The organism is uncultured Campylobacter sp. (genome assembly GCF_947255105.1).
Classification (GTDB): domain Bacteria; phylum Campylobacterota; class Campylobacteria; order Campylobacterales; family Campylobacteraceae; genus Campylobacter_B.
The window spans coordinates 57,311-105,640 of sequence record NZ_CAMYFP010000005.1 but is presented as its reverse complement, the minus strand read 5'-3'; the positions used below and the strand labels follow the sequence as shown (position 1 = coordinate 105,640).

The window sequence follows — 48,330 nt, the reverse complement described above, 5'->3', positions numbered from 1 at the left end:
GGGTATAAATTTGATCCTATGGATTTTGAAACGGATATTTGATCGTATTTCGCAAGCTTGCCAAAAGGTATAAATTTGATCCTATGGATTTTGAAACCACTAAGAACAAATTGTGCAACTACTAGCATAAAAAGTATAAATTTGATCCTATGGATTTTGAAACTCACTACATTGCAATAGGCTACTAAGGAGCAAAGATGTATAAATTTGATCCTATGGATTTTGAAACATGTTTAGCACTATTTAGTGGCGGGCTTGATAGTATGTATAAATTTGATCCTATGGATTTTGAAACTAGTGTTATAGGGCAAGTTCAATAAAATAGACAAATGTATAAATTTGATCCTATGGATTTTGAAACAGTTTGACGACGGAGAAAACAAAGGTTATGTATCAAGTATAAATTTGATCCTATGGATTTTGAAACCCGTGGCTGTCGGTCAAAGGCTTTCGCCTATCCCCCGTATAAATTTGATCCTATGGATTTTGAAACAGATGACTAGAGCGATAAACTATAAGGGCTATTTAGTATAAATTTGATCCTATGGATTTTGAAACAAAGCATTTTGCAAACTTTTTCCACTTGCTCCCCTGGTATAAATTTGATCCTATGGATTTTGAAACTGGCAATGCTGGTGTATATAGTTTAGGAAATGGAGTATAAATTTGATCCTATGGATTTTGAAACATAACCTCTTGTATCTCTTTTGTAAGCTCCGCCTTGCTGTATAAATTTGATCCTATGGATTTTGAAACCGCTAAACTCGTTGCTTTGTCCGTCTTTTGCATAGAGTATAAATTTGATCCTATGGATTTTGAAACAAAATGCTATTTTTTGCAGGAGTATTTGACCCACGAGTATAAATTTGATCCTATGGATTTTGAAACCAAAGGCTATATATCACTAGCATATAGAAACGGCTGTATAAATTTGATCCTATGGATTTTGAAACTAAGTGCCTACAAATGTTTCATCTACACCCTCTGTGTATAAATTTGATCCTATGGATTTTGAAACGGCTGGAATGGAGAGGGTATAGAAGTCAAGTTGCCACAAGTATAAATTTGATCCTATGGATTTTGAAACTGTATCACAAAATGATACAGTCTTAGGCTGGAATGGAGGTATAAATTTGATCCTATGGATTTTGAAACTTTCAACAATGGAAAAATGACAAAGGCGAGAACAGTATAAATTTGATCCTATGGATTTTGAAACATCCTTGAGTAGGAGCTATATAAGATAGCCCTTTTTTGGTATAAATTTGATCCTATGGATTTTGAAACTCAAATTTCAAGGACTTTTCATAATAATGAAACCAATTGTATAAATTTGATCCTATGGATTTTGAAACAAAAGATAGGAGAGATTTTTTCTCTCCTAAATAAAGGTATAAATTTGATCCTATGGATTTTGAAACTATAGGTAGCAGTGCGGACATTTTGTCAAAACTTAGTATAAATTTGATCCTATGGATTTTGAAACATATAAAATAGATTGAAAATTACACCTATTAGTCTTTCGTATAAATTTGATCCTATGGATTTTGAAACACTCTACCTACAGAGTATCATCGAAAAAAACAGATGTATAAATTTGATCCTATGGATTTTGAAACAAGCTAATGTTGATAGCACCGCCACCTGGGCTAGCGTATAAATTTGATCCTATGGATTTTGAAACTTGCAAAGTGCAGCTATCATATAGATAGTCTTTGGTATAAATTTGATCCTATGGATTTTGAAACATAGTAACTTCTAGCTCTTTTCCGCTTTCAAACTCAGTATAAATTTGATCCTATGGATTTTGAAACTAGAGACTACAAAGACAAAAAAGAAAAGAAACAACGTATAAATTTGATCCTATGGATTTTGAAACAATTGGACTTTAGAGGGCGTTTATATGTTGGGCTTTTTGTATAAATTTGATCCTATGGATTTTGAAACCAGTGTTATAAGGCAAGTTCAACAAAATAGACAAGTATAAATTTGATCCTATGGATTTTGAAACTTTATCATCTCGTCTTTCCAAAGCATTGTGCCAAGGTATAAATTTGATCCTATGGATTTTGAAACACAACTCTTCGTTATATTGCTTTTTGTTTGCCTCTTGGTATAAATTTGATCCTATGGATTTTGAAACTAATTTTATAACTATTATTCTTGATAAATATCATGTATAAATTTGATCCTATGGATTTTGAAACTTAAAAAAGCAACCAAGCCAAAGCTAAGGGCTAGAGTATAAATTTGATCCTATGGATTTTGAAACCTTCATTAAATACCTTTTTTAAAGCTATTCCGCAATTGGTATAAATTTGATCCTATGGATTTTGAAACGGTAATGTGGCTAATGAAATGGACTATTTAGGTTCAATGTATAAATTTGATCCTATGGATTTTGAAACTTCGCCTACTCTACTAATCCACCTAAACAAGCGAACAGGTATAAATTTGATCCTATGGATTTTGAAACCATAGACTACTCCTTTTATAGTATTAGATTAGTCGTATAAATTTGATCCTATGGATTTTGAAACATAGCTCCCTCGCCATATCCTATTAGCTCGCCAAGTATAAATTTGATCCTATGGATTTTGAAACCTTGGGGATATCTCACTTGAGAGTGCAGGGAATGGAGTATAAATTTGATCCTATGGATTTTGAAACTTTCAACAATGGAAGAATGACAAAGGCGAGAACAGAAGTATAAATTTGATCCTATGGATTTTGAAACCCATTAAATAGCCCAAATAGATATGGCAGAACGTCGTATAAATTTGATCCTATGGATTTTGAAACCCAATATTACGCCTTTGCCTGTTTTGCCAACTCGCGTATAAATTTGATCCTATGGATTTTGAAACATTCTGCTATTGATAGAATTGTTGTAATCTTTTTGTATAAATTTGATCCTATGGATTTTGAAACATTCGCTATAATTTCAGCAACAAAGGGGAAATAACGTATAAATTTGATCCTATGGATTTTGAAACGAGCCAAACATAGCTAGACCGCAAAAAGTCAAAAGTATAAATTTGATCCTATGGATTTTGAAACTCGCAAATGTGGCAAGTGTGCCACGAAAACCGTGAGTATAAATTTGATCCTATGGATTTTGAAACGAATAGTGTTGTTATCTGCATTGGAATTGACTATGTATAAATTTGATCCTATGGATTTTGAAACGTCTTTTGCTAAGGCTTTCAACGTTGTTTTGAACCAGTATAAATTTGATCCTATGGATTTTGAAACAAATCATATAAGAAAGAAGATCTATCATCTACATTGTATAAATTTGATCCTATGGATTTTGAAACTAATTTTGTCTAAATAATTTAAACATTGATATTCTGTATAAATTTGATCCTATGGATTTTGAAACTATTATATATAGCCAAGAGCCAAAAAACGCCCTCCGTATAAATTTGATCCTATGGATTTTGAAACTAGTTGTAAAGATGTCCTCTAATTGTTGAGCTTGGTATAAATTTGATCCTATGGATTTTGAAACAGCCGTGAGTGGTATGAAAAATCACAAGAGGGCAAAGGTATAAATTTGATCCTATGGATTTTGAAACAACTCAGTTATAGGTAGTGCAAACATAAAACCAGAGTATAAATTTGATCCTATGGATTTTGAAACTATTAGGAGATCAAACTGGATTTCAAGTAGAGCTAGTATAAATTTGATCCTATGGATTTTGAAATAGATGAAAGACATAAAAAGTAGTTTATAATCTACCGTATAAATTTGATCCTATGGATTTTGAAATTCAGAGTATCCTAGTTGTTTTGCATACCAACAAATGTATAAATTTGATCCTATGGATTTTGAAATGAACAGAAGCTGTAAATAAAGCCGCACCAGTTGCGTATAAATTTGATCCTATGGATTTTGAAATCAAACTCATACGAAGCAAAACTAAAAGCAGAACAAGGTATAAATTTGATCCTATGGATTTTGAAATTTAATAAGTTTGTAGTTGATGAAACAAATTATACATGTATAAATTTGATCCTATGGATTTTGAAATCTAAAACAAAGAAGAAAAAGATCATCAAGAGTAGGTATAAATTTGATCCTATGGATTTTGAAATGCCACCAAATCAAAACACTATCAGCCTTACCTAAAAGTATAAATTTGATCCTATGGATTTTGAAATTATAAGAGGGCTGCTTTAGATGACTGAGAAACAGAGGGTATAAATTTGATCCTATGGATTTTGAAATTATAGAGAATGTAAGCAGTCTAAATGCCTTTTAAGTATAAATTTGATCCTATGGATTTTGAAATTAAATGGTGCAATTCCTACATCTCTAAGCTTTGCGTATAAATTTGATCCTATGGATTTTGAAATTCTAATGTATCGGCTCTGTTTGGAGATAGCACAATGTATAAATTTGATCCTATGGATTTTGAAATTTGATGAGATTGTTTTCAAAATCTATATCTTTCCAAGGTATAAATTTGATCCTATGGATTTTGAAATTTCCGTCTATCTGCAAAGCACACTCACTATAGCCCTGTATAAATTTGATCCTATGGATTTTGAAATCCACCCAAATCAATCAATTATCTAAAAAACATCACCTGTATAAATTTGATCCTATGGATTTTGAAATTTGAAAACTTTGTAGTTGGTGACTCTAACCGCTTTGGTATAAATTTGATCCTATGGATTTTGAAACATAAAGTTAAAAGTCCTAGCCAAACAATAATAAAAGGTATAAATTTGATCCTATGGATTTTGAAACTCGCAAGAGCCGAGCCTATTTGAACCAAACAACCCTGTATAAATTTGATCCTATGGATTTTGAAACATCGAAAGGACTAGAGATGAATAAAAAAGATTTCGTATAAATTTGATCCTATGGATTTTGAAACTGCCATATTCTGCATCAAATCTAGCCGCACTCAAGGTATAAATTTGATCCTATGGATTTTGAAACTGTAGCGTCTCAAAGCTGTTTGCATAGGTGTCACTTTGTATAAATTTGATCCTATGGATTTTGAAACACACTAAATGAGTTTATAGACTATTATGAAATGGGTATAAATTTGATCCTATGGATTTTGAAACGGCTGATGACAAACTCACCATTGCGCGCCCTGTAGCCGTATAAATTTGATCCTATGGATTTTGAAACCAGAAATTGGTGTGAATTTAGGTGTTGTGTTTTTGGTATAAATTTGATCCTATGGATTTTGAAACGCAGTCAACCTCAGCCATTAACACAGAACTACGTATAAATTTGATCCTATGGATTTTGAAACCATGGTGTAGATTCGAGTTCTTAGATAAAACGTCTAGTATAAATTTGATCCTATGGATTTTGAAACTTCATTATGATGATATAATTACAGCATAAATATTGTATAAATTTGATCCTATGGATTTTGAAACCTAGATGTCAAAATCGAAACAACTAAAGATGTTAAAGTATAAATTTGATCCTATGGATTTTGAAACTTGAAAAATGAAAAGTTGCCTTTCACTCCAGAAAAGTATAAATTTGATCCTATGGATTTTGAAACTTTGTGATAATAATGCTAATAGTGTTTTATTTCTAGTATAAATTTGATCCTATGGATTTTGAAACATTGGATAAACAATGTAATAGATAATTTATTAGCGTATAAATTTGATCCTATGGATTTTGAAACCAATTTAGATCGTTAGAATTCTCACGATAAAAATAAGGTATAAATTTGATCCTATGGATTTTGAAACTCTATCGAGCCATAAAGTTTTATAACTTCAACTGCAAGTATAAATTTGATCCTATGGATTTTGAAACAAAGTATCTATATCATAGTTTCTCTCTCTAGGTTTGTATAAATTTGATTCTATGGATTTTGAAACGCATTTGAGAAGACTTCTGTTGCGTATTGATTTGAAGTATAAATTTGATCCTATGGATTTTGAAACGTAGGTAAAAAACAGCTTCCTACTCCTACTCCATCGTATAAATTTGATCCTATGGATTTTGAAACGTGAAAAATGATGGCTTAAAATTAGAGCTTATTGAGTATAAATTTGATCCTATGGATTTTGAAACAAAAATCAACCTGCACTTTTAAGACGTGGGCGTTTTGGTATAAATTTGATCCTATGGATTTTGAAACGAGCGATATCGTTTATAATAATAACGATATTATTAATATAAAATATCATCGTTAAAAAGTTTTTTTATTTTATCAAATTTTAACGATTTTTCATAATGAAAAAACCAACTTCGAAGCCAATCAGGAAAGGGCTTATTTTCTCCATTCCAACCATTTATAGTGTTGTAAGATAAATTTAACAAAATAGACAAATCTTTTTTATTTAATCCTAACTTTCTTAAATAATTGTCAAAATCTTTTTTAGTCATTTTTAAAACCTTTTAATTAAAATACAAAATTATATCATAAAGTATAAATTTGATCCTATGGATTTTGAAACGGCTGGAGCGCAGAGGGTATAGAAGTCAAGTTGCCACAGTATAAATTTGATCCTATGGATTTTGAAACTAGAATATGTAGCAACTAAATGCCTTATATCGTGGTATAAATTTGATCCTATGGATTTTGAAACAGAAGTATTTCAAAGTTATGGGTATGATATTTTCGGTATAAATTTGATCCTATGGATTTTGAAACAAGATTGAAGAAACTTCATCTCAAACCCCCCTTTAGAGTATAAATTTGATCCTATGGATTTTGAAACTTCTCCTTTCTTGCTGTTCTTTGCATAATCGCAAAGTATAAATTTGATCCTATGGATTTTGAAACAAAAAATGATTATTTAAAAAATCTCTTTGAAATTCGTATAAATTTGATCCTATGGATTTTGAAACTCCCTGCATATGGTCTTAACTTCTCAAGTGCCACCAGTATAAATTTGATCCTATGGATTTTGAAACGAAGTTAGTATTTATCTAAAAGTAGCTAAAGTTCGTTTATTGAAACGCTTTAAATTAAGTTTTTATTAATTTAAGGGATCTGTTTCATGGCACAATTAAAACAATAAGGATAATATATTTGAGCAGATGTTTAATAGAAGCTGTTATATCATTGACCTCATTATTGTTAATTTTATAGCTGATTTTATTTCGCCTTATGCTATTGGCTATCTTTTTTATCAAATTTTAAAATCTCTATTTTCAAAAAAACCTCGCTAGTGAAAACTGCTTATCAAAACCTACAGAAAATTTACTTCACCGCAAATAACAAAAAATACTAAAAAAATAGCTTTTAATTTCTGAAATTTACAAAATTTTGACAAATTGATAAAACTTATTTACAATTGAAATATCTATTTTATATATTATGTGTTGCGAGTAGTATTGCCATAGCTATGTCAAATTTTCAGATTAAGTGTCATGTTTCTTTGGATTATTTTAATGTGTGGAAAAACATTAATAAGATAAAAGTGTCAATAGGTAAAAATTATAAAAACTACAAAGATGTGACCTAGCCCTCACAACTCGGGCTAAGTCATAATTTAGCAACTTAAACCATTGCTAAGCATTTTTAATCTTTGGCTTTGAAAATGCTCTAATTGGCATAACCACGCCTTTATATCTTTCGATCTCAGCTAGGCAAGTGTGAGCGCAGTTGCTTTGACCAAGTTTGCTTGTGCCTTTGTCGTGGGTTAGGACATTTACACATCCGTGTTGGCAAAGAGTTTTTTTACCATAAACTTCTGGATCATACCACGCACCCTCGCAGATTATCGCAACATCATCTTGAGCAATATCGCTTACTATCGCACCGCACAAAATCTCACCTCTATCATTAAAGACTCTAACGATATCCCCTGTTTTTATATTTCTAGCTTTTGCAGCTTTTGGACTTAGTATAACTGGCTCTCTAGCACCTATTTCTGTATAATTTCTAATGATAGAGTTATTTAGCTGAGAGTGAAGTCTAAATCTTGAGTGAGGGCTAGAGATAGCAAGTGGATATTTTTTAGTCTTCTCTTTGTTTCCAAGCCACTCAAAAGGTTCAAGCCAAGCTGGATGAGCCAAGCAGTCATCATAACCCATTTTTTCAATCTCAGGTGAGAATATCTCTATCTTGCCTGATGGTGTTCCAAGTCTAAATTTGCGTGGATTTTCTCTAAAGTTTGATAATCTTGTGTAGTATTTATTTTCATCATCTTTTTTATCAAATCTCACATATCCTTTTTCCCAAAACTCATCAAAGCTTGGTATATTTGCATATCCTAGCGTTTTTGCTTGATTCATGACATCTGCATAAATCTCTTTTACCCACTCAAGCTCACTTTTTCCCTCACTAAATACCTCTTCCATTCCCCAGCGTTTGCATATCTCTTTACAAATTTGAAAGTCACTCTTGCTCTCGCCCATAGGAGTTATTACAGGTTTTAATGCAAAAACAAACTCTCTTGTAGCTTGTGATTCTATAATGTCAGTTCTTTCGCCTTCTATTGCCACAGGTAATACTATATCGCTAAGTTTTGCTTGTGATGTCCAAAATGGCTCAGCAGTGATGACAGTATCTAACTTTTTCCACGCCTCAACGGCTCTATTTACATCTTGATGTCTTGTAAACATAGATCCACTTGCATTATAGGCAACTCTCATGTGTGGAAGTTTTATCTTTGTTCCTTTAAAGTCTATCTCGCTTCCTGGACTTTCTAGCGCCTGAATGCTTCTACTTGTTGGGATTGTGTAGTTTTTATTTTTTGTCCAAGGACTATTTTCGTCTGTGTATTTTTGGCTAGGGATAGCAGAAATTCCTTTTAGGCTAGGTCCTATCATGCTACCTGCGCCACCGTTATTGTAGCTTTGGTTAAACTCAAATCCACCACCCATTTTACCAATATGTCCAAGCATAGCACTTAGTGTAACTACCATCCAAAATACTTGCTCGCCATGATCTTGTCTTTGAAGAGCACGACCAGCTATTATGATAGAGTTGTCTTTTACTAGTTTTTTGCAAAGCTCTTCTAAAACTTTTATATCTACATTGCAAATTTGACTAGCCCAAGCTAAGTCTTTTACAACTCCGTCATTTTTTCCTAAAAAGTAGTCTTTAAATTTGTTAAAGCCAACAGTATATTTTTTGATAAACTCTTCATCATAAAGTTTATTTTCATATAGATAATGACACATTCCTATCATCATCGCAGTGTCTGTATTTGGTCTTACAGGGATATACTCGCTTTCAAAGTATCTTGCTGTATCATTTCTAAAAGTATCTATGCTGGTTATTGAAATTTTACCTTCATCTTTTAATTTTTTTACTTTTTGATAGTATTTATAGACATCATGGGTATTGACAGCACCACCTATTTGGTTTGTCACAACGGGGTTTGTTCCCCAAAATACTACATTTTTGCACTCTTTAATGATAGTCTCCCATCTTGTAGGCGTGTCATAAACAGCCGTAGAACCAAGCACATAAGGCATTATAGCAATTCCAGCTCCAGTTGAGTAGTCATCAGTTTCTTCAACATATCCGCCTAAAATTGTTAACATTCTATGAGCTACAGTTCTTCCCCAGCTTACCTTTCCGCAGCCACCCCACCAATAGCACTCACCATAAATCGACTCAGGACCATACTTATCAAAGTTCTCTTTTAAGGCATTTGCTGCAAGATCAAGAGCCTCATCCTAGCTAACTCTTACAAACTCATCTTCGCCCCTTAGCTCAGGTTTATTAGGACCTCTTTTTTCAAGATAGCTTTTTCTTACATAAGGATACAAAACTCTACTTTCGTTTTGGATGCGATCAGCTAGTGAATTATTCATCGTAGTTGGAAAAGCGTCATGTTCAAAGTTATCAACACTTACTATTTGACCGCTATTTAGCTTGGCATAAAATGCACCGAACCTATTTGCTGATAAGACCTTTTTGTCATCAAAAATAGTTTCTTTTATAGCTTCAATCCTATTTGCATATGCAGCAGAACTTGCCACAAGACTAAATTTTATAAAATCTCTTCTTTTCATAATACACCCCCTTTAATTTGCATCTTTTGCATTATGCTGTAAGTATTTTATTATCAAATCCCTTTGGCTTGGTTCAAAGAAAACAAAGCCTGAACTTATCATCTCCTCTACATTTAACGGCCACTGACTTATTGTAAATTCCTTTGTATCGTGCAAACGGTGACATGGAGAACAGGATTGCTCATATAAGTTTTTTGCCTCGTTATAAAGTGCGTTTGGATCGTTTGTGAGTGAACTGTTTTTGACTCCAAGACTAAATTTAGCTTTCAACCAACTCTCACCATAGTTATCTTCTATCTTTTCTAAAACTTTTATATATGTATTTTCATCGCCCTCATATGAAACAGAGGCATTTTCATCCTCAAAAACGATAAAATCTTCAGCAAGCATCGGATCTTTTATGAGTTTTACTTGATAATACTCATTTACATAGCCTATTATTTCAACTTTTGATGAGTTTTTGTCTTGGCTTAAGACCTCAACGGGCGTTAAAATAGTGGCAAAACCTACTGGTTTATTGTCGCTAAAAATAGTTTCATCGTTTTGTAAATACATGGTTTTGGAAAATAAAAGAGTGGATAAAGCAACTGTTGTTATAAGTAGCTTTTTCATTGTATTTCCTTTAGTGTAAGTTAATCCTACTAATTAGCAAGGATATCTGACTTATAATTAAATTAAAATTAAAAATAGGAAAACTGTCAATATAAATTTATAACTATAGCTAATTTAATACTTATTGATTTACAATTATATGAATTAAATTAGTTAAATTATGAACTAATAATAAAAGATTAATTTCTATCTTGTCTAAATTTATCGTCAAATTTAAACTTGATTTGAGACATTGTATTGATTAAATCCAATTTGAATGTTGAAATACCAAGGCATGTAGAACATGCCTTTGGTTATTAGAATTTGTAGTTGTATCCTAGATAGAATCCATGGTCTTTAACCTTAATTTTACCTTCTATTCCATCGGCTATTGTTACATTTTTGTATGTGCTTTTGTCTATCTGATAGCCAAATTCAAGCTCGTTGCTTTCGTTGAATTCAAATATACCACCAAATTTAGCACCATAAATTGTGCCTTGTTTGTTTGAGTTAATAGAGTAATCAGGATTGTCAAGTTCATAACGTAATTTTGAAATACCAGCATAGATACCTAGGTCAAGCTTAAAGTTATTGGCTATTTTTGGGGTGTAATCGCCACCAACTAAAAAGTCAGAGCCACCCCATTTGATTGTTTCTGGGTTTAAAAATTTTGAGCCTTTAGCTTTGTATATATAGGCTCCATAAGCCTTAAACTCTCCAAAGTCATATCCAACCTTAAAGCCAAGATTTAATCTTTTGTCTTTAAAGTTTTCAGAATCATAGCCATCTGGTGTAACTTTCATTTTTGAATTACTATATCCGCCATTGACACCTACAAAGACATTGCCAGCAAAGAGCGATGAGCAAAGCAGTGAGCTTGCAACTAAACTTTTTAAAACTATATTTTTCATATGAATTCCTTTTAAATTTGAGTACGTGATTTTACAAAAATTTTATATCTTTTGTAAAGTGAAATTTAAAAATTTATCTGTTTTTGTTTAGAAATAGCGAATAAAGGCAGACAGAAGCGATAACTATCACCCCATAAACAAGCCGCGTATAAAAGGCGTCAAAGCCCATAGCAACGATACCGCTCTCCATTATGCCAATGATAATAGCTCCTATAACTGTGCCATAAACTCTACCGCTTCCACCATAGACGCTAGTTCCGCCTATAAAAATAGCAGCAAAGACAAGAAGCATGTAGCCATCGCCTTGACTTGGCCACCAGTTTATAAACTCCAAGCTCAAAATCACACCTGCCAAAGCACTCATAAAGCCTGAGCTTATAAAAAGCATAAATTTAACAACTTTTGGTCTAAAACCAAGCATTCTAGCGCTTTTTTCATCATCTCCAACAAAAAGCACACTCTCGCCGCTGCTAGTTTTAAAGATAAAAAGATAGATAAGAAAGGCTAGAAGTAGAGCTATGATACTTTGCATCGGCACTCCAAAAACTCTACCGACTAAGAGCTCTTTTACAAAACCATCTGCCTCATAAAGACTTAAACTAAGTCCCCCACTCAAAACTACACTTAATCCTCGCCAAAAAAACTGAGTGCCGATGGTTGCGATGATGGAGGGAATCTTTACAACTATTGTAAGTAGGGCGTTGAAAACTCCTGCCAAACAGCCATATATCAGTGAGATTACAACTGCCAACAACAAAGAGCCAGTTTGGTTAAAGACCGATGAGCAGACAAATCCGCCCATAGCCATGACAGATGGAAAACTCATATCAAACTCGCCACTTATGATAAGCGGTAGAAGTCCTAAGGCGAGTATTAGGATAATTGGGATTGATGAGAGGTAGCTAAAGTAGATGTTGCCACTTAAAAAGACAGTTGGCGAAAAGTAGCAAAAAAGTACCCAAATTCCAAAAAGCATCAGTGTTAAGATTGAGTTTATCTTCATTCTATAAACCTATAAAGCGCTTCTAAGTTTTCAAACCCGCTCTTTAGCGCTGTTTTTGCGACCTTGCCACTCTTTAGCAGGATAAATCTATCACCTATCTCATATGCTTTGTTTAGGCTGTGAGTTATGAGAATGATACTTCTGTTTTGTAGCTCTTGCAAGTAGTTCATAAGTTTGTTTTGTTGCAAAACGCCCAAAGCTGTCGTTGGCTCGTCTAGTATCAATATCTTTGACTTAAAATAAATTGCCCTTGCTATAGCAAGACCTTGTCTTTCGCCGCCGCTTAAATTTAATGCCCTGCTTTTGGCATCAAGCCCCGCGCCTGTGTAGTTTAGATAGTTTTTTAGAAGTTCATTTGCCACCTTTATCTCTGCTTTTTTATCTATAAAAAGACCAAATTTTTTAAGATGTCTTGTGGCAAAGATGTTGCGATAAATCTCTTGATTGGGGCAGATGGAGCTCTCTTGAAAGACAACTTCCATTCCTAAATTTCGCATAAATTTAAAGTCTAACTCTTTGCTAGTAAGGCTTTTTTTGGTGATTTGAAACTCATCAAACTTATCAAATTTATCTAGTCCGCAAAGGCATTTGATAAGTGTGCTTTTTCCAGCGCCGTTATCGCCTAGCAAAACTAAGGTCTCGCCCTCTTTTAGCTCCAAATCAACGCCCTTTAAAACTTCAGTTTTACCAAAGCTTTTAAAGGCGTTTTTGAGTTTTATAAGACTATCTGATACCATCTTTTATCAAAGGCTCAATTAGGCTTATATTTTCTTTTGTGACAAATCCGCCACCTGTATCTATCTTAAAGCCTGAAAAGCCATAATTTTTACTCATATAAATTTGAAGAACACTAAAATATCCTTGAAAATATGGTTGTGCGTCGCCTATGATATCGACATAACCGCCCTTTATGCCAGCTAGAGTTGCAGGCGAGAGAGAAAAGCCAGCCACGCCAAATTTATCTTTATCTATGTTTAAGTTCTTCATAATTTGCGCCATTGTAGCAGTAAGTGAGCCGTGATCTATAAAGGCAACTTTAAGATCAGGATTTTTGGCTACATATGCGCCAAAGACATTTTGACCTAGTGTTGGATCTTTGTTTATCTCAGGCGAGATTTCGATATAATCGACCTTCATTCCTGCATTTTTCAAAACTTCTATCATAGCTTTTGCGCGTAGTCCTCTTGTTGGCTGACTTAAAAGTCCCCATATCATAACCTTATCGCCCTTTTTTAGGTCAAAAAATCTAAGAGCCTCATTTGCCATGGCAACTCCTGCTAAATAGTTGTCGCTTCCTGCATATCCAAAGCCTTTAGCAGCGTTGCTTTGCTCTGTTTGTTTAAGCGGAGTATCGATACTTGTTACAACAATGCCACTTTTCATAGCTCTATCTACCAAAGGCTTGTAAAGTTCATCGCCAGGATGTCCCATAATGACCATTCCATCGGGCTTTGTAGCGCTATATGTTTTGAAGTTTTCAACCATTTTGTTTGGATCCCAATCCGAATAATAGACCTTTAGCTCAATGCCAAGATCCTTAGCCGCAGCTCTTGCACCATTTGATATGACGGTGCCAAAGTTATCTCCAGCGCTTCCACCGGCGTCAAAATAGACAGTCATCTTTGCATTTAGCATGGTAACTGCCACAAATAGAGTTAAAATTAACTTTTTCATAACTTCTCCTTATTTTGAAATTTAAATCTATAAAAGCTCACAAAAGGCCTCAAGCCTTGTTCTTATCTGACCGATATCTTGCTTTGAATAATCAGTCTCTATCTGTAGATAGGAAGCGCCATCTTTTTTTACGCTATTTTTCACACTAAATCCCTCTATGGCGTAGGTATGACAGGCGCTTAAAGTTATATCAACTACGCCATCTACTCTAAGCTCTCTTATCATCGTGCTCAATTTTTCAAGGCGAGAGCTGTTATTGTAGATGACTGAGCAAGGAATTTGTAGATATCTTTTGGCTAAATTTTCATAAAGATCGCCCTTTGTTTCAACTTGGTTGTCGAAGTTTTTGGTGCCTACGCAGTTTTCAAAGCCAACTACAACTGCGTTAAATTTCTCAATCTCTTTTATTATCTTGTCATAAACGCCACCGCTTGGGCAACCGGTTATTAGAATTCGTTTTTTGTTGTTTTTTAGGATAAAGGGACTTTTTGCTCTGTTTTTATACTCATCTATCAAATCACTCAATATTTTTATCTTTTCGTTTTTGTCAAAAATAAAGTCATTTGCAAAAAGTATATCGTGCATCTCACTCCCACTTATAGGCGTTGGATCAAGTTTGGCAAGATCCATAACTTCGCTCATCAGATCTCTTTCTTTGTTGTAAATTTCAATAGCTTCTAAAAGCTTTTCATCTGTAATTTTAACATTAAATTTATGCTCCAACTTCTCTTTTAGCTTTAAAATTTCATCTTTCCAAAGTTTTAGGCTATTTGGCTCTTTGGTGTTTGGAAGTTGCATGACGTGTAGCTCTTTGTGTTTTGCCATCAACTCAAACATCTTTTTCTTGCCATCGCAGGTTGTCTCGCCGATGATTAGGTCGCTTGCATTCATATAGGGACATTTTTTAGTTAGTGCATATCCATAGCTTGCCTTTACCAAAGGACAGAGATTTCTAGGAAGTTCTTTGTGCGCTTCATTTATGGGGCTTTCATCATAGGCGCAAATGGATATTGCTAGCGCGCCACTTGCATAAATAAGCTCTTTTGGTGCATAGGTGCAAAAAACTCCAACTATCTTTTTGCCGCTTTTTTTGAGATAGGATAGCTCGGCTGCATTTTTTTGCTTTAGAAAACTAAGATTCATTTTTTCTCTTTCCCATCAAACTAGCGCCCATTGCACCGCAAAAAATGGCATTTTTGTCGGTATGGACTTTGGCATTTAGCTCTTTTTGCAATAAATTTACAAAGAGCGCAACTTTGCTCAATCCACCACTCAAAAAATAGCGCTCATTTTCAAACTTTTTAGCCAAACTTGCCACTTTTTTGGCAGATGAGTCGATGATTGCATAGGCTATATGCTCTTTTGAGACCCCTTTTGCTATGAGTGAGACAATCTCGCTCTCTGCAAAAACTGTGCAAGTGGCACTTATCTCTATATTTTCTTTAAAGGTTGCAATTTGCCAAATTTGAGAGATATCAACTCCAAGCCTAGTTGCCATAACTTCGATAAATTTGCCCGTTCCAGCGCTGCATTTGTCATTCATTATAAAGTCATCTGGCTTGTTATTGACAATTTTTATCGCTTTTGTATCTTGTCCGCCGACATCTATAACAGTGCAATCTTGCTCAAAAAGATAGTTCGCTCCAATCCCGTGACACAAAATCTCCGTAAGGGTCAAATTTGCATACTCAACACTAACTCTTCCATAGCCAGTCGCAGTGATAAAAAATGGAAAATAACCCTTTTCTAGTAGAATTTGATAAATTTTCTTGGCAATTTCAACACCACTAAAGCCTGTTGGCATAAAAAAGAGGTCGCAAAATTTCGATAAATTTGGGTCATAAACTGCTACTTTTGTCGATGTAGAGCCGATATCTATGCCGATAAAATACACACTCATTCCTAAAATGTCATTTCTAAACTTAGAACTTTTGTGATTATATCAATATTGTTTAAATTTAAAGCTCTTATTTAGTTTTATTTGGATTTTGTAAGAGTTGTGATGATATCTAGCAGCTTCTCTTCATCGATGGTGCCATATTTTTTAAAGAAAACTTCGCCATTTTTATCAAAAAATATGGTAAATGGTGCCGCTTTTGGAGTGCCAATGGCTTTTTCTATAGTTTTGGAATTTGCTAGTAGTGGGAAATTTATATTTTTGCTTTTCTTTAGGGCTTGTAAATCCTCATCTAAAAGTGATATTGCGACAAAATCAAAGCTCTTTTTTGTCATAGCTTTGTTGATGTTTTGTAGTAAGGTGGTGCAAGAGGCGCAATTTTGCATAACAAAAACAACTCCAAAAGCTCTATCTTTTTTATAAAAAAGCCTTCCGTCTTCATAGCTAAATGGCTCTTTTGAACAAGCTATCAGTAAGAACAAGGTCAATATTGGCAGAAGAACTCTCATAAAAGCCCTTTTTTAAGTTTGCGTATCAAAAATCTAGCAGGATGAAGCTCGTGGATGAGGCTTTTTGGTAGGCAAAAGGGACGATTTAGGATGTAGTCAAGCAAGAGCTCTGCGCCAAGTATCGCTGTGCCAAGACCACGTGAGCCGTGAGCTGTGGTTATGTAGATGTTTGGTAGGTAGCTTGGCGGCGTTGTTGCTGGGTTGGATATGCTGTTTTTTTGCCAAAGTAGGGCTTTGTAACTCTCTTTGTAAAGTGACGCGTCATGCAAAGCTCCAATTACTGGGAATCTATCGCTACTATAAGCTCTGTGTCCTACATTTGAGCCTATGACCTCGGGTGTAAAGTTGATAAACTCTTTAAGCTTATCTATATTTTTTAGATCGTCACTTTGCCTTGGATTGTCATCAAAATCGCCTCTATCATAAGTAGAGCCAATAAGCCCATAGCCATCGTGTGGCGGTATCGCATATCCTTTGGAGTTGATGATGATATCAGTTTTTATACCATTTTTTAAAAAGGTTGTCTGCCCTCTAACGCTACTTAACTTTAAGTTTTCATCAAAAGAATTAATGGTGCCATCAAAAAGCTCCATGCTTTTGTGACCCATTGCAAATACGATGATATCGCAGTTTATCTCATCATCTTTGCAAAAGAGAGTATAGCTTCCATCTTTTTGCAATATAAAGCCGCTATAGTTCCAACCTAGCCTAACATCAATATCTGCGCTATCTACTAGAAATTTACAGCACTTTTTTGGCTGTAAAATAGCTGCGTTTTTTATAGTTATGGAGGGGTAGGGCGCGCTATTTTGGTCAAATTTGAAGCACTCAAAGCTATTTTTGTATCTTTTTTCAAGCTCTTTGTCATATGCATAACAGATGGCATCGTTAAACTCTACTAACTCTTTGGTTAAATTTCGTCTGTAGAACTCTTTGGCAAATTTAAAAGCTATTAGATGAAAAAGTCCTATCTCTGTGTTTTTTTGGGCGATTAGAGGTAGTAGGGCGCCGTAAGGGTTGGAACTAGCACCAGTTGCAAGCTCGTTTTTCTCTAAAAGAACCACATCAAAGCCAGCTTTTTTTAGCCCAAATGCACTCGCACATCCTGCAATTCCGCCACCAACAACGACAACTCTTTTTTTGATACTATTTTTTGCTCTTTGAAACCAGATCTCTTTTAGGCTAGTTTTCTCTTTTTTTAAAACAGCTCTTATCATCTCTTTTTTGTTTTGAAAGCCTTTTTGTATTTTAAGCTCAAAATCAAGCGACTTTAAAGCTCTTTTTAGCGCCCCTGCTGCACTAAAAGTTGTGATTATTCCATTCTGTTTTAGAAGATATGAGATCTTTTCTAAGATCTCTTTGCTCCACATGTCTGGATTTTTACTAGGTGCAAAGCCATCTAGATACCAGATATCTGCCTTAAAATCAAGCTCATCTAGTGCTTTGTCTATATCGCCAAAGAAGAGATCAAGAGTTATATTATCGCTATATTTGATGCGCCAAAGACCACTGATTGGCATTGACGGATAGTTTAAAAGAAGTTTTTCAAGCTCATCTTTAAAAACATTTAAGTGGCTATAGACCTCTCTTAACTGCTCTTTTGTGAGTGGATTTTTCTCTGTGCTTATGTAGTGAAGTTTTTTGTTTTTGAGCCGCTTTATGGTTGTAAAAAAATTTAGTCCCGTTCCAAAGCCACTCTCTGCTACAACAATGCTCTCTTTTACAATTTCATCAACGCAAGATGAGAAAACATAGTTACTCTCGCCAACTGGATCTAACAAACTAAAGTAGATATCATCATACTCTTTGGAGTAAAAGCTGTTGTTTTTAAATATCATCATCTATTTTTTATAAAATATGCATCTATCCCGTTGGCAATGCCAATAACTAGGTCATTTTGATAGTTTTGGTTGTTTAGGAGTCTTGACTCATTTGGGTGAGTTATGTAGCCAAGCTCAACTAACACTGCTGGCATAAGCGCTCCTACAAGTACCCAAAATGGAGCCTCTCTAACACCTCCATCGTTGATTTTGTAGCGTTTCAACATATGATTTAGAGTATATCTTTGAATATCAATGGCAAGTTTATTAGAAGAGATGATTTTCTCTCTATTTAAAAAATTTAAAAAGGTCTGTTTTGAAAAATAGCTCATCTCATCAACTGTGCTTTGGTTTTCAAGTGCTGCTGCATTTTTGCTGCGCTCACTTCTTGCTGGACTTAGGAAAAATGTCTCAAAGCCTTGCAAAGACTTTGCTTTTTTGCTATTTGGTGCGGCGTTAGTGTGAAGTGAGATAAACATATCTGCTCTGTTTTTGTTGGCAAACTTGGTTCTATCTCTTAAGTTTATAAACTTATCGCTGCTTCTTGTCATAAGAACTTTGTAGCCTCTTTTGGTAAGTTCTTTGGATAGTTTTAGTCCGATTGTCAGGACAATATCTTTCTCTTTTAGCTTAAATGCCATTCCACCTGGATCTTTGCCACCATGCCCTGGGTCAATGACTATTGTTTTTGCCATAGGGGTGGGAGTTATTGCTTTTGGTATTGCAACTTTTGGAGCTGTTGTTTTTGGAGTTATTATTTTTGGTGGGGTGGTTTTACTAAAAAGAGTGCTATAAATTTCAAGTCTATCCTTGCCATTTTTTATCCAAGCCTTAAAAGGAGTAGGGTTTTCTAAAACAACTCTAGTAACGCCTGGTTTGAAATTTGCAACTCTTACATCTTTAAGTGGAGCTTTTTTGATATTGTTTGTGCTAGTCGCCTTAAAAATAGGTAGATCTATGACAAATCTTGAGCTGTTTTTTGAGTTGAGAGTCAGGGTTTTTATCTCATTTGTTGCAACTTTGCCATCAAATAGAAGTAAAATGTTATCTAAGTTATCTCTTATAGCAACTAGATTTTTAGCTTTTTTTGTTTTTTTTACTAAATTTGGCGGTTGCGTGGTTGGTTTAAATTTGAGTAGGAGATCGCTTTGGAGATTTTTATCTCTCTTTTTTGTTTTTGAGTTTATAAATTTTCTATACTTTTCATAGCCGCCACCAAGAGAATTTAGCTCTTTTTCATAGTTTTTATACTCTTTTTTTAAAATTTTGGAGCTAAAAATAAGCCGTTTTAAAAACTCAGCTCTCTCTTGTCTATTTTTTGCCTCTTTAAATTTATCTTTTAAATCAAGATAGATAAGCACTCTATCATCGTAATTTGAAGCCAAAAAGCTATCATCAAAGCTTGATAGTGTTTGGTTGAGGTTAGAGGCAAAAAGAGTTGCGCTAAAGAGAAATATAAGAAAAAATCTACTCATCTTCACCATTTATCAGTTTTTGCATAAGTTCTTTTACGCTTATTATCTCTTTTAGTCTATATCCGTTGGCTCCTGTGAAAAAAAGCCCAAGTTCTTTGTTGCCGCTGTATGAGTCATAAAGTCTATCTGCTATGCAATATCCTACCATTTTGGCCTCTTTGCCTCTTTGGCAGGGCGATACACAGTTGCTAATACAGCGAATAGCTGGACCCTCTTTTTTCTCAACTAAATTTATAAGATTGGTTTTTATCCCTCTTGCTGGATAGCCAACTGGAGATTTGATGAGTTTAATATCCTCTTTTTTGGCATTTATAATGACCTCTTTAAAGCCCTCATTTGCATCGCACTCAAAGGTGCCGATAAATCTAGTTCCCATCTGCACACCGTCTGCGCCAAGAAGGATAGCTTTGTCGATATCTTTTTTATCCCAAATGCCACCAGCTGCAAATAGTGGAAAATCGCCCCACTGTTTTATCTCCTCTTTTACTTGAGGAATGAGGTTTTCTAGTTGATAGTTTGGATCAAGACATTGCTCATACGTAAAGCCTTGGTGTCCGCCACTAAGAGGTCCTTCAAGCACAACGCCATCGGGAAGTCTGTTGTATCTTGTGGTCCATCTTCTGCAAATTATTCTAAGAGCTTTTGCTGATGAGACGATTGGCATAAGCGCAACATCGCTAAAATCAGCTGTAAATTCAGGTAAATTTGTAGGAAGTCCAGCGCCGCATATGATGATATTTGCTCCTGCCTCGCAAGCATCTTTGGCTGTTCTTTGAAAGTCGTTGCTTGCATACATTATATTTACTCCAATAGGTAAATCGCCACAAATCTTTCTTGCATTGGCTACTATGGCTTTTAGGGCATTGCCAGAGTAGAAGTTTTCGCTTCCAAATGGTTTGTTGCTGATGAGTTTGTTGGCATATTTTCCATTTTCATAATACCCTGTTCCAACAGAGCTTATTACTCCAAGGCCGCCATTTAAGCTTACATTGCCAGCAAGTCTATCCCAACTTATGCCAAGTCCCATTCCGCCTTGAATGATGGGATATTTTAACTCATATTTACCTATTTTGACGCTTTTCATCTTGACTCCTTACATAACTTTAAGTCTTGCAAAGTTCCTTTTTCCCATTTGCAATAAATAGGTGCCACTGCTTAGTTGAAGTTGGTCATCTAAAATTTTGTTTTTATCTATACTAAAGGCATTGGACGCTATGAGTCTTCTAGCTTCGCTGCTTGATTTTGCAAGGTTACATATAAGTATAGCTTTTACTACCCAAATAGGCGAAACAGCGCTAAACTCTTCTATCTCTGTAGGGGTTTGGTTATCCATATGGACATTATCAAACTCCTCTTTTGCTCTAAGTGCCACCTCTTCGCCATAAAATCTACTTACAAGCTCCATTGCAAGGTTTTCTTTGGCTGATTTGGGATGGACTTCGCCATGTTTTACCATGTTGTGAATTTGTTCTATCTCGTGCGTATCTTTGGAACTTAAAAGCACATACCAATCCCACATCAACTCATCGCTAATACTCATAGTTTTGCCATAAATTTCATCTGGAGTATCTGTAACGCCGATGTAGTTATTAAGAGATTTGCTCATTTTGTTTTTGCCATCAAGTCCCACAAGTAGTGGCATCATGATGACAGCTTGCTCTTTGCCTATGTTGTAGGTTCTTTGTAGATGTCTTCCCATGAGGAGGTTAAATTTCTGATCGGTTCCGCCCATCTCTATATCTGTTTTCATCTCGACACTATCATATCCTTGAAGAAGTGGATATAAAAACTCACTTATTGAGATTGGAAGTTCGGCTTTGTATCTCTTTTCAAAGTCATCTCTTTCTAGCATTCTTGCAACATTGTAGGTGCTAGCAAGTTCGATGAGATCTGCTGCTTTGAGGTTATTTAGCCAGTTTGAGTTAAAGTAAATTTTAGTTTTTTCTCTATTTAATATCCTAAAAACTTGCTCTTCGTATGTTTTGGCATTTTTGAAAACCTCTTGTTTGCTTAGCTTTTTTCTAGTTTCGCTTTTGCCACTCGGATCGCCAATTTGACCTGTAAAATCGCCTATTAGAAATTGAACTATGGCGCCATGTTGTTGAAGAAGTGCCATTTTTTGCAAAACAACTGTATGTCCAAAGTGCAAATCTGGTGCTGTTGGATCAAAACCTGCCTTTACATAGAAATTCTCACCACTTTCATAATATCTCTCTATGAGTGATTTGACCCTTTCTTCATCTATAATCTCAGCTATTCCACTCTTTATCTCGACCATAATTGCATCTATATTCATCTATACTCCTTTAATTGTATGCATCATTGAGCGATATAAACTCAACGATTTTGTGCCTCTCTTTTAATCTGTTCTTTATATCATCTGAGTCTAAATTTTCATTTAACTCTATTACTATTTCAAAATAATCTGTAGATGTGTAGCTATTTTCATCAAGTTTTATTCCAACTACATCTACGCCTAGCTTTACAAGGTAGGTTAAAAAACTAGCCAAAGCGCCTCTTTTGTTCTCTAAAGTAAGAATTATTTTGTATCTGTGCGGCGCATTTCTCGTCCATTTTACAAAAATCATCTCTTTTTCCTCTTTTATAAATGAGGCTGCTCTTTCGCAAAATTTATGATGAACCACTACATTGCTAAATGTCTTAAATCCGATAATATCATCGCCTCTTTTTGGGTTACAACAAAAGTCAAACTCAACACCCAAAACTTTATGGTTGCAATAGACTACAATATTTTCAAATTTCTGCTTTTTGACTAGATATTTGTCTGCAAAATTTAGCCCAAAAACGGACTCTTTTTTAGGATATTTTTTAAGAGTATTTACAACTGACTGTAGATAGACTGAGTCAAAAGAGACATTTCCTATCTTTTTGGAGAGATTTTCTTTCTCAAGCCACGAGATGATAGTCTCTTTTTTTACGCCAAAGATGTAGCAAAGGATTCTTATTGCGACATCATAGTTAATCTCTTTTCTTTTTTGGTTGCAAAAACTTTTCATCGTAGCCTTTGCTTTGGCAGTTTTTACTGCATTTAGCCAGCTACATCGGTATTGCGGTTCGTTACCAGTTATGATATGGACTATGTTGCCGTTTTTAAGCTCTGTTAGAAGTGGAACTTTTACTCTATCAACATAAGCTTCAACAGCCTTTAATCCTACTTGTGAGTGGATTTCATAGGCATAATCAAGTGCAGTAGCGCCTCTTGGCAATGTAAAAATACCACCTTTTGGTGAATAGACATTGATATCTTCGCCATATAAGCTATCTTTTGCATACTCATACATATCTTCCACATCGCCATTTTCAAGCTCATTTTTACCAATATCGCTTATCCAATCAAGCCTTGGGTTGAGTGAGGCGCCATATTTATACTTCCAGTGGGCTGCAACACCGTATTCTGCGGTATTGTGCATATCAAATGTTCGAATTTGCGCCTCTATAATCATAGTGTCATTAAAGACCGTTGTATGGATAGTTTGGTAGCCATTTTCTTTAGGAATAGCAATGTAATCTTTAAAGCGAGATATGAGTGGGTTAAATTTCGTATGTAAAACTCCAAGCACCAAATAACAATCTCTTACCTCTTTTACTATGATTCTAACTGCCAAAAGATCTAGAACTTCTTGTATTGAGATCCCTTTTCTTTGCATCTTAAGGTAGATTGAGTAGTAGTGTTTTAGTCTTTTTTGTATCTCAAAGCTGTTTTCAGAAAAGCCATTTGTTAGCAAAAACTCAGTTACTTTTAGGCTAAATTTATTGAGATTCATCTGAAGTTGCTGCTTGTTTTCGTTGATGTAGTTGTCTATCATCTCATACTCTTTTGGCATGACATACTTAAAGCTAAGATCTTCTAGAATGTTTTTTATGGATGATATTCCAAGTCTATGGGCTATAGGAGCATAGACTACTAAAGTCTCTTCGCTAATCCTAACTTGCTTGTCGGGTCTTAATGCGTCTAGAGTTAGCATATTGTGAAGTCTATCACAAAGCTTTATGACTAGCACTCTTACATCTTCAATGGAGACTAACAATATCTTTCTAAAGGTAAGTGCGGATGCGTGGAGCTTTTCATCTTTTTTGTCGGATGGAATTAGCTTATCTTCTCTAATATTTACAATTTTGGTAAGTCCAAGAACTAGTTTTCCAACCTCATTTCCAAACTCTTCAACTATCTGCTCTTGACTAAATGTCGTATCTTCAACTACATCGTGCATCAAAGCAGAGATAGTCATATCATCATCGCCACCCAAAAAAGCCACTAAACAGCTGACCAATATAGGATGGACTGCGTATGGTTCGCCACTTCTTCTAAATTGACCACTATGCTCTCTTATACAAATTTCAACGCCTCTTTTTAGCATAAAAGTAGGGCGCTTTAACTTGTATAGAAGTTCAACTGCTGAGTTTATATCTCTTATATGGACAATATCTTCAATGATGGTTTCTATCTGACCATCACTGATTTGCTTCAACAATTCCATCTAAAAGCACTTTTCCTTGAGCTATCTCTAAAAGAGCAATATCAGAAAATTTCATCTTTTTAGTGTCGATACCTTCAACTAAATTTGGCTCGCCATTTGAAAGTGTTTCAACTCTTTTTGCTACCATCAAGGCAAGTTTATATCTATCGCCATCAACTCTTTTTAGTGCTTGTGCAACTATGTTTTCTATCCTTCTTTCCATTATAACTCTCCTTGATTTTTGACTACTGAACAAAATGAAAGATCGCCATTTGCAATTTTTAGTAGGTTGCCCTCTTTAAACATGTTGCAAACTACAATAGGCAAGTTGTTGTCTTTGGCAAGTGCAATTGCTGTATCGTCCATGACCTTGATATTGTCTTCCAAAGCTCTTTCATATGAAAGTCTGCTTAGAAGTTTTGCATCGCTAAATTTGTGCGGATCTTTATCATAAATCCCCTCAACTTTAGTCGCTTTTATAATCATATCGGCATTTATCTCTATAGCTCTTAAAGTTGCGGCTGTATCGGTTGTAAAGAATGGATTGCCAGTTCCTGCAGCAAAGATAACACTTCTTTTTTTCTGAAGATGTCTTATGGCTCTGCCAATGATAAAAGTTTCGCAAATAGCCTCCATTTTTATGGCGCTTTGAACTCTTACATCAAGTCCGGCACTCTCAAGAGCCTCTCTCATAGCTATTGCATTTATCACAGTTGCAAGCATTCCCATATGATCACCACTTGCTCTTTTGATGATACCGCCAGCTGCAGCACTTACTCCCCTTACGATGTTGCCACCGCCAATTACTATGCCAACTTCAATGTCTGCCAAGGCAAGCTCTTTTATCTGAGATGCTATGAACTTTAAGATGTTGCTATCAATCCCAAAACCATTTTCGCCTGCAAGTGCTTCACCTGAAAACTTGACCAATATTCTTTTGCTTTTTTTGCTCATTAGTCCTCCTTAAATTTCTTATTTTATCTAAAAAGTGCTAATTTTCATATAAAAATTTGGTTATTAAATTTAAGCTTGAGGCTTATTTGAAAACTCTCTGTTTTGAAGTCAAATTTAGCTACTTTGGTTAGTTTAAATTTATTAGATCGAGCGGATTTATATGATGTTTTTGCCATGTAACTTCAAATGTAAGATCACTTTGAACTCTTCCGATAATCTGTCCCTTTTTGATGGCTCTTCCAACTTTTATGTCACTTGGAATCTGCCATAGATGTCCATAAATAGTGTGAAGCCCATCTTTATGTGAGATGATGACAACTTTGTTTAAAACTAATGTCTCTTTTGCAAAGACAACTTTGCCAGGTAGTACCGCCACAACGCTACTGTTTGGCACCGAAGAGCTAAGGACTATATTTTCATTAAAAAGTTCTATACCATAAACTGGATCTTTATATCTTCCAAATTTTCTTTTAACTTGTGCGTTTTTTAGCGGAGATATTGTCTTTGTGCCTCTATATTTTTTAACAGAGCTTTGTGAGTAAGAGGAGCCATATTGTTTGATTTTTTGGTCAATCTCTTTGACTGAACTTGCCTTTGCTTCGCTCTCTTTTTTGTCAATTATCTTTAAATTTGACAGAGTGTCTCTTAGAGTTTTTTGCTCTTTTTGAATCTGCTCTAGCCTTGCTATATACTCTTTTTTACTTTTGTTTAGGCTCTCTATAAGGCGATTTTGTCTTTTGGTTAATAGCTCTTGCTCTCTTTTTTTATCTTCATACTCTTTGATATCGACCTCTAAAGAGGTTATTTTACTAGAGGTCTCATCAATAAGCGATGAGATGTTGTCATACTCAAGAACTAGCTTTGAGCTTTTTTCATCTTTTATCTCCATAAACTTTTCAAAGATTTCACTCATGATGATGTTTTGGCTATTTTTTTTGCTCTCGTTTTGGATGAGGTCAAAGGCAAATTCATTGGAAAAAAGAGTTGCTAGGCTCTCTTCTAGCTGTTTTTTTTCTTGTTGTAACTTGGTGTTTGTTTGTTTAAATTTATCTAGCTCATTTATGGAGTTTTTTTTCTGCTCAAAAAGCCTTTTTAGGCTCTCATTTAGCACCTTTAGCTCTGCTTCTAGATTCTCTTTTTCTCTGCTTTCTTGTATGATTTTTTTGCCAACTATCTCTATCTCTTTTTCTATCTCAACTCTACTTGAATCGACCTCATCTATCTTTTGTGAAGTCTGCTTTATCTGCTCTTTGGTATCGGCAAAAAGTAGTAAAAATGAGAGAGATAACAAAATTAAGAGTTTCATGAAGCTCTTTTTTTAGAGGCATTAAGCATTACAAATGTTACAGAGATGATTGAGATGGCAAGCGAGGCATTAAAGAGTAAAATAGGATCTTCTTTTAAATTTATAGGTGCAGTTTGCAGTCCAACCTCTTGCATAAATCTAGAAAAATAGAGATTGTTAGGCACTTCATAGTAGATGAAGGTAACAATTGCGGTTGCAATTATGCTATCTATCATCGCCATTTTATAAAGAATGGTGCTTTTTAACATAAAAGTTGCGCCAAAAAGATCAAGTATGCTAATGCGCTCTTTATGCTCATAAAGCCAGATACTAATCTGTTTTAGGATAAGTATAACGCCCAAAATTGCGACTAATGCGCTAAATACATAGACTATCTGTTTGGCTAGTAAAAAGACATTGTAAATGGAGTCATGCGACTTTGAAAAGCTCTCAACTCTCTTTATGCCATCAAGTTTTTCTAGAGATGAAACTATGCTTTTAAGTTGCTCTTTGTTGGGAAAGATGGAGAGTTTTACATCATAGAAATTTGGCAAGCTCTTTTTTAGTCTATTTAAGCTCTCTTGTGTCATTTTGCCCTCTATTTTTGCCAATATTTTGCTTGGATCTATGATATTTAACTCTTTTATCTCTTTTAGTTTAAGCGCTTCATCTTTGTTAAAAAGCTCTTTGTTTGCAACCAAAACAATGGCGTAATTATCCTGCATAATGGCTCTATAATCAACCAAAGCTCTATCGATAAATATTACAAATTGCAAAGAAAATAGCAAAAAAACAAGTGGCATAATAAAGCCAAAATGAGTTTTAATAGATCTCATGAACAACTCCATCTTTTATCTCAAAATGTCTATGAGGAAACATCAAAGCTGATGGTTTTTTGTGAGTTACAACAACTACGCAAGCGCCCCAGGAGATTTTGGCAGAGTATAAAAGCTTCCATATGATATCGCTTGATAGCTCATCTAAGTTTCCTGTAGGCTCATCACAAAGCAAAATTGGTGGGTTGTTTGCCATAGCTCTTACAACTGCGACTCTTTGCTGCTCGCCGCCACTTAACTCATATGGATATCTTCCCATTTTGTGACTTAGGCTAATGTGCTTTAAGAGCTTTTTTGCTTGCTCCATACAAAGCCCTTTGCTACGTCCTGCTATGATGAGCGGTAGCATTATGTTTTTTTCGATACTCCACTCGTTGATGAGGCGATAATCTTGAAAAACAACTCCTATATCTCTTCTTAAGTTCATTAAAGCTCTTTTTTTGATACCTTTCATCTCGCTATAACAGACATTTAGTCTTCCGCTTGTTATCTCTATCTCGCCATAAAATGACTTAAGTAGAGTTGATTTGCCACTTCCACTCTCGCCTGTTATGATGATAACTTCGTTGGAACTTAGAGAAAAGGTGGCGTTTTTGATGATTGGGTTGCCTTTTGAGTATTGTAAAGTTAGGTTGTTTGCAGTTATGACTTCTGCCATTTTTTTAACCTTTGTTGGATAGCTGTGTGTGCCAAAAAGCTCTCTTTGGTTGGTATTGGCTCTTTTGGAAAATAGCTAAGAGTGTTGTCATCAAGTATGATAAATCTATTTTGTGGTTTGTCAAATGCGCCCATTGCAACCTTTAAAAGATATCCGCCGCCATCTATCTCATAGAGCTTGTCAAACAAAACAAAAAAGTTTTCAAACTTGAGGCGCTCTTTTTTAAACTCCTTGGCAAAGGCGTTGTAGTCAATCTTAAAGTCAAATTTAATCTTAAGCTTATCGCTGTCTGCTTGAGAGTCAAACTCTTTTGTAAGTTTAAGATCGTAGATATCTTTATCTTTTCTTTTCCACCTATCTTCATATTTGCTACTTATTGCTAGGTCGTGATTTTTGTAGCACTCTATGGCGATACCATCAAGTTTTAAGGCCTCTTGAAAGGTAAAGATGGTGTATTCTCTACTATCACTTCTTAGCTCAAATTTAGCCCCTTTTTTAAGCACTCTTAAGGCCTCATTTAAAAAATCACCACTTACAACTCTTCTATGCGGTGCATCGTCCCAAGGAACTGGAAAGTGAAGATATATCGCATTTAGGCTATTTGAGCAAAGAAGTTCTAAAAAAAGTCTCGCATCTATATCTATGAGAGCTAAATTTGAGATGGATTGAAGTTCTATCTGTCTGCTAACCTGTTTTATGGCGGGTTTGTAAATTTCAACTCCTACAAAAAAGCACTCTTTATCATCTTTGGCGCGGTATAAAAGGTGGCGACCAGATCCAAAACCAATCTCTAAAGCGACCTTTTTTTTCTCTTGTAAAATCTCTAAAATTTCCTCTTTTGTCTTTATGGCGGAGTTGCTTTTAAGTGAGCTTTTTTTGGCTCTAAAGGCACTACTTACAATCTCTTTGCAAAACTCTTTTGAAAAAAGCTCAAGTGCCTCTTGCAAAAGTATAGTTTTGCTAGGATTCATTCCTTTGTAACCCTTTACTAGATAGTTTTCATCTCTTTTTTTAACAGTTAGTAGAAAATTTTCATTTTGATTGGCAGTAAAGATAATCAACTCATCACCACAACTTGCCTTTTTGTAGAAGTTTATACCATCTTTGCTAAGTGGTAAATTTATCTTTTTTAACTCTTTTGTTATGAAATTTGGCATTAGTTTATGATGACCCTATACTCTTTTGAAAAGGCAGTTTTGCTTTCATCTTCCATGATAGCTTGAACTTTGTAGGCGTAGTGAAAGCCCTGTTTTATCTTGGAGTCATAATAGATATTTTCTTTAAGCTCTATCTCCTCTTTGCCATCTAAGCTCTCTTTTGTGAGTAGATAGCTCTTTGCGCCAACTATCTCATCCCAACTTATGGCAACTCTGTTTTCTACTAGTTTTGCGCCTAAGATAGTTGGAATTTGGACCTTTTTGCTCTTTTTTAAGACTAAATTTTCCTCTTTAAAGATAAGAGGCTCTGAGGCCTTTGTAATTTTACTTATGGCAGTTATTCTGTATTGATACTCGTCATCTACATTTTTGTCGATATATTCGGCATTTAATCTACCTTTTAACTCAGCCAATCTACTCCAACTATCGCCAACTCCTCTCTCTATGAGATATGAGCCAACTCTTAAGTCGGTATGTGGTCTCCAAAGTAGCTTGTTTTTGCCATCTAAATTTTTAAATACAATTGCAAATGAGACTGGCTCTAGTGAGTTTTGAGTTGTAACTACAGTAAAGCCCTTTGGTGCTGCTATCCTATCTCCTATGTAGGGTCTTACCATATAGCGATATGTAGTTTCTGGCTCTAAATTTCTATCTAAAAAGTGAGTTGCAAATTTGTCATCTATAGTCGCTATATAGCCAAAATCGCTCTCATTTGGCATGGATCTATAGATGAAAAATCCATCAATTTCCATCTGCCCCATAAACTCCCACTCAAGCCCAATTTCATCACTTGAGGCTATACTTTTTATAGTTGTTATGTTGGGTATGGAGTCATCACTTTGCATATGAGATGGTGATGGAGTAGTAAGTGCGTCATTATTTAAGGTGCAACCAGCTAGAAAGGTTATTAAAACTATTGATAACAATAGACGGATTGATCTGTCCATAAATTTCACTCCTATTTTTACTATTAATATACTCTTTAAAGTCCTGTTTGAGGTCTGCTACAACTTCTATCTTTTTTCCACTTTTTGGATGGATAAAATACAATATATAAGCATGTAACATAATTCTTGTTATTTTATCGCTCCCACTCTTAAAGCCGTATAAATTATCGCCAACTATAGCTCTTGAGATACTTTCAAGATGAACGCGAATTTGATGAGTCCTTCCACTAAAGAGCTTTGCTGCGATAAGATGGAGCCCCTCATCATCATAAAGGCTACAAAAGGCTGTTTTTGCCTCTCTTGCCCCTTGTAAGACGCTGTTTTTTAGGCGATTTTTGGGATTTCTGCCTATTGGTCTTTCTACTATGAGATTTTCTTTAAGGGCTAAATTTATCGCCGCTATGTAGTATCTGCCCATAGTTCTATCTAGTAGCTGTTTGGCTAAAATCTCATGAGTTTTGTTATTTTTGGCAATCAACAAAGCGCCACTAGTTCCTTTATCTAGCCTATGGACAATGCCTGCTCTAAGCTCGCCATTTATGGTAGAAAGAAGATAGTTTTTATCTTTTAGCCAATCAACTAAAGTTGGCTCTTTGACGCTTGGAGCAGGATGAACTGTAAGTCCTGATGGCTTGTTGATGACTAAGAGATCTTCATCTTCATAGACAACTTCCACATCAAAATCAAACTCGCTTAAGGCTTTTTTGATATCTAACTCTTTTTTTGGTGGAAAGCTTATCTCTATCTCATCTCCAGCAAAGACCTTAAAAGAGGGCTTATCAACTCTTTTTTTATTGACAACTATATTGCCATCTTTTATGAGTGGTTGAATTTGATTTCTTGAGATAGCTAAAAATTCTGAAACAATTTTGTCCAATCTTTCATCTTTTTTGCTCTTGAATTGTTCCAATTTAACCTCCATCTGTTATAATACCAATAAAAATTTAGGGCATGAGTTGATAGTTTTTGATAAGCGTATTTTAACACATTTTGATTTTATACAGATTATTTTAATAATCCCCATAATTATCCTTTCAAATTTGCTTGTTTGTGAGGCGAGTGGAACTCTTGCTTTTAAACAATATCTCTACTACTCTTTGGGCGCTGCTGTCTTTTTGCTTTTTTTTATATTACCTATCAAAAGAGCTATTTGGGTCATTCCTTTGATCTATTGGCTAAATGTTGCAATGCTTTTGAGTGTTGAGTTTTTGGGAGTTTCTAAGCTTGGAGCGCAAAGATGGTTGGAGATCCCATTTACAAATTTGACCTTTCAGCCAAGTGAGATAATGAAACCAGCATTTATACTTATGCTTGCCTACACTATAAGAGAAAATCCACCACAAAGTGGAGGTTATGGAGTTAAGGACTTTTTGAAATTTAGCTTTTTGATACTTTTGCCATTTGTTCTTATCTTGAAAGAGCCAGATCTTGGAAGTGCGTTGCTGCTTTTTTTGACAGGCTATGGGATACTTTTTGTAGTTGGAGTAAATAGGCGAATATGGCTTACAATACTTTTTTGTTCAGTTGTCGCTTCACCGCTTCTTTATCAAAATCTTCATCAATATCAAAAGAAACGTATCATTGACTTTATCTCAAAAGAACCAAGCTATCATGTAAAACAATCTATCATTGCAATAGGCAATGGCGGAATGAGCGGTAAGAGCAAAGATGAGGCAACTCAAACTCACTTTAAATTTCTACCAATTGCTACTAGTGACTTTATATTTGCCTATCTTATAGAGCGGCACGGCTTTTTGGGCGGATTTTTCTTGATGGGAATTTATGCTCTGCTTATACTTCATATATTGCTTTTGAACTATAAGTTAAAGGGGGATTATTTAGCGCAAGTTACTGCAACGGGAATTGCTATTTTGCTCTTTATCTACATCGGTGTAAATATCTCTATGACTATAGGATTTGCTCCTGTTGTTGGGATACCGCTGCCATTTTTTAGCTATGGTGGAAGTAGTTTTGTAACATTTGCTGCACTTTTTGGCATATTGCAACATCTAGTTACATTTAGATTTGATCCTACAAATAAGATGCTTCAAATAAAGTTTTAAGCGCTAAATTATTTTTGAACTAGATCAAAATCTGCGTAAATTTCACTACTCTCTTTACCTTTAAAAAGCTCAACTCTATATCTCATAACTGGCTCTGTGCAACTTGCAACTATCATTTTGGCTCTGCACTCATCTTTGGCTATCTGCTCTAATGGAGCTTGAACTACTCCCATGTGCATATTTAGCCCTCTTGCCTTTACTACATACTCTTTGCACTCTTTTAGTCCGCTTATCTTTAGTTCAAACTCTTTTAGCGGCTTTATTGGTAGTGAGCTTATGCTAAATTTCACTCTTTCGCCATCTTTTTCTACGGTGCAGCTGTTTAAATTTAAATCACAAGAGAGTGGAAAGAGAAGGTCTTGTGTTAAATCGCTCCTACTTGAGAGCATATATATGGCAAGACCTCCAACAAAAAGTAGTATGGCGCTAATAAAAACAATCTGTCTCATCGTCTAAAAATACCCAAAAGCACCAATCTAACTCTTTTTTATGATATCTTTTTTAAGAGTTTGCTTATGTCGGCAACTATCTCTTCGATAGTTCTCTCTGCATTGATGATGTGATAAATTTTCTTTTCTTTATAAAACTCTCTAATCTCTTTTAGAGGATTTAAAAATACTGACATTCTGTTTTCAAAAACTTCTTTGTTATCATCATCGCCTCTAGCACGTCCTAAAACTCTCTCTTCCGCCACCTCTTTGCTAACATCAACCTCTATAACGCCCTTTAGCACTACAGAGCCATTTTTGCTTAGGATTTTGTCAAGTTCTGTCATCTGCTCAACACTTCTAGGATATCCATCTATGATGATGTAGTCTTGTTTTGAGTTTTTGATGGCGTCTACTATAGTTGAGGTAACTATTTCTAGTGGGACTAGGTTTCCTTTTGAGATGTAGTCATTGATCTTTTTGCCAAGCTCGCTTTTTTTGGCTATCTCGCTTCTTAAAAGATCTCCTGTTGAGTAGTGAACCATATTGTCGTTTGATTGTGCTATCAAGCTTGCGTCAGTTGTTTTACCGCTTCCTGGCGCACCGATAATTAAAAATAGACTCTTCATTTGCTCTCCTTTACATTTAATTTAAGTCCAAGTTCTTTTAGTTGCTCTTTGCTTACAGTGCTTGGTGCCTTTGTAAGTGGGCATTGTGCTCTTTGTGTTTTTGGGAAGGCAATGACATCTCTAATGCTGCTTGACTTAGTAAGTAGCATGATAAGTCTATCAAAACCTATTGCAATTCCTCCATGTGGAGGCGCACCAAAGGTAAGTGCATCTAGCAAAAATCCAAATTTCTCTCTTTGCTCTTTAGGCTCGATTTTGAGAAGTTCAAAGACCTTTTGTTGAAGCTCTGTTTTGTGTATCCTAATACTTCCGCCGCCAAGTTCATAGCCATTTAAAACAACATCGTGAGCAATAGAGGTTATCTCATCTATTGGATCATCTATGTTGTTTGGCTTGGTAAATGGATGGTGCATAGCTGAATATGAACCATCATCGTTCTCTTCAAACATTGGGAAGTCCAAAACCCAAAGGAATTCGAGCATATCTTGGTCTATTATGCCCATTTGGTTGGCAAGATAGATTCTAAATCGTCCCATATAGTCAAGCACAACTTTTTTGCTTCCAACACCAAAGAAAACGACATCTCCAACCTCAAGAGAGCATCTTTTGATAATCTCTTTTAGCTCTTTTTCTTCAAAAAACTTGACCAAAGGACCCTTTAGTCCATCTTCTTTTACTTGGAAAAATGCAAGACCTTTTGCACCAAAGCCCTTTACATACTCTTCAAAACCTTGCATTTGGCGCTTTGAAAAGATGTTGTCGCCATTTGGAACTCTTATAGCTTTTACTCTATTTTTCTTTCTGTCTTTTGCAGGCTCAGAAAAGATAGGGTTGTTTGACTTTTCAAAGATATCAGCCACATCAACAAGAGGAAGGTCAAATCTAAGATCTGGCTTATCACTTCCATAGGTTTCAGTTGCCTCTTTGTAGCTCATTCTCATAAATGGAGTTTTTATCTTATGACCGCACGCACCAAAGATATCTTTTAACAATATCTCAGCAACATTTAAGATATCTTTTTGCTCAACAAAGCTCATCTCGATATCTATTTGAGTAAATTCAGGCTGTCTATCGGCTCTTAAGTCCTCATCTCTAAAGCACTTTGCTATCTGAAAATATTTATCAAACCCAGCACACATTAAAAGCTGTTTGAAAAGTTGTGGGCTTTGAGGAAGTGCATAAAAACTACCATTATAAACTCTACTTGGCACCAAATAGTCCCTTGCGCCCTCAGGTGTAGCACGAGTTAGTATTGGAGTTTCAACCTCTAAAAAGCCCTGTTTTTCAAGACTATTTCTAGCAGCAATTGCAGCTTTTGATCTTAACTCAAATTTGGCATAGAGCTCAGGGTTTCTAAGATCTAAAAAGCGGTATTTAAGTCTTGTCTCTTCGCCAACATCTTTATCGCCTATTACAAAAGGTAGTGGTTTGCTCTCATTTTCTATGATAAGTTCGCTAACTACTATCTCTATATCGCCAGTTTTTAGCTTTGGATTGGTAAGTCCTTCGCCTCTAGCTCTAACTTTTCCTTTGGCTCTAACAACAAACTCATTTCTAACTCTATTGGCTACTTCGTGAGCCTCTTTTGAGTCTTTTGGATCACAAAGCAGTTGCAGCAATCCAGTTCTATCTCTAAGATCAATAAAGATAACACCGCCGTGGTCTCTGTAGGTATTTACCCAGCCACAAACTTCAACATTCTCACCGATATTTTTAGATGAGACCTCTGTACAATAATGACTTCGCATAATCTCTCTTTATTTCCTTTTTTGTGAATTTCTCTGCCATTATATTAAAATTTTGCTTTTACAAAGATAATTTTTATATAATAACACAATGAAATGTAGTAAAGAAAAAATTCACACAGATGTTAAAAAGATTGGTGTTGTCTGTAAAAATCCAGATGATCTGCCATATATAAGCGCTATACTTGCTAAATTTCAAATAACTCCGATAGCAAATTTTAGCGATATAAGAGCTGTTTTGGACGAGACTTCGCTTTTTTTGAGTGTTGGCGGTGATGGAACGCTTATCTCTCTTTGTAGAAAGCTTGCACTAAAAAAGGCCTATATAATGGGAGTTAATGCAGGAACTTTGGGATTTTTAACCGATATTGAGCTTTGCAAACTTGAAGAGTTTTTTAAAAACTTTTTAGATGGCAAATATGTCATAGAGCATCCAAAAATGCTAGAAGTAAGAGTAAAAAAGAGCCAAAAAGAGCTTAAAAAATATGCCTTTAATGATGTTGTAATTACTAGAAAAAACATAGCTACGATGTCAAAAATAGATGCCTATCTTGATGGTAAGTATTTTAACACATATTGGGGTGATGGCGTTATTATAACTTCGCCAATTGGCTCTACAGGCTACAATATGAGTGCTATGGGTCCAATAATCTATCCTTTAAGTGATGTTTTTTGTATCACGCCAATTTGTTCTCATAGTCTTACTCAAAGACCGTTACTTTTGCCAAAACAATATACTCTTAGTTTTAAAAATAGCATTTCAAATGATATAGTTGCCATTATAGATGGGCAAGATATTATAAATTTGAAAGATTTTGATGAGATTTTTGTAACATTGGGTGATAAAGGTTCAAATTTGGTTAAAAATATAGAGCATGACTACTTTGATGTTTTAAAACGAAAGCTTGGTTGGGGGCAAAGTCTTAAATGATAGAAAAGATTCAAATAACAAAAGATCCTCTCTTTGGAGATGTAGAGATTGGGCTTAGTGATGGGCTTAGCGTCATAACTGGAGTAAGTGGCGCGGGAAAGTCTGTGATGATGTCAAATTTACTTAGTGTTTTTGCGATGAGTGAAACTATGGCAAATGTCGTTGAGTGCGATGTTGATTATGAGTTTTTTATGGATGAGTATGGGATAGAAAATCTAACTCCAAATAGCTTTAAGGTGGTAAAAGATAGAAGCACTAGATATTTTATCAACTCGCAAAATATCTCCAAAAAAAACCTACTTGAGCTATCAAAAGAGCATATTATCCACCTTCAAACAAGAGATAAAGAGGAGTTTAAAAGTAGAGATATTATCTCTTTGTTTGATCTTTTTATCTCCAAAAAGCAGAGTAGTCACGACTCAAATTTAAGCTCTTTAAGAGAGAATTTTTTTAAGTTAAATGAGGTAAAAAGAGAGCTCTTAAAGATAGAAGAGGAAGAGAATAAAATAGTTGAGTTAAAAGATCTTGCCAAATTTGAGATAGAAAAAATCGAGCAGATAGCCCCAAAAATAGGTGAGTTTGAAGAGCTTATGGAGATAAAAAAGCGACTTAGTCAAAAAGATAAGATAGAGAGTGCTTGGATGAGCGCAGAGCAGATATTTGGCTTTGAAGGAGCAGTTGTTGAAGCGCTCAATATCTCTGGGATTGATAGCTCGTTTTTTGAAGAAGCGATGAATGAGCTTAGGATTAAAAAAGAGAGTCTAAATCTTGAAGAGCTAAATGACATTGAGATAGAAAAGGTGCTTGATAGGATAGATGCGCTTTACTATCTAATAAGACGATACAAAGGGATAAAAGAGGCGCTTGAGATTTTGCAAAAGAGAAAAGAGGAGCTTAAAAGATATGAGAATTTAAGCTTTGAAAAGGAGCATTTGGAAGTTGAAAAAAAGAAGCTAGAGCAAATTTGCCTTGATCTTTCAGAGTTAATCTCAAAAAGCAGAGAAAAATGGTTAGATAGCTTTTTGAAGATAATAAACTCCTATACCAAAGAGCTCTATATGAAAGAGCTTGATATCTCTTTGCAAAGGTGCGATATCTCAGAGAGTGGCAAAGAGAGCCTAGCATTATTTTTAGACAAAACTCCTGCTAGTCAGCTTAGTTCTGGCGAGTCAAATAGACTCTCACTTGCTCTAATAGCAACTAGTGCAGAGATTACAAGAAAGGGCGGAAGTGTGATATTTATTGATGAGATTGACTCAAATTTAAGCGGAAAAGAGGCTATGAGTATTGCCAATGTGCTGCTAAAAATATCTAAATTTCACCAAATTTTTGCCATCTCACATCAGCCTCAACTTAGCTCCAAAGCCAACAATCACTACCTAATAACAAAAGAAAAAGACCACTCAACCATAAGGCTTTTAAGAGCAGATGAAAAGGTAAAAGAGCTTGCAAGAATGGTAAGCGGCGAGGTTATAACAGATGAAGCGCTCTCATTTGCAAAAAAACTCATAGATGAAAACTCTTAAGGATTAAATTTAACTTTTTTGCTAAAATTGTCAGATTATGTTATTTTTTGGAGAGATATGATTATAGATACGCACTGTCATTTGGACGATAATAGATATGAATATGATTTAAAAGAGGTTATAACTCGTGCAAAAGAGAGCTATGGCGTGATGAAATTTATAATACCAGGTGCCGATATAAACGATCTTTTAAGAGCAAAATCCATCTCTCATCAATACAACGAAGTCTATTTTGCAGTTGGAGTTCATCCCTATAATTGCGATAATTTTGATATAGATCTTTTAAGATCTCAGATAACAGACAAAAAGTGCGTAGCAGTTGGTGAATGCGGCCTTGACTACTATAGGCTAAAAGATGATTTTGATAGTGACGAAGAAAGAGAAGAGAACAAAAATTTACAAAAAAAGATCTTTATTGAGCAAATTGAGCTTGCAATTGAGTATAAAAAACCGCTAATTGTCCATACAAGAGATGCCAATCAAGATAGTTACGATATCTTAAATAGCTATGCTAATAACCTAAATGGCGGAGTTTTGCACTGTTATAATGCAAGTCCTATTTTTTTAAATTTGGCACAAAAAGGTTTTTATTTTGGAATAGGTGGAGTGCTTACCTTTAAAAATGCAAAGGCACTTCAAGAGATAGTTAGCTCTATTCCAAAACAAAAGCTTCTTTTAGAAACGGATGCGCCATATCTCACTCCAGAGCCACATCGCGGCAAAAGGAACGAGCCAGGATTTACCTACTATGTTGCCTTAAGGCTTTCTGAGATACTTGGTATGGAGATGGAAGAGCTTTGCAAACTAACAACTGACAATGCAGAAAAATTATTTAGATTTTAGGATGAAAGATGAGTAAATTTATCAATTATTTTTTATTTCTATCTATCTTTTCGACTCTTTTGGTAGCTAGCAATTTAAAAGTTGATATTAACAGGGTTTTAGATGAGTTTAATATCCCAAATACAGCAGCAAACAGAGATCTTATAGCTACCTTGCAAGATGAGATTACAAGTAGCGATATTGACTCTTTTATAGATATCGTAGGGTCAAAATACTACCATGTAAGTATGATAAAAAGTGAGCTTGACGCTATCAATGCACCTGAGTTTTTGCTCTTTTTGGCAATGACAGAGTCAAGGCTTCTAAACAGCGCAACTTCTGCTAAAAAAGCTGGCGGTATGTGGCAGTTTATGCCAAGAACAGCTAGAGTTTTTGGGCTAAGAATAGATGAGTATGTTGATGAGAGGAGAGATCCATTTGCCTCTACTGATGCGGCTTTTAGATATCTAAACTCACTTCAAAGTATGTTTGATAAGTGGTATATCTCGATTATGGCCTATAACTGTGGTCAAGGCTGTATGAGAAAGGCCATTAGAACAGCAAACTCAAATGACCTCTCAGCTCTTTTTGAGCCAGGCACTCTTCCAAAGGAGACTAGATTTTTCTTAAGAAAGATTATAAAGCACTTTATGATTGCGCAAAATCCGCAGATTAGAGAGCTTCTTGATAGCTCTAAAAAACAGCTAAAGCTAAGCAAAATAGCGGTGAAGTCAGGAACAAAACTAAGCGATGTTTCAAAAAGCATTGACATTTCTATTAGCGATATGAAATACTACAATCCGCATATCAAGAAAAATATCTCACCAAAAAACTCAACTCAATATTATTTTTATATACCATCTTCCAAAGTAGAAACCTACATAGCAAGTCTTTCACAAGATGAAAAAAGAGAGGTAATACGTGTTACTGAATATAGAACTCACACTGTTAAGCAGGGCGAGACAATTACTGAGATAGCAAAAAGTTGGGATATAAGTATGATTGACTTAGTTAGAGAAAACGAACTCACCAGTAGTCAGCTAACGCCAGATCAAAAGATTCAGATTCCCATTAAAAAAGTAGAGCTTGACACTAAAAAATATGAGGTCCAAAAGGGCGATACGCTTATTGGGATATCTAATAAATTTAGTGTAAATTTAAATTTACTCTTAGCTACAAACAATATAAAAAGTAGCAAAATTATAGTAGGAGATGTAATTGTTATACCTTAGAACCATACCTTTGGCTCTGTTGCTATTCTTTTTAGCAGGTTGCTCATCAAAAGGGCCAGAGACAAATACTGTCTATAGTAGCGAAGTTACTATGCGACCATATGTGGTGCATGGCAAAAAATACTATCCAGAAAGAGTTAGTGTTGGACAAAGACAGAGGGGTTTAGCAAGTTGGTATGGAGATAAATTTCATGGTAGAAAGACCTCAAATGGCGAAGTTTATGATATGCATGGATTGAGTGCAGCACATAAAACTTATCCTATGAATACCATGGTAAAGGTTAGAAATTTAAACAACAACAAAACAGTTGTAGTAAGGATAAATGATAGAGGTCCATTTGTTAGCGGTAGGATTATCGATCTTTCAAAAACAGCAGCTAAAGGGATAGATCTCATCGCCGCAGGAACTGCACCTGTTGAGATAGAGGTGGTTGGATTTAGTGGCAAGGTGATGGAGTCTAAGAGTGACTCAAAGCCACTTGTCTATAGTGGTGGAGTATTTTTAGTCCAAATTGGTGCATTTAGAAACTATAGCGGTGCGCTAAATTTCAAAGAGCGCTATGATGGTTTTGATGGATATAGAGCTGAGATAAAAAGATTTGATATAGACGAGATGCCGATTTTTAGAGTATTTTTAAGAGGCTTTAGAAGTGAGAGCGAGGCCAATGACTTTAAAAAGGCGGAGCATTTTGAGGGTGCATTTATCGTAAGGGAGTAAGAGATGATAGTAGAAAAAAGAGTAACAAAAGAGACCAATATTAGTGTTGGAGTTGATATAAATGGCACTGGAGCTTCCAATATCTCTACAGGAGTTGGCTTTTTTGACCATATGTTAGAAGCACTATCAAAGCACTCGCTTATCGATATGGAGATAAAGGCGGTTGGGGATTTGCATATTGATGCACATCACACTGTAGAAGATGTTGGGATAGTTTTGGGTCAGGCATTAAATAGAGCAATCTATCCCATAGAGGGCGTTGAGAGATATGGCGATGCTATCGCTGTTATGGACGAGGCTGCTATAAGTTGTGCACTTGATCTTTCCAATAGACCTTTTTTAGTCTATAAAAGCATTTCAGAGGGCAAAGTTGGCGAGTTTGATATAGAGTTGGTAGAGGAGTTTTTTAGAGCTTTTGCATTTAACGCAAGGATTACTCTACATCTAAATTTGATTGATGGCAAAAATTCTCATCACATCATAGAAGCTACCTTTAAGGCGCTAGCACTTGCTCTTAGAAGAGCCTTAGCTAAAAACAAAAGAGTTGGCTTGCCAAGTACAAAGGGACTTTTGTGATAGAGATAATTTTTTTAGATGTTGATGGCTGCTTGAGTGATGGCGGACTTTGGCATACAAATTTGAGCGATGAGGCAAAAAGATTTGATGTAAAAGATGGCTTTGGTATAGTTGGTTGGCTTAGTTTAGGTAAAAAAGTAGCTATCATTACAGGAAAAAGTTCCAAAATAGTAGAAAACAGAGCAAAAGAGCTAGGTATAAAGAGAGTCTATCAAGGTGTCAAAGATAAACTTAAGGTGGCAAAAGAGATTTTGCAAGAAGAGGGACTTGACTTTAGCAAAGCAGCGGCTATTGGCGATGATTATAATGACGCAAAACTGCTTGGCGCTGTTGCTAAAAGCTTTAAGCCAAATGATGCGATGAGCGATCTAAATGTTGATGTAGTTTTGCAAAAGTGTGGCGGCAAGGGCGCTGTAAGAGAGATGATAGAGATCTTGATAAGGGAAAATGGACAAGAGCAGGAGTGGCTTAAGAGGTGGTTTTAAAGGTTTTTAACTTTTTTGTCATACTTTTTACCATCTCTATGATCTATTTAGTATTTCAAACTCCATATGAGGGTGATTTTTTTGTAAAAGAGCCAGAAGTTGCTTTGATACAGATTGATGATTTTAAGGACTTTGAGCTAGATGAAAACTCAGTTTTTGGCTATATCGAGGCAAAAAGCGCCATAAGATATAAAGACAAAGATGAGCTTAGTGATGTTTATATCGTTAGGCTAGATGATATAAATCACAGCTTAAGTTCTAAAAAAGCTACTTTTGCAAATGATATATTGACCTTTTATGGTGATGCTTTGTATAAAAATAGCGACAATCTCACCTTTGCTTCAGAGCAGATAGTTTATGACCTAACTAAAAAAGAGATAAGCTCTCCAGTCTCATATCTCATGAAACAGGGTAAAAATAGGGTGGTTGGCGACTCTATAAAGTATGAAACCGATGATAAAAAAATATATTCAAAAGGGATTAAGAGTTGGTATCTTTTAAAAGAGTGATATGTTTATTGTTGCCACTTGCATTGCTAGCAAATGAGGTTGAAGTTGTTGTGAGCGCTGATTCGTTTTTTGCCGATGAAAAGAGCCAAATGGCGCTACTTAGTGGCAATGTTAAGGTTCAAAAGGGCAAATTTGATAGCCTTACCTCAAATAAATTAGAAATTTACTTTGACAAAGAGAAAAATCCAACCAAATTTATAGCCACTGGGAGTGCGAAATTTAAAGTACTCATCAAAGAAAAAAGCTATAAGGGTAGCGCTGATGAGCTAGTTTATGATGTTGTAAAAAATCTCTATATTTTAAAACAAAATGCCTATCTTAAAGACCTAAGCGATAGTAGAGATGTCTATGGAGAGCAAATAACTATCAACCAAACAGATGCAACCTACAAAGTAGATGGCAATGCCAAAAGCAAAGAGCCAGCCAAACTCATCTTTAAGTTTAAGGAGCCACGCAAATGATAGTTATAAATGAGGCTAAATTTATCACCTCAGCTACCTCTTTGCAAAGCTCTCCACAAACAGGACTTAGTGAAGTTGTTTTTTTGGGACGCTCAAATGTTGGCAAAAGTAGCTTCATAAACTCTATTACAGGTCACAAAAACTTGGCAAAAAGTAGCCAAACACCAGGCAAAACTAGACTTATAAACTTCTTTGAAGTAAGAGCTACAAAAGAGAGTTTGAGTGAGAAAAAAGAGTGTAGATTTATGATGGTAGATCTTCCAGGTTATGGCTATGCGAAAGTTTCTAAAAAAACTCAAGATGAGTGGCGCATAACTCTTGATGAATTTTTGCAAAATAGAGTAAATATCAAGCTTTTTATCCATCTAATCGACGCTAGACACTTTGATCTAGAGATTGATAGAGAGGTTGATAGCTATATAAATAAAATTCTCCTGCCAACTCAAAATCTCTTAAGAGTCTATACAAAGTGTGACAAAATCAACCAAAGTAGCAGAGCAAAGCTTCTAAATAGCGACAAAAACGCACTTTTTTCATCAACTCTAAAGCCACGAAATTTAGACCATTTAAGAGAGGTTATTATAGATGGAGTTTTAGAAAGTGTCTAAATTTATAGAGATATTGCTCAAATTTAAGAGCAAAAAGAGTAGCAAGTCTTTAAATTTGACCTTTTTTGGTGAGAAGGTGTTGCGACAACTTTTAAATTTCAATAGAGATAAAATATGCAAACTAGTCTTCATCTACTCTCTTTAAAAAGAGTTTTTGCAATTTTTTTACTCATCATTTACATTCAAATTGCAGCGCTAACTCAGCTTCTTCCGCCGCTTATTGGACTTTTTTTTACTATTTTTGTCTTTTTAACTTATGAGAGCCGTAGGACATTTAGCAACTTCAAATTTAGCTGGTATGTAGCCTTTTTTTATCTACTTTTTGCAAGCACAATAAAGGGTTTTGAGCCATTTGCACTCTTTATAAATTTCATTATCTTTTATATCTATATTTTTACGCTGATGGAGCACTATATCAAGATAAACTCACTTTTTATCTTTATAGTTGTTTTTTATGGATATATCGGAACTTTTTTGATAAACAATGCACTACTTTACTTTGCAAACAGCAGCCATTTTCTTCATTTGAGTTATGAGTATTTTCTCTTTATAGTGGTTGAGTTTTTGATAGCTTTTATATTTTTTAAAGATAGGGCTTTGTTGTGAGAGTTAAGTTTATCATAGCAGTTATGCTACTTATCTGGGTGGTGCTTCTATCAAGAGTCTATTATCTTGCGGTTGTTTCAAATAGATATTATGAAGAGATAGCTTTGGGCAATGTGATAAAAACAGAGCTAATTGCACCAACTAGAGGGCAAATTTTAGATAGAAACAACAGACCAATGGCGATAAATAAGCTAGGTTTTGCCATACTTTTGGCCCCTCATCTAAAAGAAGATGAATTAAAAGAGGAGGCAAGAGTTTTAAACTCTGTCTTTCCACAAATAAGCAGCCAAGAGATACAAAAAGAGTATCAGAAGCAAAACTCTCCCTACAATCACGAGTTTATCGAAGTTATAAACTTTTTGGAGTATGAAGAGGTTGTGCCATATTTTTCAAAGTTAAACTTAAGAGAGAACTTAAAACTTATATCATCTAGCAAAAGATACTATCCATATGGTCAGCTTGCGTCGCACGTTATTGGCTATGTTGGGCGAGTAAATATAAAAGATATCGAAAAAGATCCCTCTGTGCGTATAGTGGATTTTATAGGGCGAAGTGGAGTTGAACGCTATCATAACAAGATTTTGCAAGGAGAGCCAGGCGAGCGTAAGATAAAGGTAACGGCGCTAAATAGGGCGGTAGAAGAGCTTTATTACAAAAAGCCAAAAAGCAGCAGTATATCACTTCATATAGATATTGAGCTTCAAGAGTTTTTAACAGAGCTTTTTAAAGATAGTGCAGGAGTTGCTATCATCATGGATGTAAATACGGGCGCTATTATAGCAGCCGGAAGCTTTCCAGAGTATGATTTAAATCCATTTGTAAGTGGCATATCGTGGAGTGAGTGGAAAAAGCTCATCGAAGACTTTGACCATCCTTTTACAAATAAGTTAGTAAATGGACTTTATCCACCAGCTTCTACTATCAAAATGGCTGTTGGAATGGCTTTTATAAATAGTGGGCTTATTCGAGAAGATACTATTTTTACCTGCAAAGGGCATATCAAGCTTGGTGGTAGAAACTTTAGATGTTGGAAGACGTGGGGACATGGCGATATGAACTTAAAAGATGCCATAAGAGAGAGTTGTGATGTCTATTTTTATGAGGGTGGGTTAATAGTTGGTATTGATTTTATCGCACAGACCTTGCGAAACTATGGCTTTGGCAACAAAACAGGCGTTGATCTTCCAAATGAGTTTATTGGAACAATTCCTGATAAAGAGTGGAAAATGGCAAGATTTAGACAGCCTTGGTTTACAGGCGAGACTGTTATTAGCTCTATTGGGCAGGGCAATATGCTAATAACTCCTATGCAGATGGTAAAACATACAGCTGAGATTGCAAGTGGAAAGGGGTTGGTGCCACATTTTATAAAGAGCATAGATGACAAAGATGTTATCTATGAAGAGAGGGGACTTTTTAGTGATAGCGAGAAAAAGCTTTTGCCAAGCATTAGAAAGGCGATGTATGAAGTGGCAAATCACCCAAAAGGAACAGCGTATCGCACCTTGAGTGATTGTGCTATCAAAATAGCCGCCAAGACTGGAACAGCTCAAGTAATAAGCATACCTCAAAATGAAAAAGAGCGTATGAAAGAGGAGGATATGAAGTATTATGAGCGCTCTCACTCATGGCTTACGACCTATGGACCATATGACAATCCAAAATATGCAGTCACTGTGCTAATAGAACATGGTGGTGGAGCTAGTGCTGCAAGTCCATATATAAAGGCAATCTATAAAAAACTTTTAGAGCTTGGATATATCAAGCAGGAGAAAACAAAATAAGCCTGATTTTCTTTGGTTTTTGCTATAATAACGAGACAATAAATTTAAGGAGAATTAATGTATAAACTAATTTCTAAAGTTGTCTGTGCAGCACTACTATTTGGCACATCTGTCTTTGCAGACTCTATGTATGCGACATTTGAGGGTGCTATAGTAAATAGCCAATTTAAGCCTGACAATTTTAAAAGCGACTCTAAAACTGTTATGAATTTGGGCGTAAAAGTTGGTAATATCTATGGTCATCAACAAGCTCATAGAGCCTATATTGGCTATGCTTTTCAACCACGAGTTAGCAAAAGCACTATTGAAGCGGGTGTAGAGAGATACTCAAGATGGCGAGCTCACAAAGTCGCTTTAGGATATGACTTTGCCCCTATTGTGGTAGATAATATAAGAGCTGTAATGGGTGCTTTTGTAGGTGCTGCAGTAGTTGATGCAAAAGCCCAGGAGAGCGGAGGCGGTAGAGTTAGTCAAAAGTCAATAGACAACAGCATTGCTTTGCTTTATGGATTTAACTTAGGCGGTATGTTTGAGTTGGATAACTTAAATGCAATAAATTTTGGCTTTAAGTATGACAATATTGTCTTAAGTGACGCAAAGATAGAAAATAAAGGCTTTTATGGCGGATTTACTCACAAGTTTTAGTAGCTCTAAATATTAGGCTATTTTTAATCCCAAATTTAACTGAGAGCTTCTTTTCAAGCTCTCTCATTTCACCACTATCTTTTTCATGGTCATAGCCCATGATGTGCAAAAGTCCGTGCAAAAAGAGTATCGCAATCTCCTCATCAAGCGTATGGCTAAATTTATCACACATAGTTTTTGCAAGCTCCAAGTTTATGACAATAGAGCCACCAATTTTGTTGTTTGGAGTGTCTATGAGTGGAAAACTAAGCACATCTGTAGTTTTGTCTATGTTTCTTGACTCTTTGTTTATCTCTCGCATTTTGGCGCTATCAACAAAGATAAGCTCTATAAATTTATTCTGTATCGCTACAATCTCATCAAGAGTTGCAGGATAGCTCTCATCGCAAATTATCATCTCTCATCCTAACTGAAATTTATGGCATCCATTTCTATCTGCACATCTGGCATTTTAGCCAAATTTGCCGCTTTTATAAGCTCTTGATAGCTGTTTGATCTAACAAGTATCTCATATCTAAATTTGGAGGCAATATACTCTATCAAGGCCTTTCCATAGCCAATTATCTCAATATCTTTTAGAAATTTAATCCTCTCTATAACTTCATTTTGTATAGCTTGGGCTTTTTTGTCATTTTTGTTTGAGATGAGTATGCGAAGTAGCCTTTTAAATGGCGGATAAAGACCCACTCTAAATGGAAGTTCATCTTTTAAAAAGGCGTCATAATTTTGGATATAGAGGCTAAAAAACTCTTTGTGCAAAGTCTGAATAACAACCTTTCCATCGCCAACTCTTCCAGCTCTTCCAGCTAGCTGCATAGCAGTTGAAAGAGCTTTTTCTCTAGCTCTAAAATCAGCATATCCAAGATGTTCATCTAGACCAATTATTATGGCGAGTTTTACATTGTGATAATCATGACCTTTGCTTAACATCTGCGTTCCAACAAGAAGATCTATCTTTTTATCGTTAAACTCTCTCAATGTTTTTTCAAGTTTTTTTTGTGTAGTTATGGCATCTTTGTCAAATTTAGCAATATTTTTTGTAGGAAACGCTCTTTGGAGTATCGATAGAGCTTCGTTTGTGCCTATCTTTTTGGACTCTAAAGTGGTGCTGCCACATTTGCTGCATTTTACCTCTTTGTAGCAAGAGTAACCGCAATAGTGGCACTTTAGTAGATTTTTGTCACTATGAAGACTCATACCTACACTACAAAAAGGGCACTTTACTATGGTTTTGCACTCTTTGCAATAGAGATATTTGAAATTTGCTCTTGTTGGGATAAAAACTATGGCTTGATGACCTTTGCTAAAACAAATTTCAAGCTCTTTTTTTATAAGTGGCGAGATAGTTGGCTCGCACTCATCATAGATAAACTCCTTTTTACTCTCAAAATAGGTTCCTTTCATCCTAAATGTTGGCTGTTTGTAAATGGTGGTAAGTAGCGGAGTTGCAGAGCCTAAAACTGCGGGAATGTCTGCCTTTTGAGAGATAAAAAGTGCCAAGTCTTTTGCGTTATAACGCGGATTTTGCGAGGATTTATAACTATCGTCATGCTCTTCATCGACTATGATTAGACTAATATTGCTAAATGGCAAAAACAGAGCCGATCTAGCGCCAGCTATCAAAGAAATTTCACCACTTTCAAACCCTTCTAAAATGGAGCTCTTTTTGGCTTTTGTTATCTTTGAGTGCCAAATGGCAACTCTTTTTCCAAAGTAGTTTTTAAGTCTTTTTTGCATTTGCGGTGTAAGGGAGATTTCGGGCATTAAAAATAGCGCTTGAGAGCCACTTTCTAAAACATCGGCTATAAGTGAGATATAGACTTCGCTCTTGCCACTTCCAGTATCGCCAAAAAGTAGTGAAGCTCTGTTTTTGTTGCAAAAATCTTTTGCTCTTTGTTGAAGTGGGCTAAGAGTTGGCTTTTTTATATCATCTTTTTTTAAAATTGGCGGTAGTTTTTTGGTAGGAACTAAAAGACCATAAGCTATACCTAGCGAACAGACATAATAATATGAGATAAATTTTGCTAAATTTAGCTGATAATCTGTGTAAAAAAAGGGGCTTTTTGCTAAAATTTCTATAGTGTCAAAGGGGGGCTTTTGCGTCTTTTTTACAACTATAGCCTCTCTTTTTCGTCCCAAAACCAAAACTTCAACAATATCGTTTTTTTCTAGCCTTAAATTTGAGTGGTAGGTTAGAGTTTTTACCTCTAACCCTATAATGATAAGTTCATAATAACTCATCAATTACCGATTATGATTGCACAAATTTTGTTTGTGTTGTCGCAACTAAAAGTACCATCTTTGTCGTAGTAAAAATCAGCGCATTGGTTCTTTTTGATACAAGCTGTTGCAATAGTGCTTCTGTTTTCATCTCCATTGGTATCTGCAGTAGGAACTTTT

At 35.3% G+C, this 48,330-nt stretch carries 42 protein-coding genes, 1 pseudogene and 2 CRISPR repeat arrays (1 of these 45 running past the window's edge); of the genes and pseudogenes, 14 read left to right on the top strand and 29 right to left on the bottom strand.

Features of this window, described 5'->3' with window-relative positions; translation table 11 throughout:
• Positions 1-2: 2 nt before the first annotated feature.
• Positions 3-6,131: a CRISPR direct-repeat array (repeat unit 30 nt; unit sequence GTATAAATTTGATCCTATGGATTTTGAAAC).
• A 32-nt stretch (positions 6,132-6,163) separates the two neighbouring features.
• The 23 genes and pseudogenes from Q0X52_RS04435 to Q0X52_RS04325 form a co-directional block, all read right to left on the bottom strand.
• Positions 6,164-6,379, bottom strand: a complete 216-nt coding sequence (locus Q0X52_RS04435) for an XRE family transcriptional regulator (RefSeq protein ID WP_297575378.1) — start codon at positions 6,377-6,379, stop codon at positions 6,164-6,166.
• Between the two features lie 41 nt (positions 6,380-6,420).
• A CRISPR array of direct repeats spans positions 6,421-6,910; the repeat unit is 30 nt; unit sequence GTATAAATTTGATCCTATGGATTTTGAAAC.
• 600 nt (positions 6,911-7,510) lie between these two features.
• Positions 7,511-9,967: pseudogene (locus tag Q0X52_RS04430) on the bottom strand (molybdopterin-dependent oxidoreductase).
• Between the two features lie 12 nt (positions 9,968-9,979).
• The gene (locus Q0X52_RS04425) at positions 9,980-10,579 is read right to left on the bottom strand and encodes a hypothetical protein (protein WP_297575376.1); all 600 of its coding nucleotides are present in this window, start codon (positions 10,577-10,579) and stop codon (positions 9,980-9,982) included.
• A 296-nt stretch (positions 10,580-10,875) separates the two neighbouring features.
• Positions 10,876-11,469 carry a hypothetical protein gene (locus Q0X52_RS04420; RefSeq protein WP_297575374.1) on the bottom strand — a complete coding sequence of 198 codons (594 nt, stop codon included), beginning with the start codon at positions 11,467-11,469 and terminating at the stop codon, positions 10,876-10,878.
• Positions 11,470-11,542: 73 nt separating this feature from the next.
• Positions 11,543-12,472 carry an ABC transporter permease gene (locus tag Q0X52_RS04415; protein WP_297575372.1) on the bottom strand — a complete coding sequence of 310 codons (930 nt, stop codon included), beginning with the start codon at positions 12,470-12,472 and terminating at the stop codon, positions 11,543-11,545.
• Complete coding sequence (locus Q0X52_RS04410) at positions 12,469-13,209, bottom strand: ATP-binding cassette domain-containing protein (RefSeq protein ID WP_297575370.1); 741 nt, start codon at positions 13,207-13,209, stop codon at positions 12,469-12,471. Before Q0X52_RS04410 ends, Q0X52_RS04415 begins: the two co-directional genes overlap by 4 nt.
• The gene (locus tag Q0X52_RS04405) at positions 13,196-14,146 is read right to left on the bottom strand and encodes a substrate-binding domain-containing protein (RefSeq protein WP_297575369.1); all 951 of its coding nucleotides are present in this window, start codon (positions 14,144-14,146) and stop codon (positions 13,196-13,198) included. Before Q0X52_RS04405 ends, Q0X52_RS04410 begins: the two co-directional genes overlap by 14 nt.
• Before the next feature lie 27 nt (positions 14,147-14,173).
• A complete protein-coding gene (locus tag Q0X52_RS04400; RefSeq protein ID WP_297575367.1) occupies positions 14,174-15,289 on the bottom strand; it encodes a double-cubane-cluster-containing anaerobic reductase in 1,116 nt (371 codons plus the stop codon).
• Positions 15,279-16,040 (bottom strand): acyl-CoA dehydratase activase, encoded by a 762-nt coding sequence (locus Q0X52_RS04395; protein WP_297575365.1) that lies wholly within the window; start codon positions 16,038-16,040, stop codon positions 15,279-15,281. Before Q0X52_RS04395 ends, Q0X52_RS04400 begins: the two co-directional genes overlap by 11 nt.
• An 83-nt stretch (positions 16,041-16,123) precedes the next feature.
• Entirely contained in the window at positions 16,124-16,552 is a 429-nt protein-coding gene (locus Q0X52_RS04390) for a hypothetical protein (protein ID WP_297575363.1), read from the bottom strand.
• Entirely contained in the window at positions 16,549-18,393 is a 1,845-nt protein-coding gene (gene mnmC / locus Q0X52_RS04385) for a bifunctional tRNA (5-methylaminomethyl-2-thiouridine)(34)-methyltransferase MnmD/FAD-dependent 5-carboxymethylaminomethyl-2-thiouridine(34) oxidoreductase MnmC (protein ID WP_297575361.1), read from the bottom strand. Before mnmC ends, Q0X52_RS04390 begins: the two co-directional genes overlap by 4 nt.
• Positions 18,390-19,847, bottom strand: a complete 1,458-nt coding sequence (locus tag Q0X52_RS04380; RefSeq protein WP_297575359.1) for an N-acetylmuramoyl-L-alanine amidase — start codon at positions 19,845-19,847, stop codon at positions 18,390-18,392. Before Q0X52_RS04380 ends, mnmC begins: the two co-directional genes overlap by 4 nt.
• Positions 19,840-20,931: a nitronate monooxygenase gene (locus Q0X52_RS04375; protein ID WP_297575358.1), complete on the bottom strand. Its 1,092-nt coding sequence runs from the start codon at positions 20,929-20,931 to the stop codon at positions 19,840-19,842. The genes Q0X52_RS04380 and Q0X52_RS04375 overlap by 8 nt, the downstream gene beginning before the upstream one ends.
• Before the next feature lie 9 nt (positions 20,932-20,940).
• Positions 20,941-22,143 carry a tyrosine--tRNA ligase gene (tyrS, locus tag Q0X52_RS04370; RefSeq protein WP_297575357.1) on the bottom strand — a complete coding sequence of 401 codons (1,203 nt, stop codon included), beginning with the start codon at positions 22,141-22,143 and terminating at the stop codon, positions 20,941-20,943.
• A 10-nt stretch (positions 22,144-22,153) separates the two neighbouring features.
• Positions 22,154-24,346, bottom strand: a complete 2,193-nt coding sequence (locus Q0X52_RS04365; protein WP_297575356.1) for a RelA/SpoT family protein — start codon at positions 24,344-24,346, stop codon at positions 22,154-22,156.
• Positions 24,321-24,548 (bottom strand): DNA-directed RNA polymerase subunit omega, encoded by a 228-nt coding sequence (locus tag Q0X52_RS04360; RefSeq protein WP_297575355.1) that lies wholly within the window; start codon positions 24,546-24,548, stop codon positions 24,321-24,323. The genes Q0X52_RS04365 and Q0X52_RS04360 overlap by 26 nt, the downstream gene beginning before the upstream one ends.
• Positions 24,548-25,279 (bottom strand): UMP kinase, encoded by a 732-nt coding sequence (gene pyrH / locus Q0X52_RS04355; RefSeq protein ID WP_297575354.1) that lies wholly within the window; start codon positions 25,277-25,279, stop codon positions 24,548-24,550. The genes Q0X52_RS04360 and pyrH overlap by 1 nt, the downstream gene beginning before the upstream one ends.
• Positions 25,280-25,406: 127 nt before the next feature.
• Positions 25,407-26,585: a murein hydrolase activator EnvC gene (locus Q0X52_RS04350; protein ID WP_297575353.1), complete on the bottom strand. Its 1,179-nt coding sequence runs from the start codon at positions 26,583-26,585 to the stop codon at positions 25,407-25,409.
• A complete protein-coding gene (locus Q0X52_RS04345; RefSeq protein ID WP_297575352.1) occupies positions 26,582-27,400 on the bottom strand; it encodes an FtsX-like permease family protein in 819 nt (272 codons plus the stop codon). The genes Q0X52_RS04350 and Q0X52_RS04345 overlap by 4 nt, the downstream gene beginning before the upstream one ends.
• Entirely contained in the window at positions 27,387-28,058 is a 672-nt protein-coding gene (locus Q0X52_RS04340; RefSeq protein WP_297575351.1) for a cell division ATP-binding protein FtsE, read from the bottom strand. Before Q0X52_RS04340 ends, Q0X52_RS04345 begins: the two co-directional genes overlap by 14 nt.
• On the bottom strand, positions 28,043-29,215 hold the full coding sequence (trmB, locus tag Q0X52_RS04335) for a tRNA (guanosine(46)-N7)-methyltransferase TrmB (RefSeq protein ID WP_297575350.1): 1,173 nt from the start codon (positions 29,213-29,215) through the stop codon (positions 28,043-28,045). The genes Q0X52_RS04340 and trmB overlap by 16 nt, the downstream gene beginning before the upstream one ends.
• Positions 29,215-30,162, bottom strand: coding sequence for a hypothetical protein (locus tag Q0X52_RS04330; RefSeq protein ID WP_297575349.1), 948 nt, complete (start codon positions 30,160-30,162; stop codon positions 29,215-29,217). Before Q0X52_RS04330 ends, trmB begins: the two co-directional genes overlap by 1 nt.
• Entirely contained in the window at positions 30,092-31,072 is a 981-nt protein-coding gene (locus Q0X52_RS04325) for an RluA family pseudouridine synthase (RefSeq protein WP_297575348.1), read from the bottom strand. Before Q0X52_RS04325 ends, Q0X52_RS04330 begins: the two co-directional genes overlap by 71 nt.
• Before the next feature lie 46 nt (positions 31,073-31,118).
• On the opposite strand from Q0X52_RS04325, the gene Q0X52_RS04320 reads away from it, so the two are divergent.
• On the top strand, positions 31,119-32,225 hold the full coding sequence (locus Q0X52_RS04320) for an FtsW/RodA/SpoVE family cell cycle protein (RefSeq protein WP_297575347.1): 1,107 nt from the start codon (positions 31,119-31,121) through the stop codon (positions 32,223-32,225).
• 8 nt (positions 32,226-32,233) lie between these two features.
• On the opposite strand, the gene Q0X52_RS04315 is transcribed toward Q0X52_RS04320, so the two are convergent.
• The 3 genes from Q0X52_RS04315 to aspS are packed head-to-tail and all read right to left on the bottom strand — an operon-like array spanning position 32,234 to position 35,030.
• Positions 32,234-32,674, bottom strand: a complete 441-nt coding sequence (locus Q0X52_RS04315) for a hypothetical protein (protein WP_297575346.1) — start codon at positions 32,672-32,674, stop codon at positions 32,234-32,236.
• A gap of 38 nt (positions 32,675-32,712) precedes the next feature.
• Entirely contained in the window at positions 32,713-33,282 is a 570-nt protein-coding gene (locus Q0X52_RS04310; protein ID WP_297575345.1) for an adenylate kinase, read from the bottom strand.
• Positions 33,279-35,030: an aspartate--tRNA ligase gene (aspS, locus tag Q0X52_RS04305; RefSeq protein ID WP_297575344.1), complete on the bottom strand. Its 1,752-nt coding sequence runs from the start codon at positions 35,028-35,030 to the stop codon at positions 33,279-33,281. The genes Q0X52_RS04310 and aspS overlap by 4 nt, the downstream gene beginning before the upstream one ends.
• 88 nt (positions 35,031-35,118) lie before the next feature.
• Here aspS and Q0X52_RS04300 point away from each other — a divergent pair, with 88 nt between their 5' ends.
• The 13 genes from Q0X52_RS04300 (at position 35,119) to Q0X52_RS04240 (ending at position 45,930) form a co-directional block, all read left to right on the top strand.
• Positions 35,119-35,958, top strand: a complete 840-nt coding sequence (locus tag Q0X52_RS04300) for an NAD(+)/NADH kinase (protein WP_297575343.1) — start codon at positions 35,119-35,121, stop codon at positions 35,956-35,958.
• Positions 35,955-37,484, top strand: coding sequence for a DNA recombination protein RecN (locus Q0X52_RS04295; RefSeq protein WP_297575339.1), 1,530 nt, complete (start codon positions 35,955-35,957; stop codon positions 37,482-37,484). The genes Q0X52_RS04300 and Q0X52_RS04295 overlap by 4 nt, the downstream gene beginning before the upstream one ends.
• A 57-nt stretch (positions 37,485-37,541) precedes the next feature.
• A complete protein-coding gene (locus tag Q0X52_RS04290; protein WP_297575337.1) occupies positions 37,542-38,327 on the top strand; it encodes a TatD family hydrolase in 786 nt (261 codons plus the stop codon).
• A gap of 8 nt (positions 38,328-38,335) precedes the next feature.
• Positions 38,336-39,538, top strand: coding sequence for a LysM peptidoglycan-binding domain-containing protein (locus Q0X52_RS04285; protein ID WP_297575335.1), 1,203 nt, complete (start codon positions 38,336-38,338; stop codon positions 39,536-39,538).
• On the top strand, positions 39,525-40,256 hold the full coding sequence (locus Q0X52_RS04280) for a septal ring lytic transglycosylase RlpA family protein (protein WP_297575333.1): 732 nt from the start codon (positions 39,525-39,527) through the stop codon (positions 40,254-40,256). The genes Q0X52_RS04285 and Q0X52_RS04280 overlap by 14 nt, the downstream gene beginning before the upstream one ends.
• A 3-nt stretch (positions 40,257-40,259) precedes the next feature.
• On the top strand, positions 40,260-40,832 hold the full coding sequence (gene hisB, locus Q0X52_RS04275) for an imidazoleglycerol-phosphate dehydratase HisB (protein WP_297575331.1): 573 nt from the start codon (positions 40,260-40,262) through the stop codon (positions 40,830-40,832).
• Positions 40,829-41,317, top strand: a complete 489-nt coding sequence (locus Q0X52_RS04270) for an HAD family hydrolase (protein WP_297575329.1) — start codon at positions 40,829-40,831, stop codon at positions 41,315-41,317. Before hisB ends, Q0X52_RS04270 begins: the two co-directional genes overlap by 4 nt.
• Positions 41,308-41,826, top strand: coding sequence for an LPS export ABC transporter periplasmic protein LptC (locus Q0X52_RS04265; RefSeq protein ID WP_297575327.1), 519 nt, complete (start codon positions 41,308-41,310; stop codon positions 41,824-41,826). The genes Q0X52_RS04270 and Q0X52_RS04265 overlap by 10 nt, the downstream gene beginning before the upstream one ends.
• A gap of 8 nt (positions 41,827-41,834) precedes the next feature.
• Entirely contained in the window at positions 41,835-42,287 is a 453-nt protein-coding gene (gene lptA, locus Q0X52_RS04260) for a lipopolysaccharide transport periplasmic protein LptA (protein ID WP_297575325.1), read from the top strand.
• The gene (gene yihA, locus Q0X52_RS04255) at positions 42,284-42,895 is read left to right on the top strand and encodes a ribosome biogenesis GTP-binding protein YihA/YsxC (protein WP_297575323.1); all 612 of its coding nucleotides are present in this window, start codon (positions 42,284-42,286) and stop codon (positions 42,893-42,895) included. The genes lptA and yihA overlap by 4 nt, the downstream gene beginning before the upstream one ends.
• A 114-nt stretch (positions 42,896-43,009) precedes the next feature.
• A complete protein-coding gene (locus Q0X52_RS04250) occupies positions 43,010-43,501 on the top strand; it encodes a hypothetical protein (RefSeq protein ID WP_297575321.1) in 492 nt (163 codons plus the stop codon).
• Positions 43,498-45,285 (top strand): penicillin-binding protein 2, encoded by a 1,788-nt coding sequence (gene mrdA / locus Q0X52_RS04245; protein ID WP_297575319.1) that lies wholly within the window; start codon positions 43,498-43,500, stop codon positions 45,283-45,285. Before Q0X52_RS04250 ends, mrdA begins: the two co-directional genes overlap by 4 nt.
• A 57-nt stretch (positions 45,286-45,342) precedes the next feature.
• Positions 45,343-45,930, top strand: a complete 588-nt coding sequence (locus Q0X52_RS04240) for a hypothetical protein (protein WP_297575317.1) — start codon at positions 45,343-45,345, stop codon at positions 45,928-45,930.
• Here Q0X52_RS04240 and ybeY read toward each other — a convergent pair.
• The 3 genes in view from ybeY to Q0X52_RS04225 are tightly spaced (at most 8 nt apart) and all read right to left on the bottom strand, a layout consistent with a single transcriptional unit that may run on beyond the window.
• Positions 45,914-46,327: an rRNA maturation RNase YbeY gene (gene ybeY, locus Q0X52_RS04235; RefSeq protein ID WP_297575315.1), complete on the bottom strand. Its 414-nt coding sequence runs from the start codon at positions 46,325-46,327 to the stop codon at positions 45,914-45,916. The two genes, Q0X52_RS04240 and ybeY, sit on opposite strands and share 17 nt — an antisense overlap.
• Before the next feature lie 8 nt (positions 46,328-46,335).
• Positions 46,336-48,171, bottom strand: coding sequence for a primosomal protein N' (locus tag Q0X52_RS04230; protein WP_297575313.1), 1,836 nt, complete (start codon positions 48,169-48,171; stop codon positions 46,336-46,338).
• A protein-coding gene (locus Q0X52_RS04225) for a type II secretion system protein (protein WP_297575311.1) crosses the window boundary here: on the bottom strand, positions 48,171-48,330 show its end. 281 nt of this gene lie beyond the right edge of the window; 160 of the gene's 441 nt are visible here — the last part of the coding sequence; the start codon falls outside the window, past its right edge; its stop codon occupies positions 48,171-48,173. The genes Q0X52_RS04230 and Q0X52_RS04225 overlap by 1 nt, the downstream gene beginning before the upstream one ends.

Coding starts and splice junctions, on each gene's coding strand:
- Q0X52_RS04435 (WP_297575378.1), bottom strand. CDS start 6,379: ATGACTAAAAAAGATTTTGACAATTATTTAAGAAAGTTAGGATTAAAT.
- Q0X52_RS04425 (WP_297575376.1), bottom strand. CDS start 10,579: ATGAAAAAGCTACTTATAACAACAGTTGCTTTATCCACTCTTTTATTT.
- Q0X52_RS04420 (WP_297575374.1), bottom strand. CDS start 11,469: ATGAAAAATATAGTTTTAAAAAGTTTAGTTGCAAGCTCACTGCTTTGC.
- Q0X52_RS04415 (WP_297575372.1), bottom strand. CDS start 12,472: ATGAAGATAAACTCAATCTTAACACTGATGCTTTTTGGAATTTGGGTA.
- Q0X52_RS04410 (WP_297575370.1), bottom strand. CDS start 13,209: ATGGTATCAGATAGTCTTATAAAACTCAAAAACGCCTTTAAAAGCTTT.
- Q0X52_RS04405 (WP_297575369.1), bottom strand. CDS start 14,146: ATGAAAAAGTTAATTTTAACTCTATTTGTGGCAGTTACCATGCTAAAT.
- Q0X52_RS04400 (WP_297575367.1), bottom strand. CDS start 15,289: ATGAATCTTAGTTTTCTAAAGCAAAAAAATGCAGCCGAGCTATCCTAT.
- Q0X52_RS04390 (WP_297575363.1), bottom strand. CDS start 16,552: ATGAGAGTTCTTCTGCCAATATTGACCTTGTTCTTACTGATAGCTTGT.
- mnmC (WP_297575361.1), bottom strand. CDS start 18,393: ATGATGATATTTAAAAACAACAGCTTTTACTCCAAAGAGTATGATGAT.
- Q0X52_RS04380 (WP_297575359.1), bottom strand. CDS start 19,847: ATGAGTAGATTTTTTCTTATATTTCTCTTTAGCGCAACTCTTTTTGCC.
- Q0X52_RS04375 (WP_297575358.1), bottom strand. CDS start 20,931: ATGAAAAGCGTCAAAATAGGTAAATATGAGTTAAAATATCCCATCATT.
- tyrS (WP_297575357.1), bottom strand. CDS start 22,143: ATGAATATAGATGCAATTATGGTCGAGATAAAGAGTGGAATAGCTGAG.
- Q0X52_RS04365 (WP_297575356.1), bottom strand. CDS start 24,346: ATGGAATTGTTGAAGCAAATCAGTGATGGTCAGATAGAAACCATCATT.
- Q0X52_RS04360 (WP_297575355.1), bottom strand. CDS start 24,548: ATGGAAAGAAGGATAGAAAACATAGTTGCACAAGCACTAAAAAGAGTT.
- pyrH (WP_297575354.1), bottom strand. CDS start 25,279: ATGAGCAAAAAAAGCAAAAGAATATTGGTCAAGTTTTCAGGTGAAGCA.
- Q0X52_RS04350 (WP_297575353.1), bottom strand. CDS start 26,585: ATGAAACTCTTAATTTTGTTATCTCTCTCATTTTTACTACTTTTTGCC.
- Q0X52_RS04345 (WP_297575352.1), bottom strand. CDS start 27,400: ATGAGATCTATTAAAACTCATTTTGGCTTTATTATGCCACTTGTTTTT.
- Q0X52_RS04340 (WP_297575351.1), bottom strand. CDS start 28,058: ATGGCAGAAGTCATAACTGCAAACAACCTAACTTTACAATACTCAAAA.
- trmB (WP_297575350.1), bottom strand. CDS start 29,215: ATGCCAAATTTCATAACAAAAGAGTTAAAAAAGATAAATTTACCACTT.
- Q0X52_RS04330 (WP_297575349.1), bottom strand. CDS start 30,162: ATGGACAGATCAATCCGTCTATTGTTATCAATAGTTTTAATAACCTTT.
- Q0X52_RS04315 (WP_297575346.1), bottom strand. CDS start 32,674: ATGAGACAGATTGTTTTTATTAGCGCCATACTACTTTTTGTTGGAGGT.
- Q0X52_RS04310 (WP_297575345.1), bottom strand. CDS start 33,282: ATGAAGAGTCTATTTTTAATTATCGGTGCGCCAGGAAGCGGTAAAACA.
- aspS (WP_297575344.1), bottom strand. CDS start 35,030: ATGCGAAGTCATTATTGTACAGAGGTCTCATCTAAAAATATCGGTGAG.
- Q0X52_RS04300 (WP_297575343.1), top strand. CDS start 35,119: ATGAAATGTAGTAAAGAAAAAATTCACACAGATGTTAAAAAGATTGGT.
- Q0X52_RS04295 (WP_297575339.1), top strand. CDS start 35,955: ATGATAGAAAAGATTCAAATAACAAAAGATCCTCTCTTTGGAGATGTA.
- Q0X52_RS04290 (WP_297575337.1), top strand. CDS start 37,542: ATGATTATAGATACGCACTGTCATTTGGACGATAATAGATATGAATAT.
- Q0X52_RS04285 (WP_297575335.1), top strand. CDS start 38,336: ATGAGTAAATTTATCAATTATTTTTTATTTCTATCTATCTTTTCGACT.
- hisB (WP_297575331.1), top strand. CDS start 40,260: ATGATAGTAGAAAAAAGAGTAACAAAAGAGACCAATATTAGTGTTGGA.
- yihA (WP_297575323.1), top strand. CDS start 42,284: ATGATAGTTATAAATGAGGCTAAATTTATCACCTCAGCTACCTCTTTG.
- Q0X52_RS04250 (WP_297575321.1), top strand. CDS start 43,010: ATGCAAACTAGTCTTCATCTACTCTCTTTAAAAAGAGTTTTTGCAATT.
- Q0X52_RS04240 (WP_297575317.1), top strand. CDS start 45,343: ATGTATAAACTAATTTCTAAAGTTGTCTGTGCAGCACTACTATTTGGC.
- ybeY (WP_297575315.1), bottom strand. CDS start 46,327: ATGATAATTTGCGATGAGAGCTATCCTGCAACTCTTGATGAGATTGTA.
- Q0X52_RS04230 (WP_297575313.1), bottom strand. CDS start 48,171: ATGAGTTATTATGAACTTATCATTATAGGGTTAGAGGTAAAAACTCTA.